Origin of the sequence: Pelagibaculum spongiae (assembly GCF_003097315.1) — a bacterium.
Lineage (GTDB): Bacteria > Pseudomonadota > Gammaproteobacteria > Enterobacterales > Pelagibaculaceae > Pelagibaculum > Pelagibaculum spongiae.
On sequence record NZ_QDDL01000002.1, the window covers coordinates 1 to 57,671 of the forward strand.

The following is a 57,671-nucleotide window of genomic DNA, read 5'->3' on the forward strand; positions in this document are numbered from 1 at the left end:
AATCAGGTGTGTTAATAGCAGTTTAATGCGGCGTTTAAGTGGTATTCTGAAAGAGGTGCTTAAATTCGGGAAAATATCAAAAAAACCTGTCAAGCGATTTTTATATTAAATTGTGCTGAATGGTTACTATTTATTTTTCACTATCCAAGGGACATTGAACATAACTCGCGCTCATAGAATGTGCACTTTACCCATACTCCTTATAAAAGGGAGGTATAGTGAACAGTCATTTATGACCTTTTTCGTAGAAAGTAATTTTCAAAATAAAATAAAGTGATTTTCTCTACAATAAAACCACTACCTTTCGAGGTGACTAACTTCACAATTACAACGCTTAAAGACTCACCCTCTATCTTTGCAATCTAAGCTTTTAATACAGCTAGATATGGTGAGTTAATGCAGTGCGTAAGCCTTTTTACATTTTCCTTTACTCAACACTGATTGGATTAAGCCTGATCGCTCTGGACAACTACGGCTATCAGTTTGATCTGAATTGGCTGACTGCTTCGTGGGCAACTGCGGCTGATGAAGCAACATTATCCAGTTGGTTTGCAATCGGCTTAAGCTGGCTGCATAAGCTGGTAATTCCGGGCACCATTGCATTGCTGTGGATTATCGGCCGAGATTGGTTAGAACAAGATCAGAAGCCAAAATTACGCTGCATACATAATAAACGTTATATCAAGCCACGAACTAAGTCGAACGGCTCAAAAAAGAAAGATTTTTTTTGATTCAATCATTGTCAGGTTGATCATATTTTTGCTTTGTTGGTAGAGTGACTGCAATCCAGGTCGCAACAAGATCAATAACTATGAAGTACCTGCATCAAAACACACTTGGCTTAATAGCGTTAGCCACTGTTCTCTACAGCAATCTTCTTTCTGCAGATCAAAACATTACGCCAACAAAAGCTGAACAGGCCGAAAGCTGTATCGCTGCAGATGATATTGCTGGAGCGATCTATCAGAAAACCCTGACTTCTGGCGACTCTGAACAAATAAGTTACTGGGCACTTGATGACCAGCAATGGTTTCTTGAGTTGTCAGAAAAAACCGTTCACTGGCAGCAACTCCCCAACCAGCAATTTACTCGCTCTGAATGGTTGCTGGAGCAAAAACTGGCGATTGATTATTCACATCAGGATTTAAAACAGCTCGGGGAATTACCGCTAGCACTGCCACCTGTGTCAGTAATGCCTGATGGTCTTCGTAAAAACCTGTTTGGCCGCAAAACCAGCAAAACCTGGAACTGTTTTCAGCTCAGCATTTATCAAGGCGCACCTACAGGACCGACGATTACTCTGGAGTGGATCGACAAGCTAAAATTGCCTCTGCGCTACTCGGTCAGCCTACAAGGTTCTGCAATGTGGTTGGAACTGTCCGAATTAATTACCAAACAACAAGCAGAAAACCTGGCAAGTTTAGGAACAAACTTGCCGCACCAGCCTTTCAAGAAAAATAATTAAGCGAAATACATTCCATCCTTGGAGATCGTCATACCGCCGTCTAGGCTCTTTATGACATAAAAAATAAAACCACCGCAATAAAAATTATTGCGGTGGTTTTGTAAAAATCTATTCAACTATCAATTTGTTATCAGGTTTGAGGATTAACCCCTTTGACTGTGCCGGTAACGCCCTGAACAGCTAGCTTGCCTGATTTATCAGACTTCACATTCAAATTACCGCGAACGTCTTGAATCTGCACATTGCCTTTGCCATCTTTTAACTCAACATTGCCCATGATTGAGCTAAGCTGAATATCACCTGATTTATTGGTGATTTTCACTTTACCCTGAATTCTGTTGAGGGAAATATCACCCGCTTTATCAGATACGCGAACTCGACCTTCGACATCTTCAACCAGAATATTGCCTTTCTTATCGTTGATCACCAGCTCACCACGATGCTGACTTACAGAGATATCATCTCGCTTATCATTAATTTTCAACTTGCCGCTAGTCCCGGAAATAATCAATTTACCCGAACCATCATTAACTGTAATTAACTTACCGCTACTATTGCTTAAAGTAAGATCACCAGCGCCATCAAGAATTCTGCCGCCTTTCTTCAAGCCTGCAACTTCAATATCACCGGTAGTGTCGCGGACATCTAAATAAATCCCATCAGGCATTTGAATCACCAAGTCAATTTTGGCTTTTTTATCTTTAGTTTTAATTTTCTTTAGGTAACCCGCTTTCAGGGTTAATTTCTTGCCATTTTTTTTGAGGTACTTATCCATACTTTTAGATATATACGTCTCAGCTACTGCTTTATCACCCGGGTAAGAAATTTTCAATACAGCCGTAACCTGCGATAAGCCACTTTTGGCTTCAATTTTCAAATCACCTGGACCGGCAAAAACAATCAGCTTGGAAACACCTGATGTTGAATGAGACAGACTTTCCTTCCACTCAACAGCATGTGCTGCAGGTACTGCCAAAGCAAAACAAAATCCTATTGCAGCCAACTTTTTCATGACGAGATCCTTTTTATAATTCTTATTTATCCACAGCTACTTAAACATCCCATTCAAGTGCAGAGAGGCATGTAACTGAAAAATGTTATTTTGACAGCCTTCGGTTAAGCAATTCATTGAAATTTCATCAAGAAAATAGCAAGCAAAGGTCTGCAGGGAACTTGCTACTCACCATTAATAAGCCTGATCAATTTCTTCCCAGCCGGAATGACATTAAGACATCACAGTGAATCAGATACCTCACCAAAGAACCTAGCTAAGATTGTGGATATCTTCCCAATTTGGATGAGACGCGAGTACATCATGGTGAATCCGGATATCTAAGCTAAAAAGTTTTCGACTAAGGTTGGTGGATATCTTCCCAGTCAGGGTGAATCGGATCGTGATGAATTAATACTTCCAGCTGTTGATCTTGATACAAAGCCTCTAATTGTTGCTTGACCTGTTTGCCGATATCGTGTGCCTGAACCAATGGCTGATTGCCATCCAGATCCAGATGCAATTGAATTTGAATCACTCCACCAGACTGGCGCGTTTTCAGGTCATGGACACCGAGAACACCAGGCACTTCCAAGCAGCGCAGCTCAATTCTTTTCACATCACCTTTAGGCAATGAATGATCCATCAACTGCTGCAATGACTCCCAACCAATCTCTCTAGCGCCAAACAACATATATCCAGCGATACCTATCGCAAACAAACCATCTGCCAACAACCATCCTTGCTGTGCTAGGAAAATCGCCACGATAATTGCCATGTTGGAATAGAGATCTGCCCGGTAATGTAATGCATCAGCCGCAATTGCAACCGAGCGGGTTTTCCTAACCACCCAACCTTGAAATAACACGAGGCCTAAAGTACAGGTCATCGAAAAGCCCATCACCCAGAGCGCAATATCTGAGTTATCTAGCGCAACGGGCGCTTTCAAAGTTCCAATCGCATGAAATACCAGGAACAATGCCGCACCGGCTATAAAGGCAGATTGAACCAAACCAGCTAACTGCTCTGCTTTACCGTGGCCAAAAGGGTGATTTTCATCCGCCGGTTCACTGGCCACTTTCACCGCCAGCAAGTTAACCAGTGATGCACCTATATCAAGCATCGAGTCCATTAAACTGGCAAGCAGACTCACCGAGCCACTGACCCACCAAGCTGCCAGTTTGGCCAAAATTAGAACAGCAGCAACCACTACCGAAGCGGTAGCGGCTTGAGAGATCAAACGATTGCGAGCAACTTGCGTCATAAATGCTTAAATACAGAACGGAATAGCTTCCATTGTAGAGTGACCGGCAAGCACTGACTATGTCAGTTATCGGCTTAATTCAGCTTATTTGTAACAAATCACGATCAATCGGATGAACTGGTGTAAAATGATCAAACTTTATTTGCGCCTTCAGGCAAATATTGAACCTTCAATTTCATTGATGAGCATATGAGTATTCTGATTTTTGATTCAGGCGTTGGCGGTTTCAGCGTATGTCAGGCAATAAGCAAGACACTCCCTAAGCTAACGCTTCACTATTGCATGGATAATCAGCTGTTGCCCTATGGAGAGCAGCCGTCACAAATTATTATTCAGCGAGTTAGCCAACTGGCAAATAAACTGGTGGCAAAGTTAAAGCCTCGGTTACTGGTAATTGCTTGCAATACCGCTAGCACTATTGTGCTGCCAACATTACGCACGCAATTAAACATTCCGGTTGTCGGTGTTGTACCGGCGGTAAAGCCTGCCGCTGAAAATTCAAAAAATAATCATATTGCACTGCTTGCCACGCCAGCCACAGTTACCCGCCAATATACTGAAACTTTAATTAATGATTATGCAAAAAACTGTAGGGTTGATTTAATCGGATCCACTCGATTAGTAGAACAAGCAGAAAACTTATTGCGCGGAAAAAATATCGACTTAAAAATACTCAGAGATGAATTACAAGTAATTCATCAGAATGCAACCACCCCCGACCAACTGGTTCTTGGCTGCACCCACTTCCCGTTACTTGCTGAATATATACAACAAGTGCTGCCACAAGGTACACGTTTGCTGGATTCTGGCAATGCAATTGCCAGAAGAGTTGACTATTTATTACAACAAAACCCGCTATTTCATAAAAATAGCAATCAGCAGAAACAACCAGCACAATTTTTCTTTACTGGTGAACAAGTGAGTATTGCTGGTTTGGAAAAATTTCTCTGGGATAATAATTACCAGCAGATTCATCAGGTAATTATTTAAAAATTCGAGCCAACTTGCTGGCAGATAATTGACTCTTGCATTGTCTACATTCTTCACATCCATGTGAGCTCCCTTTTCAATATACAGCGGCTCTGATTTTTTGAGCCACTGCTTTAGCATCAATTATCAAATGTCATTTAATTTAGTCATTAATTAACAGCCAGATTAAAAGTCACATCGAAAACCCCATCAGAACTGGCTGAATGATAAAATTCAAAGCATGGGCCATTATCTGAAATCTGCATGCTTTGCTCCATTGCTCCAGCTACTACTTCGTTCCAAGATTTTTTGAACTGAGATTTATCGGTAATCGTTCGACGAATCTGGGCATATTTACCTGCAGGAATCGTTTGAATCAATACATCACCTTGTGCATTCACTTCTGGCCCCACAGTAATACAAACATCTGTACGGCATTTTTCTGCCGGAGTAATTTCCGGGTTGTCCCAACAAATACTTAAAATTGATTGGGTTTCTAATAATCCTTGCGGGACAGCCCAAGCCATTAATTTGCCATAGGCAGCTTCTTCAACCGTTCCATATGCGCCAATTGCTCGAATATAAGCGACACGCTGCTCAGAAAGTTCTGCGGTAATTAAATCCATGATCTTCTCCTGTTGATTAGCTACAGGGCGATAATAGTCAGGATAAGCGAACGGGGCGTTTCCATTCTTGCTGTTCTTGCGCAGCAGTAGATTTAATTGTTGAAAATCCTCGCATTGCCTTATCTGACTTGGCGTGAAGCCAAATTGCTTTTGAAAAACCTTGGAAAAATTTTGTGAACTAGAAAAACCTGCTGCGATCGCGATATCTGTTATCGACTTATGTTTACAAGAAAAAATATTGTGGACTGCTTTTTCTAACCGAATTCGCCGTATATAACTAGCAACACTTTCACCTGAAATAATTTTAAAGATACGATGGAAGTGAAACTTTGAAATGAAAACCTTACTGGCGACCACTTCGAGATTCAGTGGTTGCTCTAAATTCTGTTCTATATATTGCATCGCCTGCCAAACTTTTTTCTGGTAAGGCTTAATAGGGTCCGTCATTGGATTTAGTTATCTCAAATCTGTACGTTTTAGCTACAAAAAAACAATAAACTCAAAAAGCATAGGTAGCAAGGAGAAATCGGCACTTGCACTATGCCGCACCTTAATAGTGATATTTTCATATCGTCTCAACAGTTATTCATTCGAAAAACACACACAAAACTTTAAATTAATATCTAAATTAACAAACAATTAATTGAAAACAAAACTAAGTACTTTAAACGCAATGAATGAGAATCTTTCATCAACAGTTGAGAAAAGCTCGGTTTATATATTCTCAAATCTATGGCCTGCTGTTAGTGCCATAGAAATAAGAGATCAATATGAAGACGTTCAACCCCGCAAAGCCTGACGGCGAAAACGAAACGCTCACCATAGCACTACCTGATAGCGGTACACCAACGCTCGGGAATACTTATCAAGTACCAGCTAGGTGCGGCATAGCCGTAAAAATGACTGCTGGGCAATCTATCAAAATCACCAACCCTTCGGGTCATCAGGTATGTGACTTCTGGGCATTTTACCAGCACGATTTAAATGAATATTTGTCAATGGAGCACCTTCGAACTTCACTTGGAAAAATCATTCCAGTGCCGGGCGATGCTATTGTCTCAAATATGAGAAGGCCTCTTCTTACTTTTCTGGTTGACTCATCTCCAGGCATTCACGATACATTAATTGCTGCTTGTGACCATCAAAGATATCAGCAACTTGGGTGTAATGATTATCATGATAATTGCACCGATAATTTGCGAATGGCACTCCTTGCCATTGGTTGTCAGGCGCCTGCAATACCCTCTCCTTTCAATCTATGGATGAATGTACCTGTCGATGCCAGCGGCAATACTAGTTTTGAAGCACCGTTATGTTCAGCCGGAGACTACGTCGTATTTAAAGCCGAATATGATGTAATTATTGTATTGTCAGCTTGCCCTCAGGATATCACTCCTGTAAATGGCGCAAATTGCCAACCTGCACCCGTCGACTTCATGATTTTTATCGACGATTAACAAAAAATAAGGAGCACCTCTTGATAAAAAACCCTATTCAATGGCCCAACGGTGCTAAATGCGCATGTGCAATAACATTCGATATTGACGCCGATAGCCTCATCCACATATCTAAACCTACTGATGGCCATAATCGACTATACCCAATTTCAATGGGTAAATATGGCCCGGAAGTAGCGATACCCAGGATTTTAGAGACATTTAAAAAACTCGGTATTAAGCAAACATTTTTTGCTCCAGGCTGGGTGATTGAACAGTATCCACAAGCCATGGAATCAATTATGGAAGGAGGGCATGAAATAGCACACCATGGCTATTTACATGAAGACCCCACTGGACATGGCCCTGACGAACAAAGATATTGGTTTGAAAGAGCAATCGAGTCTCACCAGAAAGTACTCGGGCAAAAACCTAAGGGCTACCGAGCACCTGTTTACAATGTAAACCCAACTGTAATTGATCTTTTGAATGAACACGATTTTTTATATGAAAGCTCTCTAATGGGCGATGATATTCCATATATTTTACAATCCGGTCAAAAGAAACTAGTAGAAATGCCGGTACACTGGGGCAATGATGACTGGCCTCCTTTTGCTCACTATCCAGAAATTGGCTACATGATGCCTGTATCTTCACCTAGCCAAGGGCTTGATACATTTTGGCAAGAATTTGAAGCACAATATGCTAATAATGGGTTTTGGATGTCAATCTGGCACCCCTTTTTAACAGGCCGTCTTGCACGATGGCACCAAGTAGAAAAGTGGCTAGAATCAACCCTTGAAAATAATAATGTGTGGTTCGCTACGCTTTCTGAAATCGCACAACATGTAAAAAAAGAATCTGAAAAAGAAAACAATTTAATACGGGTTGACCATCTTCCATATTATCAGCGCCCGGTAAAATTAAATCGATGATTTCAGACTTTAAAACTTATAGCCAACCTATTTAAAATAACCTTACAGGACAAAGACATGGGTAAACCAATTAATATTTTAGCGATTAATTCCAGCGCGAGAAAAAATAGATCAATCACAAGGGAGATGGTTGATTTATTTTTAGAACAGGTAAATTCTAAAACACAAACAAACATAGTCAACAGAGATGTTGGCATGTCTCCACCAAGCTTTATTAATGAGAACTGGATTGCGGCAGCATTCACTGACAAAGATGCGTTAACTCAAGAGCAAAAAGAAATACTTTCCGAGTCTGACTCCTTAATAAATGAAATTAAATCAGCTGATATTATAGTCATCGGCGCTCCTATGTATAACTATTCCATGCCTGCTAGCTTGAAAGCATGGTTCGATCAAATCGCTCGTGTTGGCCTTACTTTTTCATTTGATCTCTCAAGGGGTGACCAACCTATCGAACCCATTTTAATTGGAAAGCAATTGGTTGTCTTATCTTCTCGTGGTGAATTTGATTTCGCGATAGGAAAACAAAGAGCACACTTGAATGGACTTGACCCAGCATTAAGCGCCTGCGCACATTACCTCGGCGCTAGCGCTAATGAAATGAAATCTGCCATTGTTGAATATGAAGAATTTAAAGATCACCGGTGGGAAACTTCTGTTAAAAATGCAAAAAAAGAGATAAAAGCAATTGCAGAAAATCTAGTTGTTTCATCGAGATAATCACTTAGTCGATCTAACTACAACAAAAGCAATTCATATTAAAGTCAGAAACATTCCTATGCTCTAATGAAAATTTATGGCGTAGGGATGCCTATTAAATACTATGGCGAATTAAATAATGCCAAACCTTAAAAAAACACATGATTTATTCAAAAAAAAAGTAAACTCTGTCAAAAATGAAACGATAAAGTCTCTAGAGCTTATAAAAGAACAATCGCCTAAATTCATATTCACAAAAATAACTGAGCAACTTGCGCTTCGCCAAGCCATTGCGTCAGATCAGCGATACACCAATCAAACTGCCAAGAGTCGATTAGATGGTGCAACAGTCGTATGGAAGGATCTGTTCGACCAAAGAGGTTTTCAAACTCTGGCTGGCTCTAAAACTCGTTTGAATTGCCAACCGGCATTAAAAAATGCACAAGTTGTAGAACAACTAGAAAAAGCAGGCATGATATCTTTAGCCAGAACCAATACAACAGAATTCGCTTTTTCCGGGCTAGGTTGCAACCCTCACTTTGGAACACCTAATTCTGCGCTTACTGAAAACGAACCTTTATTGCCAGGAGGATCTTCTGCAGGTTCTGCAGTGGCGGTTGGTCTTGGACTGGCACAAATTGGAATGGGAACCGACACTTCAGGATCAATTCGTGTTCCTGCAGCCTTAAATGGAGTTTTTGGCTTTCGCCCCAGCACTGATCGATACAGTAGAGATGGTGTGTTTACATTATCAAAATCACTCGACTCCGTTGGCACTATTGCCAATAGTTTGTCCGACATAAAATCAATCGATAGAATTCTTGCTCCAAATAAACAGCAGTCAAAAAAAATTAGCCGAACTATTCTAGATATCTCCGACAGCATTGGTATTTCGTGGTCGAACACTGCATATCGCGCTTATGAAAAAGAATTAATAAGGTTGGAGTCACATGGTTTTAACATTGAAAAATCTTCTTTAAAATCAATATTGCTAACTAAAAGCCTTTTCACTTCTTATGGTACTCTAGTTGCAATAGAAGCAAAAAGACGCTACCAAGCACTTCTTGATAGCCCTCAAAGTGGCCTAATCGATCCGTTTGTATTGCACAGACTCAAAGCTGCACCAGTAATTTCTGATAAAGAATATATGATTTATCTAGAGCAAAGAAAGAAAGCCATTCTTCTTGCGTGCCAAGAAACACTTGGTTCAATCATTGCTAGCCCGACGGTGCCAGAAATAAAAATAGAAACAGGTAGCATATCTGACAATTTTCAAAAGCAACAACAAACAAACAGCGAGCTACTCACGACCACTATGATAGGTAGCTTTATCGATCTTGCTGGAATTGCAATTCCAATTAAAGAAAACAATAAAGTAGACGGTTCTATTCTTTTATCTACTGCATCAAAATGTGATCAATTGTTAATCAACAGTTTGTCATTATATGGAGTTGATTCTTAATAAAGTATTTAAAGATTATCTGTTTTGTTCTACTCTGGCATTACTTATTGCAGCTTTACTAATCTGTAGCTTGCAAGAACTGCAGATTGGTATGCCAAGCACTTCCATTAGCATATCTTACAAGATGTTATATAAAATACATTCACTGTATTCGAAATAACTCACGCTAGTATCTCATACGCAATTTAACAGTAAATTTAGTTTGACTGTATTTTTTTGATTGATGAGATTTTTTTTACATCATGCAATAAAACTCTATTGTTCACTGATTGCTTCCTTGTGATGATCTTAAGACCAACTAGGAGGCATGATTATGAAAAAAAATAAGCTAATAACTAGAAGAAGCTTTATAAAAAATGCAGCTATAGCAAGCAGCAGCTTAGCATTCCCTTCAATTTTAAAGGCTGGATCACCAACAACGTTAACCATGCTCGCTTGGTATGGCCAAGCAGAGCCTGACGCTGTAGAAGAATTCGAACGCCTGTATAATGTTAAAATCATTCCGAAGTATTATGTAGGTGGTGAGCAAATGATTGCACTGCTAGCTCAATCACCTCCAGGAACTTACGATATCATTCATGCTGATGCTGAATATGTTCAACAATTAGCCGCTGCAAATTTTTTAGAAAAATTAGATGCTGAAGACTATCCCTTTGATGATTTTTATTCTGAATTCCAAAACTTCCCAGGCCACTGGATTGGAAAAGATCTTTATGCCGTAATTAGTCGCTTCGGTTTTCTTGGAATATCACATAATCTTGATGTCGTTTCTGTAAAAGAAGCTTCATCTTATAAATTATTGTGGGATAAAAAGCTAAAAAACCGTGTTGGACACTTCGATTGGCATTTGCCAAACCTAGGAGCATTGAGTCTTTTAAATGGCAACAGTAGCCCATATTCGATTAATAAAACTTCGTGGAATAATCTCAAAAAAACCACATTAAGCTTAAAGCCACAAATTCGTGGGTTTTATGATTATGGTGGTGTTTTGTCATCATTAAAAAATGGAGAAGTATCAGTCATTCCTGGCATCGGAGAGTGGATAACCGGCGTACTCAGACGTGATGGGGCTAACGTAACTACAACGATCCCCGAAGAGGGCGGCATTCAATTTACCGAAAGCTTTTCTATCGGAAAAAATTCGAGGAAAGCTGAACTTGCAAGAAAATTCATTCAGTACATGGCGGGTGAAAAAGGCCAATATCGACTTGCAAATCTAAATGTTTTCCCAGCGATTATTCCATCAAAAAAAGGATGGAAAAGAATGATCGCAGAAAAACCTATGGAAGCGAAGCACCTTGGCATGTTTAACGGTTCTGGCAATGCAATAGATTTGATTCAGCGGGGTCGAATTCATATTAGAGAGTTACCACATCAACAAAGCCTCGAAGATTGGAATGATTTCTGGTCAGAATACAAAGGATCTTAGCTTTAATATCTTAAACATGTGATCTAGTGAAACAGGTGTTTTGACAATGATAAGCAAAAGCAGCATATCAAAGAAGCTATACACTGGACTTTGGTCGATACCTCTGCCCTTGTGGTTTACACTTTTTTTTGTTGGCCCCATATTATTGCTTTTTTGGTTAAGCTTTTGGGATGTCAAAAATTTCGTTATGGTTCCTGGTTTCAATCTTGATAATTGGGAAAAAATATTAGGCGCTAACTATTTTTGGAGCGCATATACACGAACAATTCTATTCGCTTTAGGAACTGCGATACTCACGACCGCTATTGCATTCCCTGCATCGCTAACTATAGCGTACCTTATGCCTCTGAAAGCTAGACTGGTTGTGCTAGGTCTAATCATAGTTCCATTCTTTACCAGCTATTTAGTTAGAATCTACTCATGGCAAGTCTACCTTTCAGAAAACGGTATAATACAAAATGCATTCAGTTATATTGGAATCAATATTGCAAGCATGCTGAACTCACCTCTCGCATTATATATAGGTTTTGTAACTTTAACATTACCACTAGCAATCATCATTCAATCTATTTCTGTACTTTCGTTGGACAAATCCCTTATTGACGCTGCATACAACCTTGGCTGCGGACCAAAAAGAATAATATCTGCAGTAATAATACCTGCTGCGAAGCCAGGAATAATTATTGGTGCTCTTTTTGTTTTCATATTTAGTTTTGGTGATTTTGTGACACCAACCTACCTTGGAGGCGGCAAGTACACTACCTTGTCAATTCTTATTGCTGATACAGTAAAATCTGGTCAGCAATGGCCCAGAGCCGCCGTAATTTCTGTAATTATGATAATAACCCTGCTGATAACGGCAATGTGTAGCATCGCTTACGCATATCGAAAGAGGTGATACCATGAAAACCAGAAAACTCACAAGATACATTGGTGTTGTATTTTGCTCAATCATATTGATATTTTTATATGCGCCAATAATTTCAAATTTTATATTTTCATTTAATTCATTAAGATTTCCTACAATCCCACTAGGAAGTTTTTCTTGGGAATGGTATCAGTTAATTCTTAACGATAGCTTAGTTATAAATGCTTTTAAAAACACATTGATAGTAGGGTTTATTGTTGCTCCAATAGCTACCTTCATGGGCTTTGCTGCAGCTTATTCTGATTATAGATTTAATTTTTTTGGCAAGAAACTAGTTATGGTTTTTGCTTTAATGCCACCGCTAATTCCACTTGTCGTCATTGGCCTCGCAATGCTGGCTTATTTATCACGGATAGGTCTATCAGGAACGCTTCCTGCCATTATCGTCAGTCATGTAGTGCTAACTTCACCATTTGCTATGGCAATAATACGGCTTAGATTTTCTCAAATAGAGAGTGATCTTGAGTTTGCTGCTCAAAACCTTGGCGCAACAAATTGGCTTGCATTTAAAGAAATAATAATTCCTATGGTAAAAAATTCAGTAATCACTGCTTTCTTAATGTGCCTTGCTGTTTCATTCGACGAATACGCAGTGACATGGTTTGTTGGTGGGTTAGAAGAAACAAGCTCGGTACGTGTGCTCAGCTTCTTGCAATCTGCGGTTAGCCCAAGAATCAATGCAATAGGGTCAATTACCTTTGCAGTTTCAATATTATTATTGCTAGGTGCCCAGTATTTTGTTTTTAAAAAATTAAATCAAGACATCAAGAAATCATAATCATAAAAAGGTAACAAAAATGGATAGCACTCATATCTCTTTAAAAAAAATTAGCAAGATGTATGGCAACAACATTGCTATTGAAAATCTTGACCTTGATATTGAACGTGGAAAATTTATAGCCATAATGGGGCCATCTGGCTGCGGAAAATCTACTTTATTACGATCTCTTGCAGGTCTTGAGAGTATTACATCAGGCAGCATAACATGTAATGGTGAAGAAATTAGCAAGCTAGAAATTTGGGAAAGAAACACGCCTTTAGTGTGGCAATCACTGGCACTATTTCCATTTTTAACAGTTCAGCAAAATGTTGAATTTGGTTTGAAAATGCGTGGAGAAAAAGCCGAAGTTCGCAAAACAAAATCTGAATCCTGGCTAAAGCGACTCGGGTTAGAATCTTTTGCAAATAGGAATGTTGATCAATTATCAGGTGGCCAACGGCAACGTGTCGCTTTAGCTAGATGTCTCGTCACTGAACCATCGGTCTTGCTTCTTGATGAACCTTTGTCGGCTTTAGATGCGCACCTTTCAGTAAAAATGCAAGGCGAGTTAAAACGCTTACAACGTGAACTCGGAATTACTTTTATTTATGTGACGCATAGCCATTCTGAAGCTTTCTCCATGGCCGATAAAGTAGTCATAATGAATCAGGGTAAAATTGAACAAGAGGGTTCTCCAAAAGATATATACCTGCATCCAATATCATCTTTTGTAGCCAATTTCCTAGGTGGCAGCAGTATTTTCAAATGCACACTGAAGTCTATTTCCAGTCAATATTCGTTGCTTGAAAGCAATGACGGTAGCTTCAAATCATCTACAGAAAGCATTAAACATTTCATTTTAGAACAATCATTAAACATGATCGTTCGCGCCGATCAAATTACGATAACAACTGAAGGTGGTTGGAGTGAAAATGAAGTTCTATGCCAGATTATTGGTGAAGAATTTATCGGTGCGTTAGTAAACCTTCGTTTGCAATCTAAAAATGGCACTGAAATAATTGTTCAACAACAGCAGAGGGATATGGAAAAACTAGATATAGAAATTGGCTCTTCCGTGGTTGCAGGCTGGCACCCTGAAGACTGTTATTTAATTACAAATTAAATGGTATTAACTATGAATAAAAAAATTCTTGTATATGGTGATTCAAATACATGGGGCTGGATTGGTGTCGAAGAAGCCTTTCCTAGCACTCGCTATAACGATGACGAACGCTGGGCTGGTGTTATGTCAGATGCGCTTGGCAGCGATGTCTCAGTTGCGGTTGATGGTCTTACTGTACGATCAACTAATCTTGATGATAGCAATGACTGGAATAATATCACCGCAGACATGTTTAATGGCGCTAAATTATTGCCCTGTGCCATTGCTCGTGAAATGCCATTAGATTTATTGATAATTTCACTAGGTACCAATGATTTAAAGTCAGAAACAAATCGTTCAGCTAAAGATATTGCAGAAGCACTAATTGGCCTATCAGAAATTTCAAATCAATCTGCAAGTGGCGTCGCTTATAAATATGATGCGCCAAAAGTTTTAATTATTGCTCCTGCACCATTAAATTCTATGCCTCACCCTGATTTTGCAGCTATGTTTGAAGGTGCACAAAAAAAATCAAAGAACATAAGTTTTGAATTAAAAAAGGCTGCTAGTGGAAGAGATATTTTTATACTAGACGCAGGTGAAATTATAGGCGCTGCTGCAAGCGTCGATGGACTTCATATCTCGAAACAGCAGCACAATCAACTCGGTATTGCTGTAGCAAAGACTGTAAAATCAATTTTAAAATAAACACTGAAACATACAAACGAGAGCCTCTATGCAAAAAAAAACCAAAACTAACGTTGCATTTTCCATTGCTATTTTTCTATATTCTTTAATATCTTTTGGTATAGCAAACGCTTCTGATTTATCAAAAGCAAAAATAGTAGAATATGTAACATTTGAATTACTAGACAGTTCAAGCGAAACCTTGTTTGCAAAAGCTGCTAACGAAGTCAATCACAATCTAAAAGAAAATTATCCTGGATTTATAGATAGAACGATTTCTCAGCAAGACAACGGCACTTGGATTGAAGTCGTATTCTGGGTTGATAAAGAATCTGCTAAAAAAGCACTGGATAAATTTGTTTTAGATCCAAAAAACAAGCTTTTTTTATCTCTAGTTAAAGCAGATAGCCTTACTTTAACTTACTCAACGGTAAGATAAGATTTTTTAGAGCCACTTATAGCAGCATTCATGATTGTTCAGTATATGAATGCTGTTATACTCAATAATAATGCATGCCTTGTCCACTACGAGGTAGCATTCTTTAGGTGATTCTAATGAAGCGACGTCTTCCCTCCTTAAACGCAATTCGTGCTTTTGAGTCCGCAGCAAGGTTATCTAGCATAACAGATGCAGCAGATGAACTCTCAGTTACACCAACTGCAATCAGCCACCAAATTCGACACCTTGAAAACCTCATTGACATTAAATTATTTGAGCGTTCTGGCCGAAAGATAAAGCTAACGGCACAAGGTCAAAAAATCCTACCCATGGTTACAAAAGGTATGGACTACCTAGCGTTTGCATTTGAAGAAGTCTATGGTGGATTTGATGAAAATAATTTAAGCATTAGTACAACAAGAGAATTTGCTCTTTATTGGTTACAGCCTAGGCTGGATGAATTTTATGCAGAAAACCCTAAAATTGTTTTAAATATTCATACCAGTGAAAAGTGCGCCGATTTAGAACATAATGAAATCGATATTGCTATTCGTTATGGTGCTATTCCAGATGAAGAATCTGATAGCACTGTTCTTTTCCAAGAGCACTACATTCCAGTAGCAAATAAAAAAAATATTACTCAGAAAAAGTTAAATATAAAAATATCTGATTTAACAAAAAAAAGATTAATCGATGTTTTGTGGGAAAAAACAGAAATGAATGCCCCTACATGGGAAAAATGGTTCAATCAATGCGAAACTGAAGACTATTCCTCATATCATTTAATGGCTTTTGATGCATATAACTTAGCATTTGATGCGTTAAGACGAGGTCATGGAGCAGCACTCCTCAGTAGCACTATTGTTAGCTCAGAAGAGTTCTCTGATGATTTCGTGCAACTTGAAGGCCCCAAGTTGCCAGGTTATTATTATCGTTTGATAACAACTCGGCAGGGTAAAAAAAAGCTCTCAGCAACACGCTTTACGCAGTGGCTTTTATCAAAGATAAATTAATACAACAAAGATTTGTAAATATATTCTAATTTCAAACAGAGCATTTTAGTTCAAAATAACAAACCATTAAATTAAAGAGAGGAGTTGCTTTTATTACAACATCCTCTCTTATAAATTTAAGCTGAAGGCGTCCATATATCAATATGTAGCTTCCAGTCACCCGCTACTTTTTTAAAGACTAAAACGTATCGACTAAATCCTTCTTTTCCGTTCTTTGGTGTCACTGCTAATGTACCAACAGCATACGCTAGATCACCTGAACTATAGACTTCGCCAGTTTCAATTTTTACGTCTTCAATACCTGAATTGATAACATCAGTCCAAAACTGTTTGACATCACTCTTTCCTTGTATTGTCGGAGTATCTGGAGAGAGTACATATCCATCATCTGTATATGTATCTGCTATTAAATCAGCGTTGCCATTCAAAATAGCTGAAGCCGTAGCTTTATTTCCTTTATCAATCGCTTGATATAAATCTTTTGACTGATTCGATGCACATGCTGTAATCAAAGCAAATCCTCCTATTGCAAAAAAGAGCTTTTTTTGGAATTTCATTAAAAACATCCTGTATAGTACTTAAACTTGATAAGAGTTAACGATCATTTTATTCGACTTGAATAAAACCTTGACGAAAAAAACATACAATGCGGCCGATACAATCATTGCAGGTATCGTTGCACTGAAGTATTCAAACATTGACGCTCCAGATGAGAACGTCAGAGTCTCGAGCCCTGAGAGCCACCCACCTAAATAGAGCCATAACAGCATACCTATTAATTGTGCTAAAAAGGCTATTGGATTAAATCCATTTTTAAATGAATATTTTCCATTTTTGTTATAGCACTCATCAACATCAATTGTGCTTTTTCTTAAAAAAGCGTAGTCCACCATTGAAATTGCCCAGTATGGTCCAGCAAGAAGCCCTACAAAAAGTAAAATTACTCCAAATAGATCTTGTAATTGATTACTAAAAATAAATATCAAAGAAGGGAGTGATACGACTACGACCGCAAGCTTATAGCTCAATCGTGGAAAAACTGACATTATTGCCATAGTTCCTGCGTACAATAATAATGCACTGGTGGTGATAGTTCCCAGTATTATAATGAGTAAGGCCATAACACCTAAATCTAATTTAACAGCCCATACTGCGGGGTCAATCTCACCTGTCGCTAGTGTTGCTATGCCACCTGTAATTGAAAATATTATTCCAATTAAAGCTAAACCAGCAAATGTCCCCCAGTATGCACTCCTCTCAGATGATGCAAATTTATTCCACGAACCTAAGTATGGCTGCCATGCAACAGCCCAAACTACACAAGTTTCGATTGCAAATGCAATTCCGACTTCGCCCGTTGCTTTAAAATTAACAACGTCGATCATATGATCGCTATTTAAAATTTTAATCAATATATAGATAGAAAAACCACCTAATAGTGGCACAGTAATATTTGAAAGATAGAAACTAGCCTTGGGCGTCAGCATAACTAAAAGTGCAGGAATTAAAACGCCACCGCCAATAGCAAATAAAGTATAACTACCTGGAAATGAAAATCCATCACCTAAGAAAGCTTGGCTAGCATTAACTGTAGCCGTACCTGTCATAGATGAAAGCAACCCTATCCAACCAAAATTGATAAATATTAAAACAAATGCGCCATAATATGCTCCAGAAAAACCAAACGCTGGTCTTAGCGTAATGACTTCATCTACTCCATATTTAGCGCCTCTTTGCGATGATATAGCACATATTGCATAGGCAGCTAAATTTGCTGTTATTGAAATAATTATCATAGGGAAAAACCCTAATCCTTCAGCGTAATAACTTCCAACAATGAAAGTCGCTAAAAGAATATTCCCGCCAGCCCATAAAAAAAACAAGGAGATAAAACCTTCGCCTCTATCTTTTAATGCTATTGGGTTTAGAGAGTTACCTGAACCATTCTGCATAATCAATTCCGCCATACTAGATTCAAGTTAAGATAACCATAAAATTGACAATACTAGTGGCGCAATTGACATAGCAGCCATAATGTAATGATCGACTTTAGTCACTAGTTTGTTTTGATTTATTTCTTCTTTACTCATTTTTGTTTTTCCTCATTCTTGTTTATTTTATTTAGAATATACTAAGCGTTAACACTCCATCAGATGAAATCCATTCACCAAACTGATGAAAAAATTGAAGCTGCACCCAATCAACTGTCCACATATCATAAAAGACACATATTTCGAATAAAACGCTTGGGGCAGGCTGTTAAAATGAAGTTACTAAATAAAACAGCTTTTATTACAGGTGCATCAACTGGAATTGGCCTTTCAATTGCCAAGGCCTTTGTAAGCGAAGGTTGTAATGTAGCGATTAGCTTCCCTACTTTTGATCCACCTCAACCAGAAGATATCGAATATTTTTCTACTTATAGCGATCAAATTTTCTGGGTGCCGTGCGATGTGACGAATGAAAGGTCAGTTTCACAAGCCGTTAATAAAACTATTGGTCACTTTGGAAAGCTAAATATCTTAGTTAACAATGCTGGGATTTCAATTAAATCCCCATTGATTGATTCCAGCATTACTGACTTTGATAAAATCATCTCTGTCAATTTACGAGGAAGCTATCTCGTTGGAAAGCACGGAATTTCAGCAATCCTACAGTCTGATGGGATAGGTACCGTGATTAACATTACGTCTGAGCTTTCGTATTTGGGGCGTGAAAATTACAGTGCTTATTGCGCGAGCAAAGCGGCGATACATGGGCTCACTCGATCATGGGCGCGTGAATTTGCACCAAACATACGAGTTAATTCAATAGCACCTGGCCCAATTGCTACCAGAATGTGCGATCCAGAAACAATGAATAAACATGAGTTTAAACTTGAAACAAGCAATCCAATGAAACGCTTTGGAAATACAGAAGAAATTGCGACTACTGCAGTATTTTTAGCTTCTGATGACACTTCATTTTATACCGGTCAATGCTTAAGCCCCAATGGTGGCGCCGTTTTTTATTAATCGAGATAATCGCATGTTTAATGACTTTCAAAATAAACACGTAGTTGTTACTGGTGCTTCGAGTGGTATAGGATTTGCCGTTGCAGAAGCTTTTGTGAACCATGGTGCTATTGTTTATATAGTAGCGAAAAATGACGACATATTTATTGCTGAAAAAAAATTACAGAAGTTATCGAATAAAAAAGTGACTGCACTAAAATGCGACATCTCATGCAATGAAAGTCTAAAAAATGAATTTTCTAAAATTGATACCATTGACGTTTTTATCGCCAATGCTGGAGTAGAATTCCCTACTCCAATTAATGACAATAGCAATGAAAATATGGAAAACTTTCAAAACATCATCAATACCAATGTTACTGGCACTTATCTATCTATTAAAAATGCTATCGATAAAATTCCAGATCGCGGATGCATTCTTATTACTTCGTCAATCTGGGGTAAAACGGCTGTTCCAGAATTCTCTGCTTACATCTCGAGCAAGCATGCAAACCTTGGATTAATGAAGGTATTAGCTAAAGAGCTCGGCACAAGAGAAATACGAGTTAACGCTGTATGCCCCGGATGGGTGAAAACTGCACCAGCGATGCATTCTTTAAAAAAAATGGCTCTTCATCAGAACACTTCACAAGAGACATTATTGAATGAGCTTGCATCAGAGCAATGTTTTGGTGAAGTACAAGAACCTAACGATGTTGCGCTCTGTTACTTAATGCTTGCCTCTAGCTATGCGATAAACATTACTGGACAAGCTGTAAACGCTGACAGAGGCGCTCTCGTGGTTTGACCCATTACAAATTTACTTTATATGAAAACATCATTGCCAGCATTAAAGTTTTATAACTTTTTGCTGTCATTACCATTAACCAAAAACAAGCAGGTAGAAAATAATGACTAACACTGAAAGAAACAAACAGACGGTTGCTAAAATTTACTCCATTTGCTGGAACAACGGTGACATGGAAGAAATTGATAAAGTTTTTGACGATAATGTTGAGCACGACCAATTCTTAGAAGATTGGCCAAAAGGAAAAGAAGGCTTTAAAACTTTAGTTAAGTTCTGGAGAACTGCATTCCCTGATATTAAAGAAGAAGCTTTAGAAATAATTGGTGAAGGAAACAAAGTCGCCAGTCGATTCCGTCTTTCAGGCACTCATTTAGGTGACTTTTATGGAATCCCTGGAACAGGTAGAAAAATCGATATTCTTGGCGCTGAAATTTTTGAATTTAATGAAGATGGAAAAGTAATCAAGTACTTCTACCATGAAGATACTATGGGTCTATTCATGCAAATCGGCTTACTGCCTCTTGACCATGACAAGATTGCAGGCGTTAATAATTAACCCCCTACTCACTAAATTGTGAGTTTTGCGCAGACAGATTGTCTGCGCTTTTTTTTGCCTTAAAATCATTATCTTTGCTTCAGCGCTCTGGCTTTAAAGAAATAGTCCCACAATGAAATGTTTGAATTTTTTATCGACACCTTTTAATTAGTCAGAACTGACTCAGTTTTCACTCTATATTAATGAAACTAGTTAATTTTCGTCGTCTAGGTAAGCTTATGTGCGCATCTGGATTTAGATGCGTCATATCTGTAATCACGCAAGCAACCCATGTCCTATAGCCTGCCTGTAAACGCAGCTCTAATCCGCAAGCAGGATATTGATCATTAAATTGCTGAAACAGCTTTAAGTTAAACATTTTTAGTATTGAGCACTTGTTATAATCAAGTGTTAGTTAACGCAATACTTTGTTGCTGTTTTGTCGCACGCGATCCATATTGATAATTTTAGATTTGGTACATAAAGCCTAAATTCAATCGATGTTGTAATCTCGGTCACTAGTAATAAATAAACAACCCCTGACTATTGGAGCGACCACTGATCAATTTATTCTTTAGACATTAGTGGGGCGCGGCGTATTGTTATGTTTTATTGTCAACAATATCGATAGATCCAGCTTAATATTAAAACGCATTACAATATTAACAAGACTGGCTTTCAACTTAAACTGATATAGTTTCTTCTTTGCAAAAAACACAGATCAATTTGACAGCCTTAGCTAGGCTAAAACGCTGCCCGACAAAGAATTTTAGCGAATACAACACTCTCAGCAGATACAGACAACATGTTCTTTTTTACAACGAACTAACTTTTTAATAATCGGCCTTTAGGTTGCTATTTATTTATCAATAAATATTGCGATAACATGAGAGTAATTGATAAAAAAATAAATACTATATCTTATCACTACCTGTTTAACATCCTGCTACTGAAAACTCACTGAAAAAAATCAAAACAATGCCAACACTTTATTTATTATACTTTTTCTATCAATATCAAAACACAAAGTTTCAGTGTCAAACTATAGATCATTAAAAACAGACGGTTAATTTTTCAACACCCGCTTGTCATAAAAAATTTGCGCAACGTAGTACAACATCAAATTAATGACTAAAGTAATTTCTGTAGAATTTAAAACAGCAACTGGTACATTGATATTATGCCAACATTAAAGCCCCCTAGAGAAAAATCTACTCGTACACCTGTTGATTGGCTTTCAAGCTGCACGAAGGCCTCAATTGCTAAAATAAAAGTAGCGTTTACTGCAAAAGGCGCAAACAGGACAGGTACTTTTAAACAATATTTCCATGTAATTTGGGAAAATCAAGCAAAAAGAATGGCTTTCAACTTTAGTATTTCTAACACGAACTTGCTAATCAGAAGCCTTGATTCAGGCGATGAAATTTGCTGGCCACACCACATGTTAGAAGCCGATCGGATACTATTATCAACGATAATATCTGGCTTTTCAGTTCTACTTAAGACCCACAGGGATGTCAATGACTTTTCCGGTATTGAAGATAAACATAACGATACGATATTTTCTAATAGCGACTTAGTGACCATAGACACACTCAACACAACAATAGCTATTATTCGTCAAGGAGAGTTATGGATTTCAAAAAAATCATCTTCTAGAGAGCTTTCACAAGTTATGATTTATGTTGAAAAATATGGCATTGGCGCAATCATCTGGGATGATTCTGAAGGTTTTAGAGGGACAAACATTCTACATAAAATTGAGTTATTTAAGGATCGAGTGCAAAGTTCATATCCAAGCTAATTTCTTCCAAACCCGCCCTGTCAGGATAGTTGTCTCTTAACTTAATCCATCCTTTTTCAATTGAGGATGGCAGGAATTACGGACATGCCCTCTTATTCTGAAGAAAGAAAACACGCTGTTTTAAAACGATTATTACCTCCTCAAAGCTTATCTATTCCTGTGCTTGCTAAAGAAGAAGGTATTTCTGAGGCAGCATTGTACAATTGGCGCAAACGATTTAACCTCTCTGGTCATCCCATGCCTGAAAAACATCTGAGTTCTGAACAATGGTCTGCTGAAGCTAAGTTTGCTGTTGTCCTTGCAACTGCCAGCTTTAATGAAGCTGAACTGAGTGAATATTGCCGTGAAAAAGGTCTGTATCCAAACCAGATAAAGCAATGGAAACAAGCCTGTATTCACGGTAACCAATCGGCGGAAAAAGCATCCAAAGCGCCTCGAAAAACGCTTAAAGAAAAAACAGATGAAAAGAAAATCAAAAAGTTAGAAAAAGAATTGAGACGTAAAGATAAAGCACTTGCAGAGGCGAGCACGCTGTTGATTCTTTCAAAAAAGCTCGATGCTTGGTACGGAATCGACAGCGAGGACAACTAACGTCACTTGCACAGCGCCAGCAGTGTTTGGAATGGTTTCATCAAGCCATTACTGAGGGTGCGCGCCGTCGCCAAGCTGCTGATATATTGAATATCAGCTTGAAAACACTGAACCGTTGGCAAGACAAAGCAGGCAAAACTATAGAAGACCAACGTCCATTGGTGGTTAAAGATATGCCTGCTAACAAGCTGTCAAAGGAAGAAGAAAAGACAATATTAAATATTAGTAATCAAAAAGAATTCAGTCGGTTACCGCCTTGTCAGATTGTCCCTACGCTTGCAGATCGCGGCACCTATATTGCCAGCGAATCCTCTTGGTACAGAGTATTAAGACGAAATGGCCAATTAACGCATCGAGGCCGTAGTAAAAAGCCTCATAAACGGCGAAAGCCGACAACGCATATCGCGACAAGCGCAAATCAAGTCTGGACATGGGATATTAGTTATTTACCTTCTCGAACCAAAGGCTTGTTCTGGTATTTATATTTGATTGTCGATATTTACAGTCGAAAAATTGTTGGCTGGGAAGTCTATGAAGTGGAATCGGGTGAGTATGCCAAGGTATTGGTAGCGCGCACTTTATTATCAGAAAATTGCTTGAAAAACCCACCCGTACTTCATTCTGACAATGGTGCGCCGATGAAGAGTTTTACCTTTAAGGCGCGCCTCGAAGAATTAGGTGTTGGATCTTCATATAGCCGTCCTAGAGTCAGTAATGACAACCCTTATTCAGAATCGTTGTTTCGAACGGTGAAATACTGCCCTGAATATCCGAGCAGCGGCTTTGCAACTCTGGATGATGCCAGAAGCTGGATGTTAAAATTTGCACGTTGGTACAACCACGAGCATCGACATAGTGGTATCAAATTTGTGACGCCGCACCAGCGCCATAATAATGAAGACAAGCAACTACTTGAAAAGAGAGTGGCGGTTTATGAATTGGCTAAATCAGAACATCCAGAGCGATGGCCAGGCGCAATCAGGGATTGGAGCCATATAAATGAAGTCGCTTTAAATCCAGAAAGAGAAAGGGCGGGTATAAATTAATCTAAAAAGGGACAACTACCTTGAAAAATACCGCAAATCAAAAAAACAGCCATAAATTAAAATCGCGGATTCGTATCATAAGTGCATAACCTCTGTTTGCTAGCAGAGGTTGAGTTAAAAGAAGAGCTCAAATATTTTCTCTGTTGGCGACCAAACCAAACTGAGGCCACAATGAGCTACAAACATCTGAACTCTGAAGAAAGATACTATATTGAGACACGCTTAAAAATGGGCGACTCGCTTAACACTATTGTCAGCAGCCTTCAGCGCAACCAGAGTACACTTTCCAGAGAAGTGAAACGCAACACAGGTTTACGAGGCTATCGCCATAAAAAAGCTCAAGAATTTGCCCAAAAACGCCTTGAAGACAAGCCTAAACAGAGAAAGATTACTGAAGCTACTGTCGATTATATTTGCTATGGATTAAAGGAACATTGGAGTCCGGAACAAATTGCAGGGCGCGCAGACAAAGATGGTTTGTTTAAGATGCACCATCAGACGATTTATAATTTTATTCGTAAAGACAAAAGATTAGGCGGATTACTGTATCGCTACTTGCCTAGGAAATTAAAACCTTATCGAAAGAAATACGGTAGTTCTGGTGGCTCGTGCAAAGGTATTTCAGGGCGGATAGGAATAGAAGATCGCCCAACCATTGTTGATACCAGAGCACGTATTGGAGACTGGGAAGCCTGATACCATTATTGGAAAAGGTCACTAAGGTGCGATAGCAACGATTGATGAGCGAAAGAGCAAGCTTCGTCTGGCAATGCCGGTTCAGAAAAAAACAACAGAAAATGTTGTCGGTGCGCTGATTAGCTTACTACTGCCGATTAAAAAGCATGTTAAAACAATAATATTTGATAATGGAAGAGAGTTCGCTAGCCATCAAAACTTAAGCAAAAAAAATTAAGTGCGATAATTATTTTGCAAAACCTTATAGCTCTTGAGAAAGAGGGCAGAATGAAAATGCTAATGGATTGTTACGACGTTACCTCCCAAAGACGATGTCTTTGAAAAATATTAAAACCAAGAAGTGATAGAAGCGGTTGATCGATTGAATAGTCGCCCAAGAAAATGTTTGAATTACCAAACTGCATACGAAGCATTTGAAGCAGAAACCAAGATCAGTAGAAAATAATTGCTGGGTTATGCACTTAAGATTTGAATTCAGGAATTATAAAATCATTAGTATTTAACAATTATCTACATTAGTATTTTTACAAGCTGTGTCGAGCATTAGCGAACCACAACGATTCTCATCAATACCTGTTTACCGCACCTAATGGTTTATTAGTTTAGAAGTTTTGTACATATAAAGTATTTCGTACAATCTTACCCGATGCGCCTTTAGGCCTACTCAGACTACAAAATCATCTAACGTAGGCTGAGTAAGATTTTAAGTCGAACACGACATTGTAACTGTAGAATTTCTATTAAATTCTGAAGCCTTAACCAGCGCATCGCTTTAATTGTCTTCTTCGATATCATCTATTAGAGAACCTATCCTACTTTCTCTGTACTGATCTGCTTCGTCTAACAACCATTCTTGAAACGCGATCATTTTTTCTTTATCTGCATTGCCTTTTTCACATACTAAATAATATGATTTATCTTTCAAATACAAGCTGGGGTCAGTTGGTATGACTAGATCGCCGCTATTAAGATATGATGAAGCAGTAATTACGCTGCAAAGCGCGACCCCTCTACTTGCAAGCGCAGCTTGAATGCAAATATATTCATCGCTATATGTTTCGATAAGCTTAGCTTTATCCATTTTAGTTTGTGAGAGCGCAAACCATTTTTCCCAACAAGGGTCATCTTCAGCAAAATTTTCCCATTCATATACTATTAATGAATGGTTTAACAAATCACTCGGTGATATTCGGCCTTTAGTATCAATAAATTTTGGTGAACAAACAGGAACAACATAGTTATTTAAAACCCAGGCAAAATGCAACCCATCATAACCACCACCACCATGCCTGATTGATACATCGAAATTACTTGAGGTTAAATTTTTTATTGAATCGCTTGCATCAATCTTTAATCCGTAATCAGGGTAAAGCTCTCTAAATTTATACGCTCTTTCGGACAACCAACTGCTCGCAAATGATTTTGTAGTGGTAATCATCAACGGTCCGTTACTCTCTGAATGAGAAAGTGCACCCACGGCCTCATGAAGCTTTGAAAACGCATCCATTACTAACGGTGCAAAAATTTCGCCTTCATTCGTCAAACTCAATGACCGCGTCAACCTGTTGAATAATCGAACACCAAGATCATCTTCTAGTGATTTAATGTTATGGCTAATTGCTGTTGGTGTAACATTAAGTTCATCTGCTGCTTTTTTAAAGCTCAAATGCTTTGCTGCATACACAAATGCCTGAATACCACGAAGCTGGGGAAGTCTTTGCATCAGTTACCTACATATTTAACTGCTGACCTAAAATAATGATTAGTTCTCGTACTGCGGTTGCAGTAGCTAAAAACAAATAAAAAGCTACGAGCCATTAGTTGTTTAAATGACAACGTATCCTAAAATCAGTTTTTAAAGCCAGCTAACACGCTACCGCTCATTCATTTGCAATCTAACTGGCTTAAACAACTATTATTAGTTGACTTGAATTCACGGAGAACTTTGTAATGATTAAGATAATCAAAGTTTCAGCATACACTTAATGCGTGCAAAGTAAATATTTCAAAAACGCAATACCATTTTGCAACCATGAATTAACTCAATGTAGCCAATAAGATCACCTGACTATTCATTAGAAACCTATTGACTAATTAACTCCTTAAGTAATCAGGTGTAATCGCTCTATAAATTTTTTCGACTAAACAAGTCACCAAGATCATTAACATCTAAAATCGAATAGATTGAATTTTCATTTAATACGCGCATAAAAAAACCAGAGCTTTTGGCTCTGGTTTTTTTATCAAGCAAGGTCAGTGAATAATTACAGCAAATGCCCTAATTTACCGGCCTTGGTTGATAAGTAATGGCTATTGTGTGAATTTTGGCCAGCGCAATGGGGCACTCGCTCAACCACTTCAACACCACAAGCTTCCATGGCTGCAACCTTGCGAGGGTTATTGGTCATCAGGCGGGCTTTTTTCACTCCAACCTTTTCCAGCATCTCACCAACAAAGCTGTAGTCACGTTGATCGGCTTCAAAGCCTAAAGCAATGTTAGCTTCGACTGTGTCATGCCCCTGATCTTGCAAAGCATAGGCTCGGATTTTATTAAGCAAACCAATACCACGTCCTTCCTGACGCAAGTACAACAATACGCCAGCACCTTCTTCAGCAATTCGCTGCATAGCAGCTTGTAATTGCGGGCCACAATCACAACGCAAGCTAAACAGCGCATCTCCGGTTAAACATTCGGAATGAATTCTCATCAACACCGGCGACTGCGGATCAAACTCACCCATTGTTAGGGCGACATGTTCCTTACCGCTCTGCAAGTCTTCAAAGCCATGCAGAGTAAAATCACCCCAACGGGTCGGCAGTCGTGATGCGGCGACATACTTCAACGACACAGCATTCTCAACTCAAAAACTAATAGCGCGCAGATATTACTCCCTGCATCAGTAAAACCCAAATTATCTGGGAAATCTCTTGATCTGGACTATCTTTTGCTCTGTCAACGGCAGGATACAGACCAATAAAAACCTTCAGGGAAGCCCCATGAAAAAACAATTGATTTTGCTCAGCTTTGCCGCATTAAGTCTTGCGATGCCAAGCGCTCATGCTCGAACCATTTCGATCAATATGACCAATTTAATGCATGGCACTTATATTACGCCGCAAATTGCAGCGACCCATACCAGTAGCTACACCCTATTCCGGGTCGGAACAGATGCCACTGAAGCGCTACGCATTATGGCTGAAACCGGTAATGTGGGTGCGTTGAACAAAAACACATCAACGCTAACAATTGGTGGCCCAGGTGGTGCCACTGGAATTGTTGCCGATCTAAACAATAACAACCAGCTTGATGGGCAAATACCCAGCACTTCAGATCAAGTAGTTAACGCATCAGGCACCAACGACACTGCACCGGTGATTTTGCTAGCCCCAGGTACCAATCAAGATTATACCGATATCAACCTCACTGAATCGAATACTCATCTTTCAATTGTCGGCATGTTAATGCCTTCCAATGATGGCTTTGTTGGCTTGGATAGTTGGAAAATCCCCGCAGGCACGGGTAGCTGGGTTGTTTATTTAAATGCTTACGATGCCGGGACTGAAGCAAACACTGAGCAAACCATCCCTGCCAGTGAAACTGATCAAACAGCCGCCGATGGTGCTTGCAATTTAGCTTTAGATGAAACCAATACTTGTACCGGCGTTTTTATTCCATTCCATCCAGATGCTGGCAATAATAATGCAGCTGGTTTTGGTGTAGGTGGTTCAGCTGTAGGTGCAACAGATTCCAATGATAAAGTCCATATTCATCGTGGCCACCTAGGTGAGCTGGATGCCAGTGATAACACCGGTGATTTAAAAGCTAAAGTCCATCGCTGGTTAAATCCGGTTGCCAAGGTCGTCATTACCATTAGCGAATAGCCAGGAGCAATTACGATGAAAAAATTACTTGCTCTGCCGCTACTGTTTTTATTCTGCGCAGTAACATTAATCAGCTGTTCAGATAACGACAACCGTAATTACCAATATCGAATATCGGTACTTAACCTCACCAACAATCAGCCGATTTCGCCCATGGCTGTTATTGTTCACAGCAATCAATTTAATGCATGGGAAAATGGCGCAGCTGCTTCAGTCGCATTAGAAAAACTCGCAGAAGCCGGTGAACCTGATGATTTAATTGCATTGGCGGATGCTTCTAACGATGTCTATTATCACGCCGCTTTGGGTGAACAAAACCTACAAGCTGGCAATTCAATATTGTTAGATATAAGTTTTGTTACTCATAAAAATAATCCGTTAATGCTGACCATTGCAGGCAAATTACAAAATACCAATGATGGTTTTGCCGGACGAACCATGATCGATTTACAGCAGCTTGCATTTACTGATCACAACAAAGCGTCAATCAATTTATTTGCATGGGACAGCGGCACTGAAGCCAATACAGAAACTGAGGCAACTATATCTGGCCCTGCAGGTACTGGAACCGGCTTTGACGCATCAAGGGTTGGCGATATTGATAAAGTTTCACAACATATCGGCATTATTGGCAATCAAGGCGATAAATTAGCTTTAACTGACTCAGTATTAACCAGCAGCCATAAGTTTGACAATCCGGTCGCCCGAGTTTTTATTACTCGAACTAATTAACATTAATTTAGAATTAATTAAGCGCTCTTTAAAAAGAGCGCTTAATTTATTTTAAGGCAGGCACTACAGAACGAACCGTTAAAACAACCTAGCAGCCAATGCCGTGACCGCAGTATCTACTCGTAAAATTCTTGGGCCTAAATTGACCGAAGCCAATCCTGCTTCTTGCATTTTTTCCACTTCATAGGGAATCCAGCCACCTTCTGGGCCAATCGCTAGTACGGTTGACTGTGCAGCATGTCGTGGGCAGCTCAAGCTGGCACGAGGATCTGCCACTAACCCTAGTTTTCCACAAGTAATTGCTGGTAGACGATCTTCAACAAAAAGCTTGAATCGTTTTTCAATAATAACCTCAGGTAGCACGGTATCTCGCCCTTGCTCTAAACCCAAAATCAGCTGCTCTCTAATCGTTTCTGGCTCCAACCATGGAGACTGCCAAAAGCTTTTTTCTACTCGATAGCTATTGAGCAAGATCAACCGTTCAATACCTAAAGTAGCCACATGCTGAAAAATTCTTTTAAGCATTTTCGGCCGAGGCAAACCGAGCAGTAATGTTAACGGCAGCCGTGGCGGCGGTGGGGTATCTAACACGATTTGATCGAGTAATAATCGATTCGATGACAGCTCAATAATTTTCCCCTGCCCCATCTTGCCGCCCAGCAAACCAACTTTAAGTGTCGAGCCAATCTCTGGTTTGATATGGGTTTTTACATGCTGGAATCGACGGTCAGTTAACTTAACTTGACCGTTTTCAATAAAATCAGCAGCTTCGAGCAGGATCAGGTTCATATAAATTCAAGAGGAATATGGCAAGGCGGCAAGGATAATCAGCTAGTCGATAACACGCAAGCCAAGCACTTTAACCCTTACGGATATCAGCTAAAAAACAACCTTGCGAATCATCGCTCCGTCAAGGCGCTCCCAGAATTCTTCCAGCCCCCGATGGTTCTGCCTCAAGCAAATATTCACTGAATCAGCCGCTAACTTGTCGTCAATGCCGTCGATTAATTCAGCCAATAAATGCGGGTTATTTAGCATGCTTGAATTAATCTGCTTTGCCATTGCAGGCACATCTAACGCATTGGAAAATGTTGCTAACCGCTCAGTGTCTGCCGCCCAAAAACGATTTAACTGATTGGCCGTTTGCAATGGTTTTACCTGACTGGCTAAGCTGGCGAGCAAATCAGGCTCATAAAACATCCAACGATCTATCACTTGTCCCAGCAGTTTTTTATCCAGTGAACGTAAAACAGTTAAAAATTCTTGCTGGTTATCCGCCAGCATACGATTCAAAGTAAACGACAGTCGATGGGCGTCTAATTCACCTAAAAATGAAGATAACCAACCGGGGTTTAATTGCAGCACTTCGTTAATCACCCTTGCAACCTGCTCGGGCCGTAAACCATTAATTAAATTGGCCGGGCCATCTGGTTTCATGGCAGTTGCTTGGCGAACAATCGTGGCAATCCGCTGGCTATCTAAGCCGGATAACACCTTAGCAAAAGCGGTGGCATTCAAACGATGTAACAACTGATTGACCTTTTCTGGGTCACTAATTACCAACTTATTAATGCTTTGTGCCACTAGCTTGGCATCACTGCCTTGCCAGATTTCAGCCAATAGATTTGGCCGCGACTGCAGCAATTGACTAATACTTTTTGCAAGCTGTTCACTGGAAAGCGGCTCGACTAATTGCTGCAATAAGTCAGGGTTGGCTTGATATAGCTTACCGACGCCATCGCCAATTTTTTTCGGGTCTAACCCGGCAATCATCAGTGGAATTAGTTCAGGATATTGCTGGTCAATGTGCAGTGATAAATCAACCCAGCGCCGCTGAGGAATTTGCGACAGCACTTGTAAACCACGGCCATCGGCTAATAAACCATCGACTATTTTACCGACTTGTTTCGGATCGACCTGCTGCAGAATTTCAGCTGAGAATTGCGGATGATCTCCTAATGCCTTATTCAGTGCTTGGCCGAATAGTTTAGGATCAAGTCCTTTGATGTATTCACTGATAATCGCTGGATCCTTCTCCAGTGACAAATTAACCATTGCTGCAACCGACTGATGATTGATCTGCCCTAAATAGCGATGGAGTAAATCCGGGTTTTGCCGCAGGTAATAATTTGCTGCAGGCACTACAAAACGACCGCTGACCTGTTCAATCCATTTCTCGGCATGCCCGGTATAAAAACCAAACGGCAGCACCACGAAAACCAACAGAATTAGTATTAAATTCAGTAAATTGAGCAATCTCTGCAAGGCAGGATGAAGCAGCCCGGTCATTATTAGTCACTTTGTTATATTGCCGGTAAGATTATCTGCAGGTTAACAAAGCTGTTTATCAGTTAAAAGCAGCATAAAGGAATCATCTCTTTAAGCGTTTCATTCTTAATCAATGGCTTGTCTCTATACACCCCTGCCATAGGCTTTCATGCTCTGAATAACAAGTTCGGAGCATGGCACTGTGCCTATCAATATAAATCCCATAATCCATAAAAATTAATTCTTTTAGAGAATCAATTGCCCGAGCGAATCAATTCCTACGATCGCTATGGTTGTAGCCGAGCGCCGCTCGCAGTAAAATCCACAGCTATTTTTTCGACTTTGACCAACAGGTTCCCCATATCCGGATGAGCACGAGCAAAAAGCTGTACATAGAAACCTTCGGCTGCCAGATGAATGAGTATGATTCCAAGCGCATGGCTGAGTTACTGCAGGTAAGCCACGACCTTGAGCCTACTGATAATCCAGAAGACGCTGATGTGTTGCTGCTGAATACCTGCTCAATCCGCGAGAAGGCTCAGGAGAAAGTTTTCCATCAATTAGGCCGTTGGCGGCTGCTGAAGGAAAAGAACCCCGACTTGAAAATCGGTGTTGGCGGCTGCGTAGCCAGCCAGGAAGGCGACAAAATCATCAAGCGCGCGCCTTTTGTTGATATGGTTTTCGGCCCGCAGACTCTGCACCGTTTACCAGAAATGATCGACGCCAACGACAGCCCTGAAATGCTGAAAATTGTCGACGTCACCTTCCCGGAAATCGAGAAATTCGACAATCTGCCAGAGCAGGTTGCTGATGGCGCTACTGCCTTTATCTCGATCATGGAAGGCTGCGATAAGTTTTGTACTTTCTGCGTGGTGCCTTATACCCGCGGCAAGGAAGTTAGCCGTCCATTTGACGACATCATTGTTGAAGCCGCCGGCTTGGCTGAGCAAGGTGTTCGTGAAGTAAACATGCTGGGCCAGAACGTGAATGCCTATCGCGGCATTGACCACGAAGGTCAACAAGTCGATTTAGCCGATCTGATTCGGGTTCTGGCGCAAATCGATGGTATCGATCGAATTCGTTTTACCACTTCACACCCGGTTGAGTTCACCGATTCTTTAGTCGATGTTTATGACGAAGTACCTGAATTAGTTAGCCATTTGCACCTGCCGGTACAGAGTGGTTCTAACAGTGTTTTGACCGCAATGAAACGCGGCCACACCCGTGAGCATTACGTCAAACTGATGAATCGCATTCGCGCTAAACGTCCGAACATCAGTTTTAGTTCTGACTTTATCATTGGCTTTCCCGGTGAAACCGATCAGGACTTTGAAGACACCATGAATCTGATCGCCGAGATCGATTTTGATATGTCCTTTAGCTTTATTTACAGCCCTCGTCCTGGCACTCCAGCTTCTGAAATGGAAGATGATTTGCCGATGGCGGTAAAAAAGCAGCGCTTACAACTATTGCAAGCTCGCATCAATCAGCAGTCTCGTCGCATCAGTGAACAAATGCTGGGCAATATCGAAAAGGTATTGGTTACCGGTACTTCGCGTAAAGATGAGCATGAGCTGGCGGGCCGCACCGAAAATAACCGGGTGGTTAACTTCCCTGCGAGTGCCGAATTAATTGATGATTTGATTGGCGATTTCGCGATGGTAAAAATTATCGAAGCTTTGCCTAACTCGCTTCGCGGTGAGTTGATTTAAAGACGAAGTAGGTTTGGTAAGCCTAAAGCGCAACCAGACATTTTTGTCTGATTGCGCTCACGCTTATCAAATCTACATCAGCTTCAAACCTGCAACTTCCACTTGCATGCTAAGGTCATAGAGTTAAAGTGAGCTTATATACTCAAAGTAATGTTAAGTATGGCGAGTATAAACTTTGCTTTTTTCAAGTGTCAGCTGAGGATTAGACAACAACTTGAGCACACAATTAGAAACTCGGGATTTTTCCCTAGAACCTGCAGATAATCATCGTTTGGCCAGCTTAAACGGCCAGCTTAACGAGCATCTGAAGATGATCGAACGCCGCCTTGGTGTTGAGATTAACAACCGCGGCAACCTGTATCAGATCATCGCCCTGCCTTTTATTGTCGATAGCACACAAGCCCTGTTACAAGACCTTTACCTGCAAACTGACGACCTTGATCTGACATCAGCCCAAGTGCATCTGAAATTGCAAGAAGTCAGCTTGGCGTTAGAAAACAAACAGCCGGACAATCTACCCGACAACTTGGTGGTCAAAACCCGCAAAGGTTTAATCAAGCCGCGCGGCGTTAATCAGCGCAGTTATATTTTTAATATTCAGCGCAATGACATCAGTTTTGGTGTTGGCCCAGCTGGTACCGGTAAAACTTGGTTAGCAGTTGCCTGCGCGGTTGAAGCATTGGAAAAAGACCAAATCAGCCGAATTATGCTGGTTCGTCCAGCGGTTGAAGCCGGTGAAAAACTAGGCTTTTTACCCGGTGATTTAAGTCAGAAAGTCGACCCTTATTTACGTCCACTTTACGATGCCTTGTATGAAATGCTTGGGCTTGAAAAGGTCGAAAAACTAATTGAGCGAAACGTGATCGAAGTAGCACCTTTGGCTTATATGCGTGGCCGAACCCTCAACGATGCGTTTATTATTCTTGATGAGAGCCAGAACACCACCGTCGAACAGATGAAAATGTTTCTGACCCGAATCGGTTTTAATTCCAAGGCAGTGATTACCGGAGATGTTACTCAGGTTGATCTACCTACTGGAAAAATGTCCGGTTTGCGGCATGCTATCAAGGTATTAAGCGAGGTCGACGAAATATCTTTTACCTTCTTCCAATCGAAGGATGTGGTTCGTCACCGAATTGTGCAACGGGTTATCGAAGCTTACGAAAAGGCTGAATCTCAATGACACCGGATATAGACCTACAGATCGCCACTGACGATCCCGACCCATTACCGAAATTGGCAGACTTACAGCGCTGGATCGCTGCGAGCCTGCCGGATTCTATGGAAACTGCTGAGCTGACCATTCGCATCGTCGAATCCGACGAAAGTCAGCAACTGAATCATCAGTATCGGCAAAAAGATAAACCCACCAATGTACTGTCCTTTCCCTTCGAATGCCCACCCGGTATTGATCTCCCCTTGCTAGGCGATTTAATTATTTGCCAGCAAGTGGTCGAGGCAGAAGCCATTGAACAGCAAAAACCATTAACGGCCCATTGGGCACATATGGTGGTGCATGGTTGCTTACATTTATTGGGTTATGACCATATCGAAGACCAAGAAGCTGAGGAAATGGAAAGCCTTGAGCGACAAATTTTACAAGGACTCGGATTCGCCGATCCTTACGCAGATGAGGCAGAGGAAAACGCATGAGCGAAGACCACAGTAGCGGGTCGTCGAGATCCTGGCTGGAACGAATCACTCTAGCATTAACTGGCGAGCCACAAACGCAAAAACAGTTAGTTGATGTGCTGGATGATGCGCGAGAGCGCGGCCTTCTCGACGACGATGCCTTTGGCATGATTGAGGGAGTAATGAAAGTCTCCGAACTTCAGGTTCGAGACGTAATGATCCCTCGCCCGCAGATGGTAGTTGTGGAAAAAGAGGCCGAGCCTCAGGAATTTCTCGGTGATCTGATTGAATCAGGCCACTCTCGCTTTCCAGTGATCGGTGATAACCGCGATGAGGTTTTGGGCATTTTACTTGCCAAAGATCTACTCGGTTGGACAGTTCACAACGAAGGTTGGGGAAATTTCGACATCCGTGATCTGTTGCGTAAGCCGGCCTTTGTGCCGGAGTCCAAGCCCTTGGATGCCATGCTCAAAGAATTCCGCCAAACCCGTAACCACATGGCGATTGTGGTCGATGAATACGGTGGAGTTTCTGGCTTGGTAACCATCGAAGACGTGCTAGAGCTGATCGTCGGTGAAATTGAAGATGAATATGATCAAGAAGAAGAAGATCAGATCATCGACACCGATGAAAAAACCGCTGAAGTTGAAGCTTTAACACCAATTGAAGATTTCAACGAGCATTTTAAAACTGAATACTCCGACGAAGAAGTCGATACCGTCGGCGGCTTGGTAATGCAGGCGTTAGGCCACTTACCGGTTAAAGGCGAAGTCGTTGAAATTAACAACTTCCGTTTTGAAGTTCTGGCGGCAGATAACCGTCGGATTGAAATGCTAAAAGTAGAAAAGATTGACTGATTAGTTCTACTCTTAAGTTCTGACTAGTATGACCACAGAAAATTAAAAATGGCGGTGAAATTCACCGCCATTTTTTTAAATATATTAAAGTGGACGTAAAAATTAAAAACACGATAAATTGTCGCATTTAATGTCTTGGATTCATTTCTCACATTTATTATTTGAAATAAAGCAAACATATCAAGTTCGATCGAACCTCTCTTTTTACTTTAAAGACAACTTTCATAACCATCTTTCAGTAACTTACCACAAGCTTTTTTATATTGCCCACTGCCTTACTGACTACCAGTCATCAATCAAAGCATCCCTTACACTAATCAACCCATAGATTTTTAAATAAAAAAAACAAACAATAGTGGTTAAGTTTTTCTAACTGCACTTTTTTCTAATCACTAGAAGAGAAGTATGCAGCGCTGAAATATAGGCGAGCCATATGCCATACCCAAGCAGAGTGAACAAGAATATATTGCTTTGGTCTGTTAGTAGTCCAACCGATGTGTTCGTCCGAGCTTTCACTGTCGATAAAAATATTTCAGGCACCGCAACACTGCCCTTCAATATCGACTATTCAGTGCTTGTTCATGATGAAATCTTTAACTTGGAGTCTCTAATAAGTTCTAAAGGTGCTGATTTAGCATGTCAGAGCATTCCGATAAACAAGCATAGTTTTCACGACAAGCCATTAATTCCAGCGACAGATATTCTTCACCCTGATAAAGCAAAAAATATTAAAAAATATGTCAGCTCTATAACTAGCGGTGTAAGTAATGAGTTACAACGTTATTGCGATTTTCAATCAAATGGCATAACGACCAAAGCAAACCAGTTCACTCAGATGCGCTCTGAACTAGAATGCTTTAACGATGATCAATTTGCCTTTGCCATACTGACTCAAAAATCAACCATCGCATCTGTGGTTAGTGATTTAAGCAAGCAATACCCGACTATCCGCTCAATTACTTTCATTCTTACCGAGCTGAAACTCGCGCACACCGAACCAGGTAGAACAAGATTACAATGGAACAAGGCTAAATTAGAGCAAGAAGCTGCCAAGGTTAAACAACTCATGCAAATTGCTAGCCCGAGTCACAGTGATGTTGACCTTTTTTCAGCTATTAACCTTGACGCTCCAGATCGTACTACCATAGAGTATGCCAGCTTACCCAATGATCGGCGCCCAAGATCCAATGCTATAAACAAACGGAAGTAGCTATTAATCATTGCACTTGTTTTTGCATTCTTTTATGGATATGGCGCATATAACTCCCGGGTGTACCCACAGGCTACGAAAACCAATCGGTTTTAATTAATAAGCCTCTGATATTTAAATTAATGCTGCGGCAACAAACTTGAGGTTAATAACATGCAAACCATATTAATTACTGGCGCTAACCGGGGTATTGGTTTGGCGTTAACCGAGAGCTATCTAGCACAGGGCGATCAGGTTATTGCGGTATGCCGTGAAACCACGCCTGAACTAGATGCAACCAGCGCAGAAATCATCGAAGGCATTGATGTCACCAGTAGCGAAAATATTCAATCACTCGTCAGCATACTCAGTGGGCAAAAACTGGATATATTAATTAACAATGCCGGTATTTTATTTAATGAACAATTAGGCGACATAACGCTCAAGAGAGCCAAAGAAAATATCACGACTCAGTTTTTAATTAATGCATTAGCACCTTTAGAAGTCACCGATGCATTGGTTTCTAGCGGTAATCTACAAGCCGGAAGCAAAGTCGGTATTGTCACTAGTCGCATGGGTTCAATTACTGATAACGACTCTGGTGGCCGCTATGGTTACCGAATGTCAAAAGCTGCGGTGAATGCAGCTGGGAAATCACTCGCGATTGATCTGGCAGCAAAAGACATCGCTGTTGCTTTGTTACATCCAGGCTGGGTACAAACCAGAATGGTTGGCTTTGGTGGTTTAATATCACCACAAGAATCTGCCAGCGGATTAGTTAACGTTATAGCGCAGTTGACTCAAAAAAATAGCGGTGGATTTTTGCATACCAATGGAGAAACACTGCCTTGGTAGTAAATTAATTGATGCAGATAGTTTTCATATGAAAACAAAAAAGTTACCCTCCATCAAATAAATTGGGAGGGAAAATTACAATGAAAAAACAGCTTTTAGCAATTTTAATTTGCACTACATTAGCAGCATGCGGCGGCGGTAGCGGAAGCAGTTCTGGCGAAACCACACCCCCTGCAGGCTCATTCGACCCAGCATCTTTTATGGGTAAAGCCGATGAACCGACGCTACAGCTGCTAAATATTCCCAACGGTGAAGAAATACAGCTCAATCAGCAATCCAACATCACTTTCTCTACTGGTACTGTAATCTATAACTTCAACCCAACTAGTTCGGGAAAGGTTTCAATAGTTGTATCAGGCAACAGAAATTTTAACTTCAATGTTACTGGTCAGGAAGAAATTGAAGCGCCATATTCTGATGATTCTATTCGTTATCTGGTACTGGACGCAGTAGCTGAGCAATCCTACCAAATACAGGTTAATAGCAACCCAGGAGCTGAATTAAATATAATCGTTGCTGAAGCCAACAGAGAAACCCTGGCTATTGAAGATGGTGAAGTATATTTCTCTGGTCTAATGGCTACAACAGAGAACTGTTTTGGTAGCGAGACCACGTATACTCCTACTCATTTTGTGATCGACTTTACTGACAACTATTTCCAGTATGGTGATCGTACCTATGACAGATACCCAATAACTGTCGATTCAACTGGCCGTATTTTTAATTTTGAAAACGACTTTGAAGACGCTTCACGCACAGGGTCTATCATGGTTTCCGGACTTTCAGGCAGTATTATTTATCAAGAAACTGCAAAGGAAACTACCTCAAACGGTGACAATCAAACAGAATGCACCACTAAAAAACTCATTAACGCAATGCCTGTGCTGTAAAAAACTGAAAGGAGTAGCTATTGGCTGCTCCTTATTTTAGGATTAATCAAAATTTACAAAGCATCTACTGCTTCTGATAAGTGCTCTACGCCGACAATTTCCATTCAATAATGCCGATATTTTATTCGGTGAACAGCAACATAAAAACCATTCAGCAGCCGTTTTTAATTAGTGTCCTTGCGCCACTTGAAGTCACCGATGCATTGTTGGCAAACGGCAATCTGTAAAACGGCAGTAAAGTCAGTATTGTGCCCTGCCGCATGGTACCAATCACTGGTAACGACTCGGGCGGGCGCTATGGTTATCGCATGCCAAAAACTGCAGCTCGCAGTCTATCTGGCAAGCAAAGATATTACTGTCGCCCTGCTTCACCCTGGCTGGGTACAAACCAGAATGGTTGGCTTTGGTGGTTTAATATCACCACAAGAGTCCGCCAGCGGATTAGTTAAAGTTATAGCGCAGTTGACTCAAAAGAATAGCGGTGGGTTTTGGCATAGCAATGGGGAAACGCTGCCTTGGTAGCCAATGACAAACAGTAAATTAGTCTCTTGTAAAGTAAGCGCTTTTAAAACTAGATCATTGTAATATTTCGCTACTAAAGTATCCTTGCCATGTTTTTTACGGGAGAGATAATTCAAAATGAAAAAAGTAATTTTAGCAATTTTAGTATCTAGTGCATTGGTAGCGTGTGGAGGCGGTTCAAGTGGAAGCTCTGATCCAGTAAATACAGGTACTGAAACAGGTACTGAAACAGGTACTGAAACAGGTACTGAAACAGGTACTGAAACAGGCACTGAAACAGGTACTGAAACAGGCACTGAAACAGGCACTGAAACAGGCACTGAAACAGGCACTGAACAACCTGTTTTTTCGATTGAAAAGTTTAAGGGGAAAGCCTCAGAACCGACCATTCAAACTGTTTCACTTGATACTGGCGATCAGATTGAACTGAATAGCAATCTGCAAGCCACTATTGCTCAAGGTGGTGCATCGACTTACACCTATACAGCTGCTGTTGATGGTAAAGTGGCTGTGGTAATGGAAGGAACTAGCTACAACTTTGCTCTTAAAGTTACTGGCTATCAAACAGACTTGGAATCACCTTATTCGGACACTTTTAAGCAATATTTAGTTTTTGAAGCATTACAAGGCCAAGCCTATCCAATTATTATTGAAGGACAAAGCAGCGCTAGCTTTAAATTAAAAGTGACTGAAGCAAATAGAGAGACTATTGGCGCTGTTGGCGATGAATTATATTTTCAGGGTCAAGATAGCAGTATAACAACCTGTAGCAATGGCGAAAGTTACGATGAATCTGGCTTAAACCATATTTTCATCAACTATACCGAAAAATATGCTCAGTATGGCGATAGGACTGATGAAAAAGACAGCTTTGTTGTTAACGGTAATGTTGCTTCGGCTAGCAACACTGATGAAGATGGCGAAACATACAATGGCACCTTCACCATTACTGATACTGAAGCCGGTACCGTTGTTCTTGAAGCAACTGGCACATATGATCCTGACACCCCTAGTCAAGGAGTGACTTGTACTGGCACAACCAAAATGACGGGTAAATTTTTGCTGTAATAAATCGCCCATATTCGATTTAATTTTTCCATAAAAAAACCTGCTAAAAGCAGGTTTTTTTATTGAAGCTTTAAAAATTTATATTAAAGGCTTCTATTTTTCCAAATCAGCTAAATCACCCTTATCTTCCAGCCAGCTTCTGCGTTCTGAGGCGCGTTTTTTGGCCAATAACATATCCATTAATTGCATAGTGCCTAATTCATCTTCAATAGTCAGCTGCACTAAACGGCGGGTATCCGGCACCATGGTGGTTTCACGTAATTGCGACGGGTTCATTTCACCCAAGCCTTTAAAGCGCTGTACGTTAACCTTACCTTTTTTCTTTTCAGCGACAATTCGGTCTAACACGCCATCCTTTTCGCCTTCATCTAGCGCATAAAAGACTTCTTTACCGATATCAATTCGGTACAAAGGCGGCATAGAAACATAGACATGGCCATTAGTAACCAATGGGCGGAAATGCTGTAAGAACAAGGCGCACAACAGTGTTGCAATGTGCAAACCATCGGAGTCGGCGTCAGCTAAAATACAGACCTTGCCATAACGCAGGCCGGTTAAATCATCACTCGCTGGGTCAACACCTAAAGCGACTGCAATATCGTGAATTTCTTGGGAGCGTAATACTTCAGAAGAATCAACCTCCCAAGTATTTAGAATTTTACCCCGCAGCGGCATGATCGCTTGGAATTCACGGTCACGGGCTTGCTTGGCAGAACCACCAGCAGAATCACCCTCTACTAGGAATAGTTCCGAACGCATGGGTTCTTGGCCAGAACAATCGGCTAGCTTACCCGGCAATGCTGGCCCCTGAGTGATTTTTTTACGGGCAACCTTGCGACCGGCTTTTAATCGTTTCTGAGCGCTATCAATAGCTAACTCGGCAATTTGCTCGCCAATTTCATGGTTCTGATTAAGCCATAAACTGAACGAATCTTTTACCACGCCGGTGACAAAACCGGCACATTGGCGTGAAGATAACCGCTCTTTGGTTTGGCCAGAAAACTGTGGGTCTTTTAATTTAACTGATAACAAATAACTGCAACGATCCCAGATATCTTCACCGGTTAATTTAACCCCACGTGGTAGCAGTTTTCTAAATTCACAGAATTCACGCAGCGCTTCTAATAAACCGGTACGAAAACCATTAACATGGGTGCCGCCCTGAGCAGTTGGAATTAAATTAACGTAAGATTCATTAATTAAATCGCCACCTTCTGGCAACCAACAAACCGCCCATTCTGCTGCTTCATCATTACCCGATAAATTGTCAGAAAACAATTCTACCGGTAAGCGTTCAAAGCCCTTTAATGATTCAGATAAATAATCACTAATACCCGCTTCAAAACACCATTCAATCGGTGTTTCATTCGGCGTACTCAGTGTTACCGTTAATCCTGGGCATAATACCGCTTTTGCTCGCAACAAATGCTTTAAACGGCTAACTGAAAAACGCGGACTATCGAAATATTTTGCATCTGGCCAAAAGTGAACCTTAGTACCGGTATTTTTTTTGCCTACTGTGCCAATTTCTTGCAGATCAGATGTTTTAAAACCATCGGCCAATTCCAGCTTATAAACCTTGCCATTACGACGAATCGTCACTTCCATTTTATAAGAAAGCGCATTGACCACCGAAACACCAACGCCGTGCAAACCACCAGAAAATTGGTAACTGTCGGAAGAGAACTTACCACCGGCGTGTAACCGGGTCAGGATCAGCTCGATACCAGGCACGCCTTCTTGTGGATGAATATCCACCGGCATACCGCGGCCATTATCGGTGACTTCTAATGAGCCATCTTCGTGCAACACCACATCAATTTTGTCGCACCAGCCGCCCATGGCTTCATCGACACTGTTATCGATAACTTCCATGCCCAAATGGTTCGGCCGCTGGGTGTCGGTGTACATACCCGGACGAACCTTTACTGGCTCAAGTCCCTTAAGTACTTCAATGGCTTCAGCGTTGTACTGTTTACTCATCTGCGGTTAATCCCTTTTCCCCGAAAGCCAGAATTTCGGGAATTCTTGTCTGAAAATTTTGATAACTATGATCGCCACCTAGAATCACATCCAGTTGGCAATGCTGATATTTGTCTGCCGCTTGCTGCCAGTCGAGCACTTCATCACCGGTTTCCAGCCACAACCAAAGGTCTTTTGGCTGGGAAAACTGTTCGGTTTCCAGTGCTTTTAACTGCTGTAGATGAGTCTCGGTTAAACAATAACCTTCATCGGTATACAGGTTTTGGTTTTGCCCTAAGTAGCTCTGCAACAACTGATATGGCCTGGCTGCCGGATTGATCAAAATTGCTTTGAGCGAATAGCGACTTGCCAGATACGCTGCATAGTAGCCGCCCAACGAGCTGCCGATCAACAATGGCTTTTGATCCGCTGGCGCATTATCTACCAAGGCTCGCAGTTGTTCCATGGCTTTGGCCGGCTCATGGTGTAAATCCGGCACCTGATAGCTGACATCAGGACGATGCTGTTGCAGCCATTGCGCTAATTGTTGCGCCTTGGTAGAGCGAGAAGAAGAATTGAAACCATGGATATAAATAAGTTGCATATAAGCGCCTGAGTCGAAGCGTTATGTTCATACGATGCGAGCATTTTAACATTGTCGCGATTCGTTTTACTCATGGCGACCACAATGTGACGATGACATATGTAGATCACTTCCCTTGCACGATGATCTAAATGAGCCATGAAACTATATAAAAAATAACAACTTAACTATCTTGTCAGACTTAAGCTCTTCGCACGAAACATTAAAGTCGATGTAAAGTAATGCCTACCATCATCTAAGCCTACTATTTAGACTCACACGCATTGAAAGTACAATGCGCACCCTTTAAAATATATAACACTTTGTAGTCAAAAAAAGATGTAAAAATGAAAAACTTATTATTAGCAAGCGTTATTGCCGCCTGCTCCTTACCCGCAACCGCTGAAAATTATGTTGATATTAATTTAGATTTTCTTACTTTTAAAGCAAGCGGACTTGATAATGTATCTAACCAAGTTTTAAATTTTGGCTTTGGTCAAAAGCTGAACGACAACCTAGCGATTGAAGCATCTTTAGGTTTCGGTATTGGTGATGACACCGTTTCTGAAGAAGGTATTAGTGCAACAATTAAGACTAACTCTCTACTTGCTTTGAACTTGATTGGTCAAGCACCTATTTCAGAAAAGCTATATGCTCAAGCAAATATTGGCTATTCCAGAATTGATGCTAAAACAACTGCAAATTACACGTATTATGACGGCTACAGCACTGCTAGTGTTTCCGGAAGCGCATCTGATAGTGAAAGTGCTTTTGGTGCAGGTGTCGGTTTGCAATACAGCCTAAACTCACAAACCAATTTACATGCAAATTATAAGTATTTGGGTAAGTTTGAAGAAGTTAAAATTAGTGGCTTTCGCGTAGGCGCTAGCTACCAGTTCTAATTTTTGGCTCTTATAATTAGGCAAAGCTATTGCTTTGCCTAATACCCTTCACTTTCTAACACTACTTGCTGTTGATATTCAGCAATCCGAGAAACACCCGTTTTAATCGTTCCATCATTGGATAACTCCATCCACCGGTAACCCGGCGCAAGCGTATCTACCGCGAATTCATCACTAGCGGGTAAAAATTGAATACAGGTAGAGGGTGCAGAAAACAATTGTAAGTGCTGGTATTGACGGTGAAATTCTTGGTGAATATGCCCCCAAGTAACTGCTCTAGTATTTGGATATTGGGTTAAGATATCGAGTAATTGCTGGCCATTACGACAATTAATATTATCCATCCATTGGCTACCAATTTTAACCGGATGATGGTGCATACAAATTAAACTATATCTTTCCGGTGATCTTTTTAGGCACGCTTCTAAAAAATCCAATTCAGATTGCTCAAGAAAACCATGCACTTCATTGGGCACTTTGGTATTTAATAAAATTAATTGCCAAAACTCACCGGCAAACAATTGTTTGGTTCCAGAAAAATAACCATCCGATAACTGCTGCATTTTTTTCGGATCATCATGATTGCCTGGTAACCAGCAACCTCTTCCGCCTATCGATGCAACAGTTTGCTCTAACCTGCGATAGGTTAATTCATCGGCTTCTTGCGCTAAATCTCCGGTAAGCAACAGCAAATCTGGATCCGGATGATCCTGCCGCACTTGAGCCAGCACTTGCTGCAAACTTTGCTGGGTATTAATCCCCAGTAACTGGGTTTGCGGGTCTGTAAACAAATGGCTATCGCTGATTTGAATCAGGCGAATAGGTTGATTGGAGTATTCATCCGGTGAAATCAAAAGACCTTCCTTTTGCTAATCTATTTTATTCTCGGCACAGGCTCTGAAAGCCAACCATGCTGCAAACATAGTTCAAGCCACTCAGCTAACAACTGGTTTTGCTGCACTTTTTCGTCCGGCTGTAACATTTTTGGATTGGGCCACTCATAACAGGTTTTTATGTTTCGTACATTCTGATAGCCGGTCACTTCGGCTAGCCTAGCATCATGGTAAAGCCGTAATTGCATCACAATATCAGGCAACCAAAAAGCCTGCTTTTGTGGTTGCTGCAATTCCAGCATGGTGGTGTAACGGCAACGCTGGGTCACTTTGATTAGCAAACGATCCGCCTGTTCACCTACCCCCCAGTTTAAATGAGCACTATCCAAGGCGTCTGCTGGGTTATTCACAGAATTTGAATTGATGCTTGTTGGAGGTATCTCAGATAGCGAAGACTCCTCTAGCAAAGACCTACCTAACAAAGCCTCGGGCATTACTTTAAGCAGCCGACGATAATTCACTGCACACAGTGCCTGAAGCCCACTAAGATCAATAACTTTCTTTCGCTTGCCTTGTAGCAATTAACTAATACCCCAAGCTGCCTTTAACTTTTGCTGATTCAATTGTAGCCATTGTACCGCGATGACAGTGGCGGCATTATTCAGTCGCCCTTGGGCCAATAGTTCGATCGCTTCTGAAAAATCGATTAGATGAACCTTGATATCTTCATGCTCGCTTGCCAAACCAAAAATACCTGGCTGAATCTTACAGGCATCCATTCGACCACAGAACAGACTGATTTTTTCGCTACAACCACCTGGGCTACTCCAGTAATCCATCATCGGCTCGATATCTAACAGCGAACAGTTAGCCTCTTCAACCGCTTCCCGATAAGCAACATCGGCTGGGTCTTCGTCAGGTTTGTCTAACATACCGGCAATAATTTCCAACAACCATGGCTGAGGATCGCCAGCGCTCACCGCGCCCACACGCAACTGCTCTATTAACAAAACCTGGTCAGTTGCTGGGTCCCAAGGCAGAACGGCGGCTGCATGCCCTCGCTCAAACACTTCTCGATGCATTGGCTGTGACCAGCCACCACCAAATAAACGATGCTTCAAGGTCAGCTTGTCGACCTGAAAAAAGCCTTTGAATGCGACCTGCCGATCAACCACTTCAACATCAGATAACTTGAAATGTTTTTTATTTTTCAGCGACATAAATCTCTTCCTTAAAACAGCAACAACGGTCGCTATTAATGATTTAACAAATGATATGATCTATTTCTTCTGGTCATCGATCTGGATGAGTTTGACTCTCTAAATCTGCAAGCTGGCCTATTAAGCCTGCCTAACTTACAACAATAAATAGCTTAAACAACAGATCACCAGTTACGGAATCATAGATAGCTGCCACCGTGGCTGTTTTTCTGGTTTAATAGCGAACTGCATGTCAGGCATTCGGCCTGATTGACTGAATTCGCAAGCCTTTTCGGAAGCATACAAAGATGATCAAACAAATCCTGTCCAGCGGCGCACTTTGCCTAGCGCTGGTTTCCATGCCCCTGACCCTACAGGCTGCAAACAACGAGGATCTGCTGAGCATTTTCAGTCAAGCACAGCAAAATGACCCTCAACTGCGCAGTTCAGAAATTAATAAGGAACTGGAAGCGGAAAATATCAACCTTTCCAAAGCTCAGTTTTTACCTACCTTAGGTGCCAGTGCATCAGCCAGCCGACAAGAAACCGATGGTTCTGGTGGAGAAATTATCCCAACTGCGAACCTCGATCCCAGCGATAGCTTTCAACAAGGCGTTGCCAGTTATATTAACGGATTAGGTGCTGGCAGCCGCGAAGTCGATACGCAATCCTATGGTTTGAGTTTGCGCCAATCAATTTATAACCATGCCAACTATGTCACCCTCGACCAGGCTCGGTTACGCCAGCAGCAAGCCAATATTCAATACCAATCAGATTGGCAGCAACTGGCAATTCGTACCGCCAGCGCCTACTTTGGTGTTCTGCAAGAACAAGTCAATCTAACCACCACTAAGGCACAGCTAGAAGCTACTGAACAGCAGCTAGAAGAAATCGAACAGCGTTTCAAAGTCGGCCTAATTGCTATTACCGACCTTGAAGAAGCCAAAGCCCGCTATGACTTAGTTACTGCGCAGCAAATTGCCGCCGAAGCTGCGTTGGATAACAGTAAAGAAGCATTACGCGAAATTACCGGTAAAACGCCTTCTGATTTAGCCGATACGATTGAAGAAATGCCATTAGATGCACCGGCGTTTTCTGCCGCCAACGACTGGGTATTAAAAGCCACTCAAAACAACACCCAACTTAAAGCGGCCCGTAAAGGACTCGATGTTGCTCGCAAAGAAATTGCCCGCACCCGCACTGGTCACTTGCCAACACTAGACTTCAGCGCCAGCTATCAAAAAACCCAAGGCGATAGCGAGAATGATGTAACCGCCTATGGCTTGAGTCTGAACATTCCGATTTATGCCGGTGGTGCAGTGAGTACACAAACTCGCCAAGCAGCATTACGTTTTGACCAAGCTCGCCAGCAATACGAACAAAGCTACCGACAGCTTGAACGTAATACTCGTGAAACCTTCCGAAACCTGATTTCTTCAGTCGCGCAAATCAAAGCATTAAAGCAAGCCGTTCGCTCTAGCGAAAGTGCACTGGAAGCAACGCAAGCTGGCTTTAATGTGGGTACTCGTACCGTTGTTGAAGTGTTAAACGCCCAAACCAGTTTATATAGCGCACGCCGTGACTATGCTCAGGCACGCTACGGTTATTTGTTAAATCGCTTGCAGCTAGAATTCACCGTCGGTGATTTGACTGAGCAAGATATTAAGCAAACCAATAGCTGGTTGAAGTAGCTAGTTATAATGAAAAGGCGGCTGATGCATTTTGCATCAGCCGCCTTTTTTTGTGCGTAAGTTTAATAAGTCGAAGGCGCAATCAGACACTTTTTAATTTATTGAAAGATGTCTGATTTCGTTAACACTCATCAAATCTACAGCAGATGTTTAATTAGCTTCATCACACGATCTATTGCACCACGGTTTTGTTCGATAAATGCTTTTGCAGCATCACCCGCCTGCTGTTTTGCGGCCACGTCGGTTAACCATTGGCTGATTTGTTGCTGCAATTGCTGACCATCGCCAACCTGTTTTAACCCACCGCAATTTTGTAACTTCTGGCTAATGTCTAAAAAGTTAAAACAAGACTGCCCCGTCACTACTGGCACACCCCATAACGCTGGCTCCAGCATATTGTGGCCACCGGTATCGACCAAGCTGCCACCAACAAAGGCGATATCAACCAGGCCAAACATCAGGTTCATTTCACCCATGCTATCGCCCAACCAAACCTGATCTTTTTCAGTCGGTATTTGACCGTGTGATCGGCGGACTTTAGTTAAACCTACTTGATCAATCATATCGGCCACTGCATTAAATCTTTCCGGGTGGCGCGGCACTAAAATCATCAATAAATTAGGAAACTGTTTTAATAATTGCTGGTGCGTTTGCAGCAAAATTTCATCTTCGCCAAGCCGGGTGCTGGCAGCAATCCAAATCGGGCGATCACCCAACTGCCGTTTTAGTTCTGCCGCAGTCGTCTTTAATTCATCTGACAAACTATGGTCGAATTTTATACTGCCGCAGGCTTGGGTATTAATTGCGCCGAGCGTTTTAAACCGTTCAACTTCTTGTTCAGTCTGAGCCGCAATCATATCGACCCCAGCAAACATCGGCCGGGTTAAACCTGAAACCTTCGCATAACCCTTGGCTGAGCGTTCTGAAAGCCGGGCATTGGCCAGCAGCATTGGAATCTTGCGAACATTGCATTGAGCAACCCAGTTTGGCCACAGCTCGGTTTCCATCACAATCGCCAACTGCGGTTTGAAATATTTCAAAAAGCGCCCAGTTGCCGTCGGCAAATCCCACGGCGCATAGACATGCAGCACCTGCTTGCCCAATTGCTCCTTATACAAATCTTGCACCCGAGCCGAACCGGTTGGCGTCATGGTAGTGATTAGCAACTGATGATTTGGATAATCTGCTAGCAAGCGCTTCACCAAAGGCACCGCTGCCAGGGTTTCTCCTACTGATACCGAATGAACCCAAATGACAGGCTTGCTCGCTGCTACCCGATAAAAACCCAGCCGCTCGCCAACACGTTTACGATACTCAGGGGACTTGATACCGCGATACCAAGTGCGCAGGAGCACCACTGGCAACAACAAAACAAACAGTAAACTGTATAAAAAACGTAAGGAAAACAAAGTAGCCACAAGCTGTATTAATAATGTCGGCATTATTCTAACAAACCCCAGAGCTTTATGGTGATTAACAAATATCTGTTGTAAGCAAGCACCTATTTAAAAAAATCCTGCGATTACACCATATTCTTTACAATGTTTGAGATATAATCGCCCCCTTTCAGCCGCCTAGGCTCAAGTTTGAAGTACTAGCATTTGTAGTTGCTAGGCATTGGGTAACGTAATGTTCAACAATAAAACGATTTTGATTACCGGTGGTACCGGCTCTTTCGGCAAAAAATACACCAAAACGATTCTTGAGCGGTATAAGCCCAAGCGCTTGATTATTCTATCTAGAGATGAGCTGAAGCAGTTTGAAATGCAGCAGACTTTCAACGATCCATGCATGCGCTACTTCATTGGCGATGTTCGTGATGCTGAACGTATGATGCAAGCCATGCGTGGCGTAGATTTCGTCATTCATGCAGCAGCACAGAAGCAGGTTCCTGCCGCTGAATACAATCCAATGGAATGTATTAAAACCAACATTCATGGTGCTGAAAATGTTATTAAGGCAGCCATAGCGAATAACGTTGATAAAGTGATTGCACTTTCCACCGACAAGGCCGCAAATCCAATTAACCTATACGGCGCAACCAAGCTTGCTTCGGATAAATTATTTGTTGCTGCCAACAATATCTCTGGCGATGTAAGAACGCGCTTTGCAGTGGTGCGTTATGGCAATGTTGTTGGATCCCGTGGCTCAGTGGTTCCGTTCTTTAAGAACTTGATCGCCGATGGTGCAACTGAATTACCGATTACCCATGCAGAAATGACCCGCTTTTGGATCACCCTTCAGCAAGGTGTCGATTTCGTATTAAAGAACTTCTCCAGAATGCATGGCGGCGAAATCTTCGTGCCTAAGATTCCATCCGTTCAAATTATGGATCTGGCAGAAGCTTATGCCCCAAGTGTTAAAGCAAAAATCATTGGTATTCGTCCGGGTGAAAAGCTGCATGAGATTATGTGTCCAGCGGACGACTCTCACTTAACGCTTGAATTTGAAGATCACTTTGTTTTACGTCCAACTATCATCTTCTACCACGTAGAATATGACTATACGGTTAATAATTTGAAGGAAGTGGGGACGCCAGTAGATCAAGGCTATGAGTACAATTCAGGTAGTAATCCTCATTTCCTGAACATTGAAGAAATTCGCGAGTTTGATAAACAAGCATGCCTATGATCCCCTACGGCCGTCAGAATATCTCGCAAGAAGATATTCAGTCAGTTGTTGCGGTCCTTGAGTCAGATTTTCTGACTCAAGGACCACAGGTCCCTGCCTTTGAAAAATCAATGGCTGATTACTGTCAGGCTCAGTTTGCTCTGGCTGTGAATAGCGCAACATCTGCTTTGCATATTGCTTGCCTTGCTCTGGGTGTTGGCAAGGGTGATCGGGCCTGGACGACTCCCAATACATTTGTCGCCTCTGCAAATTGTGCCCTTTATTGCGGTGCTGATGTTGATTTTGTCGACATTGATCCTGTGACGTTCAACCTGTGTCCATTAGCGCTGGAAAAGAAATTACTTCAGGCAGCCCGCGATAACTGTTTGCCTAAAGTAATTATTCCGGTTCACTTCAGTGGTTTGCCCTGTGATATGCAGGCAATTAAACAGCTGGCGGATCAATACCAGATTAAAATTATCGAAGATGCTTCTCATGCAGTCGGTGGAAAATATCTCGGTAATCCTGTTGGCCACTGTGAGTTTTCAGACATTACAGTGTTCAGCTTTCATCCGGTAAAAATTGTCACTACTGCAGAAGGTGGAATGGCATTAACCAATCAACCAGAATTAGCAGAAAAAATGGCGCTTTACCGCAGCCATGGTGTGACTCGAGATCCAGACCTGATGCAGGGTGAAAGTGATGGCCCTTGGTACTACCAGCAAGTAGATTTGGGCTTGAATTACCGAATGACTGAACTGCAGGCAGCGCTGGGGTTATCCCAGGTGACCCGATTAGATCAGTTTGTTTCCAAACGCCATCAGATCGCTGATCGCTATGACCAATTATTATCAAGCCTGGATGTGGTAAGCCCAACACGTACAGAGCAAAGCTATTCCGGTTTGCATTTATATGTCATTCAGGTGCCTGCTGAAAAACGTTTGTCATTATTTAAATATTTACGGGCAGAAGGCGTGGGTGTAAACGTACATTATATTCCTGTACACACTCAGCCTTATTATAAAGAGATGGGCTTCAAATCTGGCGATTTCCCCGTTTCAGAAACCTATTACAGCCAAGCTATTTCCCTGCCGATGTTCCCGGATCTTAGCCAGCAGGATCAGGATTTTGTAGTTCAAAAATTGGCGGAAGGGCTTTGTAGATGAAAGTAGCGATTATTCCAGCTCGTGGCGGCAGCAAAAGAATCCCACGAAAAAACATTAAGTTATTTCATGGAAAACCTTTAATTGCTTATTCAATTGAAGCTGCGATTAAAAGCGGTGTTTTTGATCGAATCATTGTGTCGACCGACGATCAGGAAATTGCTGACGTTGCAAAATCTTATGGTGCAGAAGTCCCGTTTCTTCGGCCAGATACTTTGTCTGACGATTTTGCCACAACTGCAGCAGTCATGAGCCATGCAATTGACTGGGTTTCAACACATATTGAGCCAGTAGAATATAGCTGCTGTATTTATGCAACCGCACCTTTTTTATTGCCTGACGATATTTGTAGTGCTTTTAACAAACTACAACAATCGTCAGCAGAATATTGCTTCAGCGTTGCCAGCTTTCCTGCACCAATCCAACGAGCACTTAAGCTGGGTGAGCATGGTGAAGTTTCCATGTTCCAGCCGGAGCACCTGGAAACACGTTCTCAGGATCTACAAGAAGCCTGGCATGATGCCGGGCAGTTTTATTGGTCCAAAAGCGATATCTGGGCCAGAAACCCTAAAATATTTTCAGAAGCATCCGTTGCTTACCCTTTGCCTAGACACAGGGTTCAAGACATAGACACACCTGAAGACTGGCTGCGTGCTGAAATTATGATGAAAGCGATGGAGCTTGCCTGATGCGTGTAGTTTTCCGGTGTGATGCAGCAACGCATATCGGCACAGGTCATGTGATGCGTTGCCTCACATTAGCAACGGCATTAAAAAACCTCGGCCATGAGATTCTTTTTATTAGCCGCGCTCACACCGGTCACTTGCATGATTTTATACTCGAAAAAGGATTTCAGAGTATTTTACTAACAGCTGCTGCCGATGTTGATTCAAAAACTGATTCAGAAGTTGATTCAAAAATAGACACATCCCATATTCCACATGGATATTGGTTAGGCGTGTCTCAAGCTCAGGATGCAACAGAAACGCTTCAGGTAATTAATAAATGGGGAACTCCTGACTGGCTGGTGGTTGACCATTATGGCCTTGATGCCAAATGGGAATCCGCGGTATCTCATCCGCTTGACTGCCGCTTGCTAGTGATAGATGACCTTGCTGACAGACGCCATACTTCATGTTGTTTACTGGATCAAACATGGCAAAGGCATGAAAAAGATTATCAGCCTTTTCTGGAACAAGGATCTATTGCTTTATTGGGCAGCCCTTTCATGCTGCTACGTTCAGAGTTTTCCAGGTTACGTCAAACTGAAAAGACCACATCAAAAAGAATTACCATTAATTTTGGTGGCGGTAACCCACAAAACAGTTTGCAAAAAGTACTTTCACTTCTTGCAACCCAGGCAATACCTGAAGACTGGTCAATTGATCTTGCACTCGGCCCAAATGTTGAAGTAGATGAAGCGCTTCGGGATTTAATTAATCAATTACCTGTTACTTTACATCAGCCTGCTCATCACCTTGCAGAGTTGCTGCATCAGTCGCATTTTGCCATTGGTGCTTTAGGTGCAACAACATGGGAAAGATGCTGCTTGGGAGTACCTTCCATTGCAATGTGTCTTGCCGACAACCAGAAGTTTTTAAGCCAACAATTAGAAAAAACAGGCGCGATGTTTGTACTTCCTGAAAATTATCAGGATTCTGAATTTCTCAATTATTGGCAACAGTTAATTGATGACAACAGTGATACCCACCAGAAAATGCAAAAAAGAGCCCGTACGATTTGTGATGGGCTCGGTGTGAAAAGGGTATCGCAACTCATGTCGACAGCCCTCGATAGCAACACTAGCCTCAGGCTAGCGCAACTAAACGAAGGTGACATCAGAAAAGTCTTCGATTGGCAACTTTTACCTGAAACCCGTGCATTTTCCAGAAATCAGACGCCACCATCGTGGAGTGAACACTCAAAATGGATGATGTCGCAGCTAGCATCAAAAGAATGCCACTTTTATTTCATTTCCTGGTTAAATGAAGACTGCGGCATTGTCAGATTAAATAAAAAAGACTCTTTTGAATGCGAAGTTTCAATATTTCTCGCCCCTGAATATTTTGGTAAAGGAATTGCTAAAACCGCACTGGATCTAGCAAGCACACTACACCCTAATATTAATATTCAAGCCTATGTCATGCCTGAGAATAAAGCTTCATTATCTTTATTCAAAAAAGCGGGATATATCCCGATTGGAAATGACTGGTATAGCAAACCAGCTAACGCCCTCCCGCTTTGATTGGAAGTTTAAAATGAACAAAAAAGAAATTATTATTGATGGCCGAAGCATTGGGCCAGACCATCCTCCTTATATTATTGCAGAATTGTCAGCTAATCATAACGGCGATATACAACGCGCTTTCCAGATTATGGAAGAAGCCAAGAAAGCCGGCGCTGATGCGATAAAGCTGCAAACCTATACCCATGAAACCATTACCATGGATTGTGATTCAGAAGAATTTCAAATTCATGGCGGGCTATGGGATGGTCAAACTTTGTATGAATTATACAAAGGTGCTCATATGCCATGGGAATGGCACAAACCTTTATTTGAGAAAGCTAAAGCGCTCGGCATTACTATTTTTAGCTCTCCTTTTGACTTTACAGCCGTTGATTTACTAGAAGAATTAAATGCTCCTGCATATAAAATTGCATCATTTGAAGTGATTGATTTGCCGTTAATCAAACGAGTTGCTCAAACAGGCAAGCCAATGATTATATCAACTGGCATGGCTAATAAAGCAGAAATAGAGCAAGCAATTGCCACAGCAAAAGAAAATGGCTGTACAGAGCTGGTTGTTCTTCATTGTGTTAGTGGCTACCCAGCGCCCGCCGATCAATATAACCTTAAAACCATTGTCGATATCGCCGAGCGCTTCAATGTATTATCTGGGCTTTCAGACCACACAATTGATAATGCAACAGCAGTAGCATCTGTTGCTTTAGGAGCATGCATCATTGAAAAACACGTCACTATGGACCGAAATGGCGGCGGTGCCGATGATAGTTTTTCACTTGAACCTAAAGAATTAACTTCACTATGCAAAGACTCTAAAACAGCTTGGCAAGCGCTTGGTAATGTAAATTATGAGCGGACAGCAGCTGAACAAGGCAACGTAAAATTCAGGCGTTCTCTATATGTTGTCCAAGATATTAAAGCTGGAGAAAAATTTACAGCTGAAAATGTCCGAAGTATTCGCCCTGGATTTGGACTAGCACCTAAGTTTTATGAATCAGTTTTAGGAGAAATAGTTTCACAAGATATCTCCAAAGGCACCGCCTTAACTGAAGATCACTTGATCAAAAATTAATCATGATACTGCTTTGATTTACACTTCGCCTCATTTGGTGTCAGAAATATTTAAAGGTTTTCTATGCAATATTGTAATAAATGTATTATGCCAGCTACTAGGCCGGAACAGGTATTCACAGATGGTATTTGTGATGCTTGTCATTCAGCTGTCGATAAGCACGACAAAATCGACTGGGATCAAAGATCAGTAGAATTTGAAGAAATTCTTAGCAAATATAGAGGTGATGGGTCTCGCTACGACTGCATAATCCCTGTTAGTGGCGGAAAAGACAGCTGCTATCAAGCTATTACAATGCGCGATAAGTATGGTATGACTCCTCTTTGCGTCACTCATACACCTTGTGATTTGACTGAAGTTGGGCTGAAAAATCTTAACTTCTTACGTGATCAAGGCTTCGATTTAATTCAAATTTCAGGCAATCGAAAAAGTTATAAAGAACTAGTTAGAATTGGCTTTTTCAAACTAGGTGACTGCTGCTGGCCAGAGCACATTGGAATATTTACAGCCCCGGTTCGCATTGCTGTAAACTACAAAATTCCTTTACTAATCTGGGGCGAAAACTCTCAATTTGAATATGGCGGCCCTGCAGCTAAAAAAGAAAACAACTTTCTTGACCGCAACTGGCTAGAACAGTTTCAAATGAGCGGTCATAGGTTATCAGATGTAGTCCATGACGGCGTTGAATTAAATAGCATTAAAACTCTACTTTACCCCGACGATGAAGAGGTAAATGAAGTTGGCGTAACTGGGTTATTTCTCGGCTACTTCGAAAAATGGGATTCAAAAAGAAACACTGATATGTGCTGCAGTATGGGTTGGAACAAAAATCCAGATGGCCCGGTTGAAGGTGCATACAATGATTTCGAAAATCTGGATTGCAAGTGGATTGGCGGGCTTCATGACTACATGAAGTTTATTAAATACGGCTATGGCCGAGCGACTGATCAGCTTTGCATTGAAATTCGCGCAGGTAGAATGACTCGTGAAGAAGCGGTAATAGCACTGAGAAATTCTTCAGAAGGCCAAGTGCCATGGAAATATATTCCAGATTTGATGGAATACTTGAACATTACCAAAGAAGAATTTACAGGAAATCTTGATCGATTCACAAACAAAATGATTTTTGAACGTGATGATGAAACAGGTCAACTGATTAAAGATGAAGATGGCAATCTGATTCGTCGTTTCTTCCCAGGTTAAAATCATGCTGAAAATAGTTGATTTACAAGTTGGAAATATTGGCAGCGTAATAAAAGCAGTCAAACAATTAGGCTTCCCCTATGAAGTCATTGATAGCCCTTCGGGGCTATCAAATGCTACGAAAATTTTACTACCAGGCGTTGGTAATTTTTCAATGGCTGCCACAAGACTTAGAGAATCTGGATTTTATTCAGAAATCCGAAAAAAAATATTGGACCAGAACATTCCAATACTTGGTATTTGCGTTGGCATGCAACTATTAGCAAAGTCAGGTGAAGAAGGAAATGGCAACACCGAAGGGTTAGGTTTTTTTGATGCAAAAGTCAAAAAAATAAACAGTTTAAATAAGACTCTTTTGGTACCCCATGTTGGTTGGAATGATGTAGACACAAAAAACCTTCCTATTTTCAATGGAATTGAAAACAATAGCTGTTTTTATTTTGTGCACAGCTTTGCTATGAAGTTAAATGAATCAGTCAATGTCGCCTATACCGATTATGGCGAAAACGTAGTTGCTTACGTTAATAAAAACAACATTCATGGCGCACAATTCCACCCCGAAAAGAGCCAAGATGTTGGATTAAAATTTCTAAGGAATTTTATTGAGTCATGCTAAGAAAACGAGTTATTCCAATTGTTTTACTTGATGGATTCTCTGTACTAAAAACAGTTAAGTTTGATGTGAGAAGAAACCTAGGTAGCCCTGTTACAGTTATGCGTACCTACAATACGCGTAATGTTGACGAGTTAGTGTTACTGGATATTGATGCATCAAAACAAAATCGTGCCATCGATAAATTTACTATTCAGGAAATTGCTCAAGATTGCTTTATGCCACTGACAGTTGGCGGAGGAATTCGTAGTAATGACGATATTAGAGAGTTACTCAAGCGTGGTGCAGACAAGGTTGCAATTAACACTCAAGCACTTCTGAAACCGGCGTTTATTACCGAAGCTGCAGAAGAATTTGGTGCTCAGTGTATTGTTGTTTCTATTGATGTTGTAGAAGAAGACGACAAATTCTATGTCTACAGCAATGGAACAATTCAAACAGAGCTAAATCTGCTTACTTGGATCAAACAGGTTGAAGCTTTAGGTGCAGGCGAGATTCTGATCAACAATGTCACTCGCGACGGTTCAATGGAAGGTGCTAACGTTGAACTTGCTGATATCGTTTCCAAACTAGTTTCGATACCGGTGATCTATGTTGGTGGTGTAAGTAGCCCTGAAGATGCTGCTGCAATTGCTGAGACCAATGTTTCAGCTGTTGGTATTGCGAGTATTTTCCACTTTACCGATGCGACACCAAATGATTGTCGCATGGCAATGAAAAACAAAGGAATTCCTGCCAGATAAAATAATAAGGAGGCAATAAGTAGCCTCCCTATTATCAAGTATCAGAAACTGTTTTATGCTGTAATAAGCAAGCCTTCTTTTTTCAATTTGTCTATCGTTTCAAATAATTCCCAAAAAGGTGCATTAATTCGATTACAAATCTCCAGCGCGCTCATTGTGCCATCGCAGTAAGTAATAAAATTCATCATGTGCATTACTTGGCTATAAGTGTCTTTGGTACTCAAAGTTGGATATAAACCCCGTTTACCTAGCTGCGGCTCACATAAAACAGATACCTGTAGAGTTTCATTTTTTTCAATGCATTCAATAGCTCTGCAATATGCATCATAGCTTCCTTGCAAGCCAGACGGCGTCACAACTGTCAAATCGTCTAATGACGTGTGATATTCAGGGTAACAGTCATACTTCGAGCGCATGATAGAGCAAACAGGCAAGTCTACTCCGGGGCTACAATACTGCCTTTCATCACTGCCTCTCGTAAGAAAATCATATTCGGTATACTCAGGATACACATGCTTAAGAACATGTCGTGCAACCTGATCAGATAAAGTATTTTCCTGACGCGAA

The 57,671-nt window shown here is 41.1% G+C and carries 56 protein-coding genes and 1 pseudogene (1 of these 57 running past the window's edge); 41 read left to right on the forward strand and 16 right to left on the reverse strand.

What is annotated here, in order from left to right; all coding sequences use genetic code 11:
* Positions 1-401 precede the first annotated feature (401 nt).
* Positions 402-731, forward strand: a complete 330-nt coding sequence (locus tag DC094_RS05980; protein WP_116686225.1) for a hypothetical protein — start codon at positions 402-404, stop codon at positions 729-731.
* 80 nt (positions 732-811) lie between these two features.
* On the forward strand, positions 812-1,465 hold the full coding sequence (locus DC094_RS05985; protein WP_116686226.1) for a hypothetical protein: 654 nt from the start codon (positions 812-814) through the stop codon (positions 1,463-1,465).
* A 130-nt stretch (positions 1,466-1,595) separates the two neighbouring features.
* Here DC094_RS05985 and DC094_RS05990 read toward each other — a convergent pair whose 3' ends face one another.
* Together DC094_RS05990 and DC094_RS05995 are read right to left on the reverse strand one after the other, a co-directional pair.
* Positions 1,596-2,477 carry a DUF4097 family beta strand repeat-containing protein gene (locus DC094_RS05990; RefSeq protein ID WP_116686227.1) on the reverse strand — a complete coding sequence of 294 codons (882 nt, stop codon included), beginning with the start codon at positions 2,475-2,477 and terminating at the stop codon, positions 1,596-1,598.
* Positions 2,478-2,817: 340 nt separating this feature from the next.
* On the reverse strand, positions 2,818-3,720 hold the full coding sequence (locus DC094_RS05995; protein WP_116686228.1) for a cation diffusion facilitator family transporter: 903 nt from the start codon (positions 3,718-3,720) through the stop codon (positions 2,818-2,820).
* A 189-nt stretch (positions 3,721-3,909) separates the two neighbouring features.
* Here DC094_RS05995 and murI point away from each other — a divergent pair, with 189 nt between their 5' ends.
* Positions 3,910-4,710, forward strand: coding sequence for a glutamate racemase (gene murI, locus DC094_RS06000; RefSeq protein ID WP_116686229.1), 801 nt, complete (start codon positions 3,910-3,912; stop codon positions 4,708-4,710).
* Between the two features lie 149 nt (positions 4,711-4,859).
* On the opposite strand, the gene DC094_RS06005 is transcribed toward murI, so the two are convergent.
* Entirely contained in the window at positions 4,860-5,762 is a 903-nt protein-coding gene (locus tag DC094_RS06005; RefSeq protein ID WP_116686230.1) for an AraC family transcriptional regulator, read from the reverse strand.
* A 323-nt stretch (positions 5,763-6,085) separates the two neighbouring features.
* On the opposite strand from DC094_RS06005, the gene DC094_RS06010 reads away from it, so the two are divergent.
* The 11 genes from DC094_RS06010 (at position 6,086) to DC094_RS06060 (ending at position 16,205) form a co-directional block, all read left to right on the forward strand.
* Entirely contained in the window at positions 6,086-6,772 is a 687-nt protein-coding gene (locus DC094_RS06010; RefSeq protein ID WP_116686231.1) for a DUF1989 domain-containing protein, read from the forward strand.
* 20 nt (positions 6,773-6,792) lie between these two features.
* Positions 6,793-7,686 carry a polysaccharide deacetylase family protein gene (locus DC094_RS06015; protein WP_116686232.1) on the forward strand — a complete coding sequence of 298 codons (894 nt, stop codon included), beginning with the start codon at positions 6,793-6,795 and terminating at the stop codon, positions 7,684-7,686.
* Positions 7,687-7,743: 57 nt separating this feature from the next.
* Positions 7,744-8,406 (forward strand): FMN-dependent NADH-azoreductase, encoded by a 663-nt coding sequence (locus DC094_RS06020; protein WP_116686233.1) that lies wholly within the window; start codon positions 7,744-7,746, stop codon positions 8,404-8,406.
* Between the two features lie 118 nt (positions 8,407-8,524).
* Positions 8,525-9,847: an amidase family protein gene (locus DC094_RS06025; RefSeq protein ID WP_116686234.1), complete on the forward strand. Its 1,323-nt coding sequence runs from the start codon at positions 8,525-8,527 to the stop codon at positions 9,845-9,847.
* Positions 9,848-10,160: 313 nt separating this feature from the next.
* Positions 10,161-11,276: a polyamine ABC transporter substrate-binding protein gene (locus DC094_RS06030; RefSeq protein WP_116686235.1), complete on the forward strand. Its 1,116-nt coding sequence runs from the start codon at positions 10,161-10,163 to the stop codon at positions 11,274-11,276.
* Positions 11,277-11,322: 46 nt separating this feature from the next.
* The gene (locus tag DC094_RS06035) at positions 11,323-12,174 is read left to right on the forward strand and encodes an ABC transporter permease (protein ID WP_116686236.1); all 852 of its coding nucleotides are present in this window, start codon (positions 11,323-11,325) and stop codon (positions 12,172-12,174) included.
* 4 nt (positions 12,175-12,178) lie between these two features.
* A complete protein-coding gene (locus DC094_RS06040) occupies positions 12,179-12,982 on the forward strand; it encodes an ABC transporter permease (RefSeq protein ID WP_116686237.1) in 804 nt (267 codons plus the stop codon).
* A gap of 19 nt (positions 12,983-13,001) precedes the next feature.
* A complete protein-coding gene (locus DC094_RS06045; RefSeq protein WP_116686238.1) occupies positions 13,002-14,087 on the forward strand; it encodes an ABC transporter ATP-binding protein in 1,086 nt (361 codons plus the stop codon).
* Between the two features lie 12 nt (positions 14,088-14,099).
* Positions 14,100-14,774 carry an SGNH/GDSL hydrolase family protein gene (locus DC094_RS06050; protein ID WP_158527232.1) on the forward strand — a complete coding sequence of 225 codons (675 nt, stop codon included), beginning with the start codon at positions 14,100-14,102 and terminating at the stop codon, positions 14,772-14,774.
* A 28-nt stretch (positions 14,775-14,802) separates the two neighbouring features.
* Entirely contained in the window at positions 14,803-15,192 is a 390-nt protein-coding gene (locus DC094_RS06055; protein WP_116686240.1) for a hypothetical protein, read from the forward strand.
* A gap of 116 nt (positions 15,193-15,308) precedes the next feature.
* The gene (locus DC094_RS06060) at positions 15,309-16,205 is read left to right on the forward strand and encodes a LysR substrate-binding domain-containing protein (RefSeq protein ID WP_116686241.1); all 897 of its coding nucleotides are present in this window, start codon (positions 15,309-15,311) and stop codon (positions 16,203-16,205) included.
* A 116-nt stretch (positions 16,206-16,321) separates the two neighbouring features.
* Here DC094_RS06060 and DC094_RS06065 read toward each other — a convergent pair whose 3' ends face one another.
* Entirely contained in the window at positions 16,322-16,762 is a 441-nt protein-coding gene (locus DC094_RS06065) for a YybH family protein (RefSeq protein ID WP_158527233.1), read from the reverse strand.
* Positions 16,763-16,783: 21 nt separating this feature from the next.
* Positions 16,784-18,172 (reverse strand): purine-cytosine permease family protein, encoded by a 1,389-nt coding sequence (locus DC094_RS06070; protein WP_116686243.1) that lies wholly within the window; start codon positions 18,170-18,172, stop codon positions 16,784-16,786.
* 297 nt (positions 18,173-18,469) lie between these two features.
* Here DC094_RS06070 and DC094_RS06075 point away from each other — a divergent pair, with 297 nt between their 5' ends.
* The 6 genes and pseudogenes from DC094_RS06075 (at position 18,470) to DC094_RS22995 (ending at position 25,123) form a co-directional block, all read left to right on the forward strand.
* Positions 18,470-19,219: an SDR family NAD(P)-dependent oxidoreductase gene (locus DC094_RS06075; protein WP_158527234.1), complete on the forward strand. Its 750-nt coding sequence runs from the start codon at positions 18,470-18,472 to the stop codon at positions 19,217-19,219.
* Between the two features lie 13 nt (positions 19,220-19,232).
* A complete protein-coding gene (locus DC094_RS06080) occupies positions 19,233-20,006 on the forward strand; it encodes an SDR family NAD(P)-dependent oxidoreductase (RefSeq protein ID WP_158527235.1) in 774 nt (257 codons plus the stop codon).
* A gap of 103 nt (positions 20,007-20,109) precedes the next feature.
* The gene (locus DC094_RS06085) at positions 20,110-20,562 is read left to right on the forward strand and encodes an ester cyclase (protein WP_116686246.1); all 453 of its coding nucleotides are present in this window, start codon (positions 20,110-20,112) and stop codon (positions 20,560-20,562) included.
* 1,159 nt (positions 20,563-21,721) lie between these two features.
* Positions 21,722-22,345 (forward strand): hypothetical protein, encoded by a 624-nt coding sequence (locus DC094_RS06090; RefSeq protein ID WP_116686247.1) that lies wholly within the window; start codon positions 21,722-21,724, stop codon positions 22,343-22,345.
* Positions 22,346-22,429: 84 nt separating this feature from the next.
* Positions 22,430-23,982, forward strand: a protein-coding gene (locus tag DC094_RS06095; RefSeq protein WP_116686107.1) for an IS3 family transposase whose coding sequence is annotated in 2 segments (ribosomal slippage) — positions 22,430-22,889 and positions 22,889-23,982 — 1,554 coding nt in all. Because the reading frame shifts where the segments join, the coding sequence is not laid out codon by codon here.
* Positions 23,983-24,153: 171 nt separating this feature from the next.
* Positions 24,154-25,123, forward strand: a pseudogene (locus DC094_RS22995) (IS30 family transposase).
* A 327-nt stretch (positions 25,124-25,450) separates the two neighbouring features.
* Here the strand turns inward: DC094_RS22995 and DC094_RS06105 are convergent.
* Together DC094_RS06105 and ribA are read right to left on the reverse strand one after the other, a co-directional pair.
* Positions 25,451-26,401, reverse strand: a complete 951-nt coding sequence (locus DC094_RS06105; protein WP_116686249.1) for a LysR substrate-binding domain-containing protein — start codon at positions 26,399-26,401, stop codon at positions 25,451-25,453.
* 541 nt (positions 26,402-26,942) lie between these two features.
* Positions 26,943-27,527: a GTP cyclohydrolase II gene (ribA, locus tag DC094_RS06110; protein ID WP_116686250.1), complete on the reverse strand. Its 585-nt coding sequence runs from the start codon at positions 27,525-27,527 to the stop codon at positions 26,943-26,945.
* A 148-nt stretch (positions 27,528-27,675) separates the two neighbouring features.
* Here ribA and DC094_RS06115 point away from each other — a divergent pair, with 148 nt between their 5' ends.
* Together DC094_RS06115 and DC094_RS06120 are read left to right on the forward strand one after the other, a co-directional pair.
* Positions 27,676-28,560, forward strand: a complete 885-nt coding sequence (locus DC094_RS06115; protein ID WP_116686251.1) for a spondin domain-containing protein — start codon at positions 27,676-27,678, stop codon at positions 28,558-28,560.
* Between the two features lie 15 nt (positions 28,561-28,575).
* Complete coding sequence (locus DC094_RS06120) at positions 28,576-29,292, forward strand: spondin domain-containing protein (protein WP_116686252.1); 717 nt, start codon at positions 28,576-28,578, stop codon at positions 29,290-29,292.
* Between the two features lie 78 nt (positions 29,293-29,370).
* Here DC094_RS06120 and DC094_RS06125 read toward each other — a convergent pair whose 3' ends face one another.
* Both DC094_RS06125 and DC094_RS06130 read right to left on the reverse strand, forming a co-directional pair.
* Positions 29,371-30,081, reverse strand: a complete 711-nt coding sequence (locus tag DC094_RS06125; protein WP_116686253.1) for a 16S rRNA (uracil(1498)-N(3))-methyltransferase — start codon at positions 30,079-30,081, stop codon at positions 29,371-29,373.
* Positions 30,082-30,171: 90 nt separating this feature from the next.
* Positions 30,172-31,581 (reverse strand): hypothetical protein, encoded by a 1,410-nt coding sequence (locus DC094_RS06130; protein ID WP_116686254.1) that lies wholly within the window; start codon positions 31,579-31,581, stop codon positions 30,172-30,174.
* 347 nt (positions 31,582-31,928) lie between these two features.
* Between DC094_RS06130 and miaB the strand changes: the two genes are divergently transcribed.
* The 9 genes from miaB (at position 31,929) to DC094_RS22055 (ending at position 40,285) form a co-directional block, all read left to right on the forward strand.
* Positions 31,929-33,272, forward strand: a complete 1,344-nt coding sequence (gene miaB, locus DC094_RS06135; protein WP_116686255.1) for a tRNA (N6-isopentenyl adenosine(37)-C2)-methylthiotransferase MiaB — start codon at positions 31,929-31,931, stop codon at positions 33,270-33,272.
* 214 nt (positions 33,273-33,486) lie between these two features.
* Entirely contained in the window at positions 33,487-34,455 is a 969-nt protein-coding gene (locus DC094_RS06140; protein ID WP_116686256.1) for a PhoH family protein, read from the forward strand.
* Positions 34,452-34,925, forward strand: coding sequence for an rRNA maturation RNase YbeY (gene ybeY / locus DC094_RS06145; protein ID WP_116686257.1), 474 nt, complete (start codon positions 34,452-34,454; stop codon positions 34,923-34,925). Before DC094_RS06140 ends, ybeY begins: the two co-directional genes overlap by 4 nt.
* Complete coding sequence (locus DC094_RS06150) at positions 34,922-35,761, forward strand: CorC family transporter (protein ID WP_116686258.1); 840 nt, start codon at positions 34,922-34,924, stop codon at positions 35,759-35,761. The genes ybeY and DC094_RS06150 overlap by 4 nt, the downstream gene beginning before the upstream one ends.
* Before the next feature lie 433 nt (positions 35,762-36,194).
* Positions 36,195-36,971, forward strand: a complete 777-nt coding sequence (locus tag DC094_RS06155) for a hypothetical protein (RefSeq protein WP_116686259.1) — start codon at positions 36,195-36,197, stop codon at positions 36,969-36,971.
* A 153-nt stretch (positions 36,972-37,124) separates the two neighbouring features.
* Positions 37,125-37,805: an SDR family oxidoreductase gene (locus DC094_RS06160; protein WP_116686260.1), complete on the forward strand. Its 681-nt coding sequence runs from the start codon at positions 37,125-37,127 to the stop codon at positions 37,803-37,805.
* A gap of 80 nt (positions 37,806-37,885) precedes the next feature.
* Positions 37,886-38,695 carry a hypothetical protein gene (locus tag DC094_RS06165; RefSeq protein WP_116686261.1) on the forward strand — a complete coding sequence of 270 codons (810 nt, stop codon included), beginning with the start codon at positions 37,886-37,888 and terminating at the stop codon, positions 38,693-38,695.
* 198 nt (positions 38,696-38,893) lie between these two features.
* Positions 38,894-39,217, forward strand: coding sequence for a Rossmann-fold NAD(P)-binding domain-containing protein (locus DC094_RS22050; protein ID WP_158527236.1), 324 nt, complete (start codon positions 38,894-38,896; stop codon positions 39,215-39,217).
* A gap of 117 nt (positions 39,218-39,334) precedes the next feature.
* Positions 39,335-40,285: a hypothetical protein gene (locus tag DC094_RS22055; protein WP_158527237.1), complete on the forward strand. Its 951-nt coding sequence runs from the start codon at positions 39,335-39,337 to the stop codon at positions 40,283-40,285.
* Positions 40,286-40,378: 93 nt separating this feature from the next.
* Here DC094_RS22055 and parE read toward each other — a convergent pair whose 3' ends face one another.
* Both parE and DC094_RS06190 read right to left on the reverse strand, forming a co-directional pair.
* Positions 40,379-42,268 (reverse strand): DNA topoisomerase IV subunit B, encoded by a 1,890-nt coding sequence (gene parE, locus DC094_RS06185; protein ID WP_116686264.1) that lies wholly within the window; start codon positions 42,266-42,268, stop codon positions 40,379-40,381.
* Positions 42,261-42,851 (reverse strand): YqiA/YcfP family alpha/beta fold hydrolase, encoded by a 591-nt coding sequence (locus tag DC094_RS06190; protein WP_116686265.1) that lies wholly within the window; start codon positions 42,849-42,851, stop codon positions 42,261-42,263. The genes parE and DC094_RS06190 overlap by 8 nt, the downstream gene beginning before the upstream one ends.
* Before the next feature lie 326 nt (positions 42,852-43,177).
* Between DC094_RS06190 and DC094_RS06195 the strand changes: the two genes are divergently transcribed.
* Positions 43,178-43,732, forward strand: a complete 555-nt coding sequence (locus DC094_RS06195; RefSeq protein WP_116686266.1) for a porin family protein — start codon at positions 43,178-43,180, stop codon at positions 43,730-43,732.
* A gap of 38 nt (positions 43,733-43,770) precedes the next feature.
* On the opposite strand, the gene cpdA is transcribed toward DC094_RS06195, so the two are convergent.
* The 3 genes from cpdA to DC094_RS06210 form a co-directional block, all read right to left on the reverse strand.
* Positions 43,771-44,586, reverse strand: coding sequence for a 3',5'-cyclic-AMP phosphodiesterase (gene cpdA / locus DC094_RS06200; RefSeq protein ID WP_116686267.1), 816 nt, complete (start codon positions 44,584-44,586; stop codon positions 43,771-43,773).
* 20 nt (positions 44,587-44,606) lie between these two features.
* The gene (locus DC094_RS06205) at positions 44,607-44,954 is read right to left on the reverse strand and encodes a DUF1249 domain-containing protein (RefSeq protein ID WP_158527238.1); all 348 of its coding nucleotides are present in this window, start codon (positions 44,952-44,954) and stop codon (positions 44,607-44,609) included.
* A gap of 192 nt (positions 44,955-45,146) precedes the next feature.
* Positions 45,147-45,785, reverse strand: a complete 639-nt coding sequence (locus DC094_RS06210; RefSeq protein WP_116686269.1) for an NUDIX domain-containing protein — start codon at positions 45,783-45,785, stop codon at positions 45,147-45,149.
* A gap of 287 nt (positions 45,786-46,072) precedes the next feature.
* On the opposite strand from DC094_RS06210, the gene DC094_RS06215 reads away from it, so the two are divergent.
* Positions 46,073-47,455 carry a TolC family outer membrane protein gene (locus DC094_RS06215; protein WP_116686270.1) on the forward strand — a complete coding sequence of 461 codons (1,383 nt, stop codon included), beginning with the start codon at positions 46,073-46,075 and terminating at the stop codon, positions 47,453-47,455.
* Positions 47,456-47,592: 137 nt separating this feature from the next.
* Here DC094_RS06215 and waaA read toward each other — a convergent pair whose 3' ends face one another.
* Entirely contained in the window at positions 47,593-48,897 is a 1,305-nt protein-coding gene (gene waaA / locus DC094_RS06220; protein WP_116686271.1) for a lipid IV(A) 3-deoxy-D-manno-octulosonic acid transferase, read from the reverse strand.
* A 187-nt stretch (positions 48,898-49,084) separates the two neighbouring features.
* On the opposite strand from waaA, the gene pseB reads away from it, so the two are divergent.
* From pseB to hisF, 8 genes are all read left to right on the forward strand, one after another.
* Positions 49,085-50,086, forward strand: coding sequence for a UDP-N-acetylglucosamine 4,6-dehydratase (inverting) (gene pseB, locus DC094_RS06225; protein ID WP_116686272.1), 1,002 nt, complete (start codon positions 49,085-49,087; stop codon positions 50,084-50,086).
* Positions 50,077-51,231, forward strand: coding sequence for a UDP-4-amino-4,6-dideoxy-N-acetyl-beta-L-altrosamine transaminase (pseC, locus tag DC094_RS06230; protein ID WP_339374119.1), 1,155 nt, complete (start codon positions 50,077-50,079; stop codon positions 51,229-51,231). The genes pseB and pseC overlap by 10 nt, the downstream gene beginning before the upstream one ends.
* Positions 51,228-51,917, forward strand: a complete 690-nt coding sequence (gene pseF / locus DC094_RS06235; protein WP_116686274.1) for a pseudaminic acid cytidylyltransferase — start codon at positions 51,228-51,230, stop codon at positions 51,915-51,917. Before pseC ends, pseF begins: the two co-directional genes overlap by 4 nt.
* Positions 51,917-53,473 carry a UDP-2,4-diacetamido-2,4,6-trideoxy-beta-L-altropyranose hydrolase gene (pseG, locus tag DC094_RS06240; RefSeq protein ID WP_116686275.1) on the forward strand — a complete coding sequence of 519 codons (1,557 nt, stop codon included), beginning with the start codon at positions 51,917-51,919 and terminating at the stop codon, positions 53,471-53,473. Before pseF ends, pseG begins: the two co-directional genes overlap by 1 nt.
* Before the next feature lie 13 nt (positions 53,474-53,486).
* Complete coding sequence (gene pseI / locus DC094_RS06245; protein ID WP_116686276.1) at positions 53,487-54,545, forward strand: pseudaminic acid synthase; 1,059 nt, start codon at positions 53,487-53,489, stop codon at positions 54,543-54,545.
* 63 nt (positions 54,546-54,608) lie between these two features.
* Complete coding sequence (locus DC094_RS06250; protein ID WP_116686277.1) at positions 54,609-55,748, forward strand: N-acetyl sugar amidotransferase; 1,140 nt, start codon at positions 54,609-54,611, stop codon at positions 55,746-55,748.
* A 4-nt stretch (positions 55,749-55,752) separates the two neighbouring features.
* Complete coding sequence (gene hisH, locus DC094_RS06255) at positions 55,753-56,364, forward strand: imidazole glycerol phosphate synthase subunit HisH (RefSeq protein ID WP_116686278.1); 612 nt, start codon at positions 55,753-55,755, stop codon at positions 56,362-56,364.
* Positions 56,358-57,104 carry an imidazole glycerol phosphate synthase subunit HisF gene (hisF, locus tag DC094_RS06260; protein ID WP_116686279.1) on the forward strand — a complete coding sequence of 249 codons (747 nt, stop codon included), beginning with the start codon at positions 56,358-56,360 and terminating at the stop codon, positions 57,102-57,104. The genes hisH and hisF overlap by 7 nt, the downstream gene beginning before the upstream one ends.
* A 53-nt stretch (positions 57,105-57,157) precedes the next feature.
* Here the strand turns inward: hisF and DC094_RS06265 are convergent, their stop codons facing one another.
* Positions 57,158-57,671 carry the 3' end of a DUF4910 domain-containing protein gene (locus DC094_RS06265; protein ID WP_116686280.1) on the reverse strand. Its footprint extends 773 nt past the window's final position, so the window shows 514 of its 1,287 coding nt (coding positions 774-1,287); its start codon lies beyond the right edge, outside the window — the gene reads right to left on this strand; the stop codon is at positions 57,158-57,160.

Bases quoted from the DNA above. Each gene is read 5' to 3' on its own strand.
- DC094_RS05985 (WP_116686226.1), top strand. From the start codon at position 812: ATGAAGTACCTGCATCAAAACACACTTGGCTTAATAGCGTTAGCCACT.
- DC094_RS05990 (WP_116686227.1), bottom strand. From the start codon at position 2,477: ATGAAAAAGTTGGCTGCAATAGGATTTTGTTTTGCTTTGGCAGTACCT.
- DC094_RS05995 (WP_116686228.1), bottom strand. From the start codon at position 3,720: ATGACGCAAGTTGCTCGCAATCGTTTGATCTCTCAAGCCGCTACCGCT.
- murI (WP_116686229.1), top strand. From the start codon at position 3,910: ATGAGTATTCTGATTTTTGATTCAGGCGTTGGCGGTTTCAGCGTATGT.
- DC094_RS06005 (WP_116686230.1), bottom strand. From the start codon at position 5,762: ATGACGGACCCTATTAAGCCTTACCAGAAAAAAGTTTGGCAGGCGATG.
- DC094_RS06010 (WP_116686231.1), top strand. From the start codon at position 6,086: ATGAAGACGTTCAACCCCGCAAAGCCTGACGGCGAAAACGAAACGCTC.
- DC094_RS06020 (WP_116686233.1), top strand. From the start codon at position 7,744: ATGGGTAAACCAATTAATATTTTAGCGATTAATTCCAGCGCGAGAAAA.
- DC094_RS06025 (WP_116686234.1), top strand. From the start codon at position 8,525: ATGCCAAACCTTAAAAAAACACATGATTTATTCAAAAAAAAAGTAAAC.
- DC094_RS06030 (WP_116686235.1), top strand. From the start codon at position 10,161: ATGAAAAAAAATAAGCTAATAACTAGAAGAAGCTTTATAAAAAATGCA.
- DC094_RS06035 (WP_116686236.1), top strand. From the start codon at position 11,323: ATGATAAGCAAAAGCAGCATATCAAAGAAGCTATACACTGGACTTTGG.
- DC094_RS06040 (WP_116686237.1), top strand. From the start codon at position 12,179: ATGAAAACCAGAAAACTCACAAGATACATTGGTGTTGTATTTTGCTCA.
- DC094_RS06045 (WP_116686238.1), top strand. From the start codon at position 13,002: ATGGATAGCACTCATATCTCTTTAAAAAAAATTAGCAAGATGTATGGC.
- DC094_RS06050 (WP_158527232.1), top strand. From the start codon at position 14,100: ATGAATAAAAAAATTCTTGTATATGGTGATTCAAATACATGGGGCTGG.
- DC094_RS06055 (WP_116686240.1), top strand. From the start codon at position 14,803: ATGCAAAAAAAAACCAAAACTAACGTTGCATTTTCCATTGCTATTTTT.
- DC094_RS06060 (WP_116686241.1), top strand. From the start codon at position 15,309: ATGAAGCGACGTCTTCCCTCCTTAAACGCAATTCGTGCTTTTGAGTCC.
- DC094_RS06065 (WP_158527233.1), bottom strand. From the start codon at position 16,762: ATGAAATTCCAAAAAAAGCTCTTTTTTGCAATAGGAGGATTTGCTTTG.
- DC094_RS06070 (WP_116686243.1), bottom strand. From the start codon at position 18,172: ATGGCGGAATTGATTATGCAGAATGGTTCAGGTAACTCTCTAAACCCA.
- DC094_RS06075 (WP_158527234.1), top strand. From the start codon at position 18,470: ATGAAGTTACTAAATAAAACAGCTTTTATTACAGGTGCATCAACTGGA.
- DC094_RS06080 (WP_158527235.1), top strand. From the start codon at position 19,233: ATGTTTAATGACTTTCAAAATAAACACGTAGTTGTTACTGGTGCTTCG.
- DC094_RS06085 (WP_116686246.1), top strand. From the start codon at position 20,110: ATGACTAACACTGAAAGAAACAAACAGACGGTTGCTAAAATTTACTCC.
- DC094_RS06090 (WP_116686247.1), top strand. From the start codon at position 21,722: ATGCCAACATTAAAGCCCCCTAGAGAAAAATCTACTCGTACACCTGTT.
- DC094_RS06105 (WP_116686249.1), bottom strand. From the start codon at position 26,401: ATGCAAAGACTTCCCCAGCTTCGTGGTATTCAGGCATTTGTGTATGCA.
- DC094_RS06115 (WP_116686251.1), top strand. From the start codon at position 27,676: ATGAAAAAACAATTGATTTTGCTCAGCTTTGCCGCATTAAGTCTTGCG.
- DC094_RS06120 (WP_116686252.1), top strand. From the start codon at position 28,576: ATGAAAAAATTACTTGCTCTGCCGCTACTGTTTTTATTCTGCGCAGTA.
- DC094_RS06125 (WP_116686253.1), bottom strand. From the start codon at position 30,081: ATGAACCTGATCCTGCTCGAAGCTGCTGATTTTATTGAAAACGGTCAA.
- DC094_RS06130 (WP_116686254.1), bottom strand. From the start codon at position 31,581: ATGACCGGGCTGCTTCATCCTGCCTTGCAGAGATTGCTCAATTTACTG.
- miaB (WP_116686255.1), top strand. From the start codon at position 31,929: ATGAGCACGAGCAAAAAGCTGTACATAGAAACCTTCGGCTGCCAGATG.
- ybeY (WP_116686257.1), top strand. From the start codon at position 34,452: ATGACACCGGATATAGACCTACAGATCGCCACTGACGATCCCGACCCA.
- DC094_RS06150 (WP_116686258.1), top strand. From the start codon at position 34,922: ATGAGCGAAGACCACAGTAGCGGGTCGTCGAGATCCTGGCTGGAACGA.
- DC094_RS06155 (WP_116686259.1), top strand. From the start codon at position 36,195: ATGCCATACCCAAGCAGAGTGAACAAGAATATATTGCTTTGGTCTGTT.
- DC094_RS06160 (WP_116686260.1), top strand. From the start codon at position 37,125: ATGCAAACCATATTAATTACTGGCGCTAACCGGGGTATTGGTTTGGCG.
- DC094_RS06165 (WP_116686261.1), top strand. From the start codon at position 37,886: ATGAAAAAACAGCTTTTAGCAATTTTAATTTGCACTACATTAGCAGCA.
- DC094_RS22050 (WP_158527236.1), top strand. From the start codon at position 38,894: ATGCATTGTTGGCAAACGGCAATCTGTAAAACGGCAGTAAAGTCAGTA.
- DC094_RS22055 (WP_158527237.1), top strand. From the start codon at position 39,335: ATGAAAAAAGTAATTTTAGCAATTTTAGTATCTAGTGCATTGGTAGCG.
- parE (WP_116686264.1), bottom strand. From the start codon at position 42,268: ATGAGTAAACAGTACAACGCTGAAGCCATTGAAGTACTTAAGGGACTT.
- DC094_RS06190 (WP_116686265.1), bottom strand. From the start codon at position 42,851: ATGCAACTTATTTATATCCATGGTTTCAATTCTTCTTCTCGCTCTACC.
- DC094_RS06195 (WP_116686266.1), top strand. From the start codon at position 43,178: ATGAAAAACTTATTATTAGCAAGCGTTATTGCCGCCTGCTCCTTACCC.
- DC094_RS06210 (WP_116686269.1), bottom strand. From the start codon at position 45,785: ATGTCGCTGAAAAATAAAAAACATTTCAAGTTATCTGATGTTGAAGTG.
- DC094_RS06215 (WP_116686270.1), top strand. From the start codon at position 46,073: ATGATCAAACAAATCCTGTCCAGCGGCGCACTTTGCCTAGCGCTGGTT.
- waaA (WP_116686271.1), bottom strand. From the start codon at position 48,897: ATGCCGACATTATTAATACAGCTTGTGGCTACTTTGTTTTCCTTACGT.
- pseB (WP_116686272.1), top strand. From the start codon at position 49,085: ATGTTCAACAATAAAACGATTTTGATTACCGGTGGTACCGGCTCTTTC.
- pseC (WP_339374119.1), top strand. From the start codon at position 50,077: ATGCCTATGATCCCCTACGGCCGTCAGAATATCTCGCAAGAAGATATT.
- pseF (WP_116686274.1), top strand. From the start codon at position 51,228: ATGAAAGTAGCGATTATTCCAGCTCGTGGCGGCAGCAAAAGAATCCCA.
- pseG (WP_116686275.1), top strand. From the start codon at position 51,917: ATGCGTGTAGTTTTCCGGTGTGATGCAGCAACGCATATCGGCACAGGT.
- pseI (WP_116686276.1), top strand. From the start codon at position 53,487: ATGAACAAAAAAGAAATTATTATTGATGGCCGAAGCATTGGGCCAGAC.
- DC094_RS06250 (WP_116686277.1), top strand. From the start codon at position 54,609: ATGCAATATTGTAATAAATGTATTATGCCAGCTACTAGGCCGGAACAG.
- hisH (WP_116686278.1), top strand. From the start codon at position 55,753: ATGCTGAAAATAGTTGATTTACAAGTTGGAAATATTGGCAGCGTAATA.
- hisF (WP_116686279.1), top strand. From the start codon at position 56,358: ATGCTAAGAAAACGAGTTATTCCAATTGTTTTACTTGATGGATTCTCT.